Origin of the sequence: Ensifer sesbaniae (assembly GCF_013283665.1) — a bacterium.
Classification (GTDB): Bacteria; Pseudomonadota; Alphaproteobacteria; order Rhizobiales; family Rhizobiaceae; genus Ensifer; species Ensifer sesbaniae.
On the sequence record NZ_JABEKU010000002.1, the window covers coordinates 2,074,060 to 2,130,657 of the forward strand.

Sequence of the window (56,598 nt, forward strand, 5' to 3'; positions counted from 1 at the left end):
ACCATTCTGGCACGAAGATGCCGTTGAGTGGGAGCGTCCACCCCATCGCTCACTTCGTTTCGGAATCAGCGGCCGACTTCACTGGAATACGCAATCGGACCGCGGTGGCCAGCGCGCCGCCGCGATGTACAGCTTGATCGTCTCGGCCAAGATGAACGGCGTCGATCCGCAAGCCTGGCTTGCGGGTTTCGGTAATTCGCGGACAGCGATTCCACGACTGTCCGCGATTTACCGGAACCGGTGTCCCGTTAATCCGAAATCCGCACCTGGCTCGCCGACGTACTTCACCGCATCGCCGGTTATCCCGCGCATCGCATCGAGGAACTCTTGCCTTGGAATTGGAAGAGCGCGTCGCCAGCGGCGCACATGCACGCGGCCTACCGGCCATCCGGCCGCAACCGCGGATCGCAAATCACGCCGACAAAAATCCAAAAGCTCAGCCTGCGGCCTTCGCCGGATGCTTACAATGGAATGACCTGGTCTTCTTAAGCTGAATTTGAACGGGGAAACCGACACAAGGCTTCGGGGATGGCATTAATCGCCGCTCGGCCCCCACCACTGATGGAAGTGATGAACCGGCCCGCGCCCCTGCCCGATCGACAAGTTCTCTCCGGCAACAAGCGCCTCATGCAGATAAGTCTTGGCGGCCACAACCACGTCCTCAAGCGTCCGCCGAAGCGCAAGACCGGCGGCGATTGCGGCTGACAGCGTGCAGCCGGTGCCATGATCGTTCCTGGTTTCGACCCGCGCGCGCGACAGGCGCAAGGGGGTGTTCTCGTTGAAGAGGATATCCACCGCTTCGTCGCCCTTCGCATGCCCGCCTTTCATCAGCACGGCGCGTGCACCAAGCTTCAGGAGCAACTCTGCCTGGCGCGCCATTTCCGCCTCGTTCTCCGCAATCGCGCGTCCTGTCAACAACGCCGCTTCAGGCAGGTTCGGCGTCACGATGAGGCCAAGCGGCAGCAACTCCTCCTTGAGCGTCGCGATCGCATCCCGGTGCAACAAAACATCGCCTGAAGTGGCGACCATCACCGGATCGATGACTGCCATCTGTTGATACCGCTTCAAGCCGGACGCGATCGCCGCAATGGTCTCCTGGCGGGACACCATGCCAATCTTCACCGCGCCAACGGCGAGATCCGAAAACACGGCATCGATCTGGGCTGTGACGACGGCCGGAGAGATATCCTCGACCGCCCTGACGCCACGGGTGTTCTGCGCTGTGACAGCGGTTATCACGCTAGCACCATAGATGCCCAGCGCCGAAAACGTCTTCAGATCCGCCTGGATGCCGGCACCACCACCGGAATCCGAGCCTGCAATAGTGACAGCGATAGCGGTCATGCCTGGCTCCGCTGGAAGATAGAGATGCGTTGGAGCTGGCCGAATGCGCTCTCAATCCAGGTACCCAAGAAAGAGCCCGTTCCCAAGCGTGCTCTAACAATCAGCGAGGAAACCGAATGATCGAGCACGGGCATTGGGCGGCTCGGCTTCCGGGACTCCGCTTCGCGACATTCTAAACTACGTGCAGGCACCAACGCTCACTTCGTTTCGGAATCAGCGGCCGACTTCACTGGAATACGCAATCGGACCGCGGTGGCCAGCGCGCCGCCGCGATGTACAGCTTGATCGTCTCGGCCAAGATGAACGGCGTCGATCCGCAAGCCTGGCTTGCGGGTTTCGGTAATTCGCGGACAGCGATTCCACGACTGTCCGCGATTTACCGGAACCGGTGTCCCGTTAATCCGAAATCCGCACCTGGCTCGCCGACGTACTTCACCGCATCGCCGGTTATCCCGCGCATCGCATCGAGGAACTCTTGCCTTGGAATTGGAAGAGCGCGTCGCCAGCGGCGCACATGCACGCGGCCTACCGGCCATCCGGCCGCAACCGCGGATCGCAAATCACGCCGACAAAAATCCAAAAGCTCAGCCTGCGGCCTTCGCCGGATGCTTACAATGGAATGACCTGGTCTTCTTAAGCTGAATTTGAACGGGGAAACCGACACAAGGCTTCGGGGATGGCATTAATCGCCGCTCGGCCCCCACCACTGATGGAAGTGATGAACCGGCCCGCGCCCCTGCCCGATCGACAAGTTCTCTCCGGCAACAAGCGCCTCATGCAGATAAGTCTTGGCGGCCACAACCACGTCCTCAAGCGTCCGCCGAAGCGCAAGACCGGCGGCGATTGCGGCTGACAGCGTGCAGCCGGTGCCATGATCGTTCCTGGTTTCGACCCGCGCGCGCGACAGGCGCAAGGGGGTGTTCTCGTTGAAGAGGATATCCACCGCTTCGTCGCCCTTCGCATGCCCGCCTTTCATCAGCACGGCGCGTGCACCAAGCTTCAGGAGCAACTCTGCCTGGCGCGCCATTTCCGCCTCGTTCTCCGCAATCGCGCGTCCTGTCAACAACGCCGCTTCAGGCAGGTTCGGCGTCACGATGAGGCCAAGCGGCAGCAACTCCTCCTTGAGCGTCGCGATCGCATCCCGGTGCAACAAAACATCGCCTGAAGTGGCGACCATCACCGGATCGATGACTGCCATCTGTTGATACCGCTTCAAGCCGGACGCGATCGCCGCAATGGTCTCCTGGCGGGACACCATGCCAATCTTCACCGCGCCAACGGCGAGATCCGAAAACACGGCATCGATCTGGGCTGTGACGACGGCCGGAGAGATATCCTCGACCGCCCTGACGCCACGGGTGTTCTGCGCTGTGACAGCGGTTATCACGCTAGCACCATAGATGCCCAGCGCCGAAAACGTCTTCAGATCCGCCTGGATGCCGGCACCACCACCGGAATCCGAGCCTGCAATAGTGACAGCGATAGCGGTCATGCCTGGCTCCGCTGGAAGATAGAGATGCGTTGGAGCTGGCCGAATGCGCTCTCAATCCAGGTACCCAAGAAAGAGCCCGTTCCCAAGCGTGCTCTAACAATCAGCGAGGAAACCGAATGATCGAGCACGGGCATTGGGCGGCTCGGCTTCCGGGACTCCGCTTCGCGACATTCTAAACTACGTGCAGGCACCAACGATCTCCCAAAATCAAGTGACGGAGATCCAAATGAACGGCAGAGACGCGGCTGATGTGCCAGATAGGCCCTTGCCGTTCCTACGCCGGTATGATCCGGATCAGGTTCAAGGGTCTGGCTCACCGCCATCTCAGCACGCTCAGGTGCGCCCCTCGGCATTAACGAATGCTATGGGAGCATAAGAGGGAATGTCAATCGCCCGAGTTCGCATTGCAAAGACGTCGGCTCGATGCAGAAGTTGGAAGGGGGCCAAGGCTTAGACACGAAAAAGGCCCCTTTTGCCTCAGGAGCGCAAGGAGCCTTCTGTCTGAGCGTTCGACTTCACAGACGCTGTAACCTTACTTTTCTTCTCCGATAACGCAAGCAGCAATCGCTTGGCGGCCCGCTCCGACAGCAGAATTGTCACGCACTATAGCAGCGTCGAAACTCGTGCGTAGAGGTGGCGGATTATGGTGCCGATAACTCGCGGCAAGCCTGAGCGCTCGCGACGTGGTCGCATGCCTCAAGGGACCGCTTTGCTTCTTGTTTTCAACTTCTCGAGGCGCTTGCGGCTAATAGTCAGAAGGTCGACAACAGCTTATGACACGAATTTCGGATTCAGATGACTAGCAACGGACCTGCCGCGCGCAACCACCCAAAAAGTTGAATAGCGTTTCGCCTATCGCGGACGCAAAAGGAGTTGCGTCATCGCTGGCGCTTGAACGATAACGCCACCGGCAGTCGCCCTGACTTCCACCCTGATGCGGCTCCCGATCGCGACAGCCAAAACAGCAGAGTTCATCATGATATCGGCTTCTGGGCCATCCGCTGCGAAAACCGCCACCTCCTCATAACCCGTTCCGGTATCGAGCAAGGTCCTAGCTTCGCACCGTCCTTCTCCCGTTTCCTTTAGCTGGATCCTAGCAACGACTTCGATCTGCGTTACACCCGCTGGGGTGGTGAACTCACCGCTATCTGTGCTTGGTTCGAAATCTATCCCTAGTCGTGCTGCGGCTTGCTCAGCGACGAATGGGACAGTCGTCCAAACGCCCGCCGGTATTTCCATTGGGGCTTCTATCGTTCCCCTCGTAGCGAGTTCGTCGCCGTAGCCCTCCCAGGTAATGCGGCGATGCAGTTCGCTTGTTGAGAAGCGGTACATTGTGGAAACGGTTTCGTTTCCCTCCAAGTCCCGTTCCGCCTTGTTTTTCGAGATAATAAGATCCTGGGCGCCGCTAACACCATCATCACGGGCATCGAGAAAAACCGTTCTTTCGCTTGCCAGATTCTCGGAAACCCGGCCGTTTCGTACCGACCCGATCATGCGGATCGCGGTTTTATGGTATTTCTGTCGATCCATCCCGCTGAAGAACTTATTCCGAGCGATGGTCGCGGCCGGGCAATATTTCAGGACAATATCGGTCTGCTCGTCGCCGACCTCTATGTCGTTGCGCGCATAGATGAGATTGTCCACCACGTTAACCTGACTGTATCCCTCGATGTTGATCGCTTCGTAGCTCGCGTTGATGTGCGAAAGGGCAACCTCGATATGCGGAATGCCCTTTGGCTCGGCCGCGAAGTGAAGCCCGCGGCCAACGCGTACAAGAAAACAGCCGTGCATCCGGAAGCCTTCAAGGCTCGTAGGTCCATCCGAACTGCAGCCAACGCCAAGATTGTACATGTACGTCGCCGTCATGATGACATCGTTCGCCGCCGCGAGAACAACGCCTTCGCCCTGCGGATCTTCATCGGCCTTACCGTTAAACCAACATCCAATGATCTGCCCGTTGCCCTTGTTTCGGACTTCTAAGCATCGCGTGAAATAGTTGCGCCTGTCTTCTTGGCTTGCACCAAACCCAACATCTTCGAGGGCAAACCCCTTGCCGGTGGTCGCTTCGCTCCAGGACATACTTAATGCCGTACCCTCGTCGGGGCGCTGAGGCATGAATGAAAGTCCTCGAAAACTGTACTGCGATCCGGGACCGCCGTGGATGTTGATGCCACCTCCCTCACATCGAATAAGGGTGGCGCCCATCCCCTCACCCGTCAGCGAAACTCTCACTGGGTCGTCGGCGTTCAATTCGATAGGCGCATCGAGGTCGAGGGCTTTGCCACTTGGAATTCTGATATTAATGCCAGAGGCAGCGCTTTCTTTAAGAGCGTTCTGCAACCGAGACCGAAATGTCCGCCCAGAAAAGTCCAGGACAGACCACTCCTTTCGCTCGCTCGATATCGGCGGCGACGGGTAACCTTGCTCCTGAGCAAAGGCTCCGGCCGATATCGCCCCAAGAGCCATCCCCTTCAGGAATGCCCGGCGGTCCACGGCTTCAGTCCCTGAGGATCACGGCCATCGCCGCACCTTTCTGTTGAACTCCGCCTCATTTGTCCATTCTTCTCCCGCAAGTTCCACCTGATGCTTCGCGACAATCGCCTCGTCGCACTTCGCCTGCCTCACCTCGAAATCGATTTGGAATCGTTCCAGAGTAAAGTCGATGAGACCAAAGCGATGTGAATCCAACGTTTCCAGACGGTGCGATCCAAAGTTCCGTCAATACCAGCATGCATGTTGCCACGGGTATTAAATGTTGGCATTCCGTGGATCACGTCTATCCTTCAAATCTTATTGCGACCCGCCAACTCAACAGTTGGTCATCGTTTTTTGAACGCCGCGCGCCCAGTTGGGCTCCGCGAGCAACACTGCGACCCACCATTTCAAGTTTACTCAAGCAGTCTTGGAACCACTTTTCCGGCCTTCTCTGTATCCGGCGTCGCGAAAGTGGTTCCTCAGCAGTTCGGCCCAATTCTGTTCGTTAATGAGGGGATGCAGATCGGGATGTGCCCTCGCATATTCCAGCGGGTCAAAGTCCCCATATCCGGGGAAACGGTTTTCGTAGAAGCCGCACAAACAATAGTGCTGCTTGCCTGATTCGAAATCACCCTTTTCTACAGCCTGCTTAACATCCGGGTGCAGCGAAAGGTATTCAGTCTCATTGAAAGGAGCAATCTCCAATATCGTGTTTATAAGGGCCTTAAAGCCCTCGCGATCGATCGATAGAGAGTCCAAGCCTTCGTCGTAGCCCTTGAGCTTCAATGTCCTTTTGATAGCGTCGAAAGATAATACCATAGCCAACCACCAGCTTCAAAATTATGGCGGCTTCTACAGCAGCGCAACCGTAAGTGTCAACGTTTTGCCAGCAACCAAAAAGCCTGCCGCTTTCCCTGCGCGGCCCCTCTCCCGAAGACCGATTGGCTCCGTAGGTTCGTGAAAATGCTTGGACGCGGCCGTCTCTCCCGCCGGGGGCGCCATTCGCCTTTGCGTTTACACGCTTCATTTCCTATAAGGCGTCCCATCATCCGTCGACACGAGAATTTCCATGCTCAAATATTGGCGCAAACTCAAACAAAAAAACACAAACCTCGAAACAGTAGATTCGGTATTTGATCAATATACCAAGTCCGCTCCCTCGCATCAAAACGCCATCGACGCCTTACAAGGTTGGAATTCAGCATTTCCCTCAAGTCTGAAATTGCGGGCCGGGCAGCATCCGCTCTTTGCAGACGGCCGTATTGCATGGGCGTTGCAACAGTTCGGATCGATCGAAAACAAAACAGTCCTCGAAATTGGTCCGCTTGAAGCAATGCATACCTACATGCTTAACATTAAGCGGCCAGCGAAAATCGACGCAGTTGAAGCAAATCAACTCTGCTTCCTTCGTTGTCTGGTGACCAAAGAAATCCTCGATCTTGATCGCGCCCATTTCTATCTTGGTGATGCCCTGCGCTGGCTCGAGACCCATGATGAACGCTATGATCTGGCGGTAGCCTCTGGCGTTCTCTACCACATGGCCGATCCGGCAGAGTTTCTCTGCCGGCTTGCTGACCGATCGGATAGCCTTTTCATCTGGACTCACTTTTTCGACGACGCGGCGATGCCGGCGCATGATGTTAGAAGAACGCCGTTCACAGGACGGGTAGAGGAGCGGGTCGTGAAAGATCTCAAGCTTCGTTACTACGAGCGGGGCTATTTGCAGGCCAATGCAAATAAGTCGTTCTGCGGCGGAATGAAGGATAGGCACTTTTGGATGCACCGCGACGAAATCTTGAAACTTCTAAATGCATTGGGCTTCAACAATATCACCATCAATAATGAACAGCCCGATCACAAGGGCGGACCATGCTTTTCACTGTTCGCACGTCGCTAACGTGAGCCAGGGGCCCGCACTTGCTCTTTAACCTCGAAAATGACCGTGGTGACGTCGTGGAGGGGTATCTCATCCCAGACGGATTTGCTGATCGACCGCAGATTGTCGTTTCCGATGCCTCAGGCACTATAGCCGTACTTTCCTGCGATCAGATGCGCCAGGCCGTAGTGGCATCTGGCCGTCACCAAACCGGTTTAGTCGGGTTTCGCCTGGACAAGTCAAATATTCCCGATCTTCGATCGTGCTCGACTCTAACAATCCGAGACCAGAAAAGCGGTCTCCTCATTTATCGCCGCCCGCTCGGCCCTCAACAAGTGGATAAAAAGATTCTGCGGCTGGAGACGCAGCTTTTGCCATTGGTCAAGCTCGATCAATATATCGGGGGAAGGTTCCAGTACTCGGTACAGTCTGTCGAGCGTTTCGGCCATGAGACAGCTTTGCAGGCGTTTCACCTAAACGCGATCAAGTCAATATTTATTAGCGGCCGCTTGCTCGCAAGAAACTATCAGGAGTTCTTCGATAAAGGATTCACCGGGGTCGTCTTGCTGACTGACCCTTATTACGAAATGGCCGCGCGGATTTCAATTTTGAAGAGGATGGCCAACGTCCCTCTAAGCTTCATCGGAGAAAGAGATAAAATTACTCTTTCCCCGGCAGTACAATACTTGGAGAGCATGGACTTAGACGAGCTCCAATCGATTAAACAACATCTGAAAAGAGCGCCACCCAAAGTCCGCAATGTGCTGGTCTCCCCGACGACACGGCAGTTCGCGTGCACCGATCCCGAACAACTAACAACTCGACGCGACATTGCATCCGCAATCGATCTCCTTTCGCGGTTTGATATCATTGGGCACAATAATGACACAATCCCGTTTGCTCATGCGGTGGGCGAACTCCTGAATATCGATTCTGACAACATACCGATACCAGAGCGCTACTCGATGATCGAACGATTAGCGGATATGTTGCGCGGGCTCCCAATTGCAGAACTATATTTGGAGGACGATTTGATCCTCGACCACTATGTCCGGGCGGCAATAAAGAACAGCCATTCGGAATAAACACAATCGCCAGAACCAGCCGAATGCCAGACACAAAAGTTAAAGACCGAGCGCGGTCGTCCGCGTTATTAGGCCCTATCGCTGCAATGTCCCGACTAGCACCGCCGCGTCTTCGGCAGCGGCTGCAGAGAATATCAGATGTTGTTGTCGATGTTGAGGTCCAGGTCGAGGACGCATTCTCGCATGACGGCGAGCCGAACGCCAAAGGCGGGGGACGCCCTCCTTACGCATTTATAAGCTATTTGGCATTTGTGATCGTTCCGTTTCTCGCGACGTCGTTGTATTACGCATTCATCGCATCGGATCAGTATATAGCAGAGGCACGTTTCGCGGTTCGCTCAATAGCCGACGAAGCGGTTAAAGACGACGTGGATAGCAGCGTCATGTCGACACGACCCGTGTCTCAAGACGCATACATCGTCACCAGCTTCATTCACTCCACCGAAATTTTGGAGAGACTATCAAAGAAAATAGATTACAGGTCCGTCTTCTCCGGCAGCACTACGGACTTCCTTTCGCGATTCAGCAGAGAAGGAACAAAAGAACAACTATTGAAGTATTGGGACAACCAGGTAAACACTTCTATAGACGGGCCTTCTGGCATTGTTACACTTAGAACTAGGGCTTTTACGCCGGCAGATGCGACCCGGTTAGCAGAGCTAATTATTAGTGAAAGTGAAACGCTCATTAACGAATTATCCGAACGAGCCCAAAAAGATGTTGAGGCTCGTTTTGGAAAAGAAGTTGAACGAACAAGCGAGCTTTACCGCGCTGCATTGCTAGCTTTAAATAAGTTTCAAAATTCATCGAGGCTACTCAGTCCCGAGTCACAGGCAACAGAAACCGGAAAGCTACTTGCGGGCCTGCTTCAGAGGAAGCTGGAGGTTGATTCTCGTCTCTTTGTACTTAAACAAACGAATGTGGAAGACTCCCCCGCCTATCAGCAACTGAAACTTAACAAGCAGAGCGTAGAGGCTCAAATTGAGAAACTGCATGCGGAAATGACGGGGGCCGACAACGCAAATGCAAATTTGGCCAAGTCTTTCGTTCGGTTCTCGCAACTCGAGACGGATCGTAGAGTCGCGGAAAGTTTGTACGAGATTGCGCGGCAGAACCTTGACACTGCGCAAGCTCAAGCCGTACGGCAAGCACTTTATATCGTCGTCTTTGTTCAGCCGAGCGTTCCACAGGACTCACTGTATCCCCACCGAATTTCAACACCGCTGCTTGTGCTCTTGGCACTCACAATCGGATGGACGACAATTGCCCTCATATGGGCATCAGTCGAAGATCATCGCCTCTAGGAGATGAGCATGATCCGATTTCAGAACGTTTCCAAACACTTTCGTACCGAGCAGCACAAAAAGGTAATTCTCGACCGAGTCAATGTTGAATTCCTACCCGGCTATTCGTACGGACTGCTCGGTGTAAACGGGGCCGGTAAATCCACGACAATGAAAATGATCGCCGGATCGCTGCTTCCAAATTCCGGAAGGATATTTAAGGACGTCCGCGTCTCCTGGCCGCTCGGCTTCGCCGGTGGCTTTCATCCGAAAATGACCGGCAAAGACAACCTGAACTTTGTTGCCAGGGTCTATGGGGAGGATGTACGGCGTGTCACAAACTTCGTCGAAGAGTTTGCCGAGCTTGGAGACTACTTAAACGCTCCGGTTCACACTTACTCTTCAGGTATGATGGCCAGACTTGCGTTTGGCCTGTCTATGGCTATCGAGTTTGACTGTTATCTCGTGGACGAAATCACTGCTGTGGGTGATGCCCGATTTCAGGCGCGCTGTAGGGCTGCATTCGACAATAGACGCAAGAATTCCGATATCATCATGATTTCCCACAGTATGCAGACCATCAATGTCTACTGTGACAAGGGTATGGTCCTTGTAGATGGTCAGATTCTGGTCTTCGACAAAATTGAAGCGGCAATAGAAACTTACTATCGCCTCAACCGGTAACGTTGCCGCCGAGGCATGGAACAACGAACAAGATGCGAAAGCTCGAAAACGAAGACCGTTCGACGAACGCGCTGGAGAAGAGCCGGTCGGCCGCCAAGGCCTTAGCCGTGACCGCCCGAAAGCTCCGCTTTTCTACATCCAATCGCAGCGACCTCTATAGAGTCGTAGGCCTGCGCCCGCGATTGGTCGATAGAGTTTTCGCGTCTTTGCGCGTCATAAATACCGTATCCCTGCTGATCGTGCCACCTGCGGCAGCTATCGCCTACTACGGCTTCATCGCCTCCGATCAGTACCAATCGGAGGCGCGCTTCACTGTACGTGCATCTACTCCGGCCTTGGGAAAAGATCAGCTAGGCCGCGTCAGTGGGCTTCCTTCTGCGAAAATCATCCAGGATACGCAGATAGTTACAAATTTCATTTCTAGCCGCGCGATGGTTGAAGCGCTTGAGCAGCAACTGAACATACGTAGCCTTTATCGGGGCCCCTCTGTCGACTGGATATCGAGTCTTGGTAATGATGCTACCTATGAGGAGCTTCTCGAATACTGGAACAAGATGACAAGCACGTCGATAAGCCCCTCAAGTGGAATTGTTACCGTCAAGGTCCGGGCATTCTCGGCAACGGACGCGCAGCGTATTCTGACCGCTGTCGTGAGTTCGTCGGAAAAGGCAATCAACGATCTTAACAACAGGATTTGGCGTGACGTGATTGTAACGGCGGAAGACAACCTGAAGCGATCCACGGAAACGTTGCAAAACGTTCGTGAGCGCCTGCTAGCAGAGCAAAACAAATCCGGGGTGCTCACTGTTGAAGGATCATCTGCGATTTTAACCAACCTGCTCACGTCTGTGCAGAGTGAAAAGATAGCCTTGGAGCAGACATATGCAGTGAAGCTCGAGAGCATTTCTCCGAATACCCCACATATGCGTGTTCTGGCGCGGGAGATCGAAAGTAAGGACGCGCAAATAAAAGAACTTCAGGAGCAAATAGCGGGAAGCTCCGATACTGAAAAAAACCTCGCCGGGGTCTCACTTGATTTCCAGAGATTGCAGTTTGAGAAACAGTTAGCGGAACAGCAGTTTGCATCGAGCATCCGAACCTTTGAGCAGGTACAATTTATCAGCAAGCAACAGCTTATGTATCTAGACCCGTTCCTGCCCCCAAGCCTTCCCGACGCCGCACAATATCCTAGACGCTTGTTCTGGATCTTATGCGTAACATTCACATCGATAGCTGGATGGGTAGCTTCATTTGGGCTGCTCGCAATCATACGGAATAAGATAAATTGAAACTATATTTAATGATATTACACCATTGAGGACACGGTGACTTGATCGTTTTTCCGGATTTCAATTTAAAACTGCAAACGGCGGCTCCGACCCTTCGATTTACGTGGGAGTTCACACAGTCAGTTTTACCGTCTTGCTGACGCACGACAACCCGTTATCACCATACCATTTGCCGGAGACGCCCGTCTCGCTGTAGAAGAAGGGTGCGCCTTCCCGCTGAGCGTTCCGGGAACGCGAACACGGCAAACTTCGTTTGAGGCAGGCTAAAAATGACATCGTCCGACATCACCAAGAGATCTGCAGGAAACGCGTGTATGTCGTCGTTCTCTTAGAGATCAATGAGTTGTAGACCTGCGATAATTCCATCGCGCAGACACCAATAATATGCTGGTGCTTCTCTTCAGGAGACACTGTCGCAATGTAAAATCCTAAGGAACTGAAGTTGAGACGATTGATAGTCCGCGCAGAAAACGATCTCTCCGAGCTCCAATCGGGAGACTCCATTCAAGGGAATTATTGGCAGGCAGAAGGAGACGACCCGTTCTTCGTAATTTCGTTCCCTCCAGTTAGGCAACGGTATCTTTTGATTTCATTGAAAGGTGACGATTCTTTTCTTGATCCGAAGATATATTATAACGGAGGTCGCGGCTTTCGTGAAGAATCTTCGGTTGATATGGGAACGGGCAAAGAATTCATTATTGTTGTCGATATAGGCTCTCTCGGCACAATCTGTTCAATACGCCTCGACCCCGCGACCGCTCCATGTACTTTCTGCCTTGATATTGCGAGCTTTCATTCACGGAATGCTGCCGAAGAGTACGTCGAGCGGCTCCAGCGGAGCCGGCCGCTCGCAACCTTGAAGCGGCTTGAAGACATCCCGCGTTATTGGCAGAGCATCCGCATACCATCATTTGCAAAGCGGAAATCCACATTGACTCGCTATGTGGAGCGCGCCGAAGAACTGGCAATTGCCGCTGCCACCCCGGCACCTGCGGAATCTCCCATCCCTTGGCTAAGTATTGTCGTTCCGGTTTACAACGCCCCGGCACGCTACCTCAACGATTTGCTGAAATCCTATCTCACCCAAGACATCAGTGGCGTTGAACTTGTGCTGAGCGACGACGGTTCGTCATCACCTGATACGCTGGCTTGGCTAAGAGCCCACGCGTGCGCCAACGTAAAGGTGATCCTCAACGAGAGAAACCAAGGAATCGCGAGGACGACAAACGTTGGCATCGAAGCAGCAAGGGGCGCGTGGATTGCACTGCTTGACCACGACGATCTGATCGCGCCAAAGGCCCTCAAAGTCGTCTATAGCGCCCTTCTCTCGAATCCATCAGCTCAGTTTCTTTATACGGACGAGCTTGTCGTCGACGACGCGCTGAAGCCAATAGGGGTAATGCTCAAACCAGCGTTCGATCCCGTGCTACTATCCGGCGTGAACTACATTAATCATTTCTCGTTCTATCGACGTCAACGATTAGTTGAAATCGGCCTTCTACGCCGTGGTTTCGAAGGCTCACAAGACTACGACCTTCTGCTGCGCTATCTTCGGGGAATACCTGAGAAAGAGATCTTCCATCTTCCTTATCCCGCGTATTGGTGGCGGCGAACCGGCAAGACATTCTCCCGGAAGTTCATCGAACAATCGACGGAAAATGCTAGAAAGGCGCTGATGGAAAGATATTCTTCTCACACAGCAAAAGTCGGGGTGAGCGAAGCCAATACGCCAACCTTACATAGAGTCCAGTTCGCCAACCCCAACGAGAAAATGCCCCTTATCTCCATCATTATACCTAATAAGGACTCTCACAGTCTTATGAGGAGGGTGCTGGACGACTTGTATCACCGTACCGACTACCCGAACGTTGAGATCATCGTGATTGACAATGGAACGACCGACCATCGTGTCCTCGATCTCTACCACGAGTATCGGACGAAATATGCCTCGTTTTCGGCCCACGTCAGCTCCGAGCCATTCAATTTCTCCCGGTCAATCAACAAGGGGATGCGGTTGGCCAAAGGCGAGCACTTCTTGCTCCTAAACAACGATATCGAAGTTATCGATGAGAGTTGGCTGAAGGAGATGGTATCCTGTCTGCGCTACAGTGATACTGGGATCGTCGGAGCTAAACTCTTGTATCCAAGCCAGCGTATACAACACGCCGGAGTCATTGTCGGCTTCGGTGGCCTTGCGGGTCATTGGTATCTCAATAAGGCCAAGAGTTACGGCGGTCCAATGAACCGATTGCATGTCAGATCGTCGATGACCTGTGTAACAGGAGCAGTGATGCTGATTTCGCGTGAGTGCGCTGAAACAGTCGGACAATGGGACGAAGAAAATTTCGCTGTTGCATACAACGACGTAGATTACTGCGTTCGAGCGTACAAAGCAGGCTACAGAATCGTATGGACACCGTTTGCCTGCCTTTATCATCACGAGTCTGTCTCCCGAGGCTCAGACCTAAGTGGAGATCGAAAGGAGCGTTTCGATCGAGAAAAAGCGAACCTTCGCGAACTCCACGCCACAACGTCTTTTGCGGATCCCGCTACGAACCCGGGTTACAGCAATGACAGATCTGAACCACGCGTGGTTCCCTTCAATCAACTACCTGGACCGCGGACGTGGTTTCAATATGGGGTTGCGCCAGGCAGCTGAATCTTGATAGAGGACGACATTTAAAGTATGTGACGGAAGGTTACTTATGAAGTTCGAACGAACAAAAATTTCTGACGTGGTATTGATATCGCCTCAGAAATTCGGCGACGCGCGAGGCTTCTTTATGGAGACCTTTCGACTTGGCCTGTTCGAGGAAATGGTAGGACCATTCCAGTTCGTGCAGGACAATCAATCGCTTTCACGGGATAGGGGCACTGTGCGAGGCCTCCATTTCCAGGTCTCGCCTAAGGCACAAGGCAAGCTTGTACGTTGCATTGCGGGCGCAATTCTGGATGTGGCCGTCGACATTCGCAGCGGTTCGCCAACATACGGGCAACACGTAGCGATCGAACTCAGCCAGGAGAACGCTCAGCAACTTTGGATTCCACCTGGGTTTGCGCACGGCTTCTGCACGCTCGAGCCTAATACCGAAATCAGCTACAAGGTAACGGAATATTACAGCCCGGAACACGACCGAGGGTTGCTCTGGAACGATGTAGGATTAGCCATTCAGTGGCCGGTCGACGAAGAGCGCGCGGTTCTGTCAGAAAAAGATAGAAAGCTCCCACCGCTCTCCGCTTTGGTGCCACATTTTTCCTACTAGAAACACGAGCATTAGAAAACAATCTGATTGTATTTGAACACGTTCGAAATCGAGCGGGTGATTGACCAATTTAGAACGGGGAAGGCAGCATGCGGATCTTAGTAACGGGTGGGGCAGGCTTTATTGGATCAGCGCTTGTTCGGCATCTGGTCCTCGACAAAGGGTATGAAGTTCTAACGGTAGACAAGCTGACCTACGCGGGTACGCTCACATCGCTGGCTTCGGTGAGCGACAATCCTAGCCATCGTTTTCTCCGCGCGGATATCTGCGACCAAGGCGCAATCGCCCAGGCATTCGAGACCTTCCGACCGACACGCGTGATGCATCTGGCAGCCGAAAGCCACGTCGACCGATCTATCACCGGCGCTCGGGAGTTTATCGATACGAATGTTCTTGGAACATTCAACATGCTTGAGTGCGCGCGGTTGTATTGGTCATCGTTGAGCCCGGATGACAAGGCCAGCTTCCGGTTTCTGCACGTTTCGACCGATGAGGTCTATGGCTCGCTGAGACAAGACGGCTTCTTCACGGAGCAGACACCGTACGATCCAAGTTCGCCGTATTCAGCCTCAAAAGCTGCTTCCGACCATCTTGCGAAGGCATGGGAACGGACTTACGGCCTTCCAGTCATTGTGTCGAACTGCTCCAACAACTATGGACCGTTTCATTTTCCCGAGAAGCTAATTCCCTTGATGATTCTCAATGCTCTTGAACGGCACCCTCTGCCGGTCTACGGCGACGGTGGTAATGTTCGAGACTGGCTTTATGTGGACGATCACGCGCGAGCGTTAGACATCATTGCCGAACGAGGTAGACCGGGAGAAACTTACAACGTTGGCGGGCGTAACGAGCGCCGAAACATCGATGTCGTGAGGCGCATCTGCGAATTGATGGATGCCCACAGGCCCAACAAATCCCCGCACTCCGATCTCATCACATTTGTGCAGGACAGACCGGGACACGATGCGCGATACGCAATCGATGCGACGAGGCTCGAAACCGAGTTGGGCTGGAAAGCTCAGGAGGACTTCGATAGTGGCATCGAAAAGACGGTGAGATGGTATATCGAGAACGAATGGTGGTGGGCGCCCTTAAAAAAGAGCTACGCGCTCGACCGCCTTGGACTTCTCAAGGCAAGCGCTGTACGAACAGCATGAGCGCGCCTATGCGGAAGGTAATCGTCACCGGCTGCGAGGGACAGGTTGCTCGTTCGATTATAGAGAGAGCGATGCACCTACGCGAATTGGAATTTGTCACGATTGGCAGACCAGAACTGGATCTCGCTGATCCGGCGGGTCTGACCAAGAAACTGGTCGATTTGAAACCTAACGCGATTGTCTCCGCAGCGGCATATACTGCTGTGGACAAGGCGGAGGGCGATGTCAAAACAGCTTTCCGGATCAATGGTGAGGCTCCCCGAGAGATCGCGAAAGCAGCTTCTGTGCTTAGAATACCCCTGGTTCACCTTTCGACTGATTACGTCTTTGACGGGAGTAAGTCTGACCCGTATTCCGAAACTGATCTGACGTGTCCCGTTAGCGTTTATGGAGCCTCAAAGCTACTCGGAGAACAGGCTATCGCAGACACTACGGACAACTATGCGGTACTGCGCACCGCTTGGGTCTATAGTCCATTTAGCCGGAATTTTCTGCTGACGATGCTTAGACTGGCCCAGGACCGCGAGGAAATTTCTGTCGTCGATGATCAACATGGCAACCCAACCTCCGCGTTGGACATCGCGGACGGAGTGATAGCGGTTGTTCAGAACCTGATTGCAAGTGACGCATCTGAACTTCGAGGCACCTTTCACATGACGGCCAGCGGCACCGCGAGTTGGGCTGACTTCGCAAGCTACATTTTTGCTGTCGCTAACGATCTCGGTATACCAACAAGCCGGGTAAGACGCATATCGACTAACGAGTACCCTACTCCGGCGCGCCGCCCGGCAAATTCAAGGCTCTCCTGTGAACGTCTGGCAGACATTCACGGCGTTCGCCTGCCGGATTGGCAGGCTTCCACTATGGCGGTTATTAAACGGCTCGCAACTCATGGTTGTGCTTGAAAAACAAACGATGGAGCATTGTACGGTATGAAGGGAATAATTCTTGCCGGCGGCAGCGGTACTCGTTTACATCCTATGACTCTTGTCATGTCGAAACAATTGATGCCGGTCTACGACAAGCCGATGATCTATTACCCGCTGTCGACGCTGATGCTTGCCGGCATCCGGGAAATCCTCATCATCTCTACCCCTCAAGATCTCCCCAATTTCAGGCGCCTTCTCGGCGACGGCTCGCAATGGGGTATTGAGCTTTCCTATGCCGAGCAACCTAGCCCGGGAGGCCTAGCGCAGGCGTACATCATCGGCGCCGATTTCATCGGCAGCAAGCCGTCGTGCTTAATTTTGGGCGACAACATCTTCCACGGGCACGGAATTACCGAACTTTTTAAGAGTGCGATGGAGAAGACAGACGGCGCAACCGTATTTGCATATCATGTAACGGATCCCGAACGATATGGCGTTGTCGAATTCGATCGCAATATGAAAGCAATATCAATCGAAGAAAAACCTGAAAAGCCGAAATCATCATGGGCTGTTACTGGGTTATACTTTTACGATAAGGAAATCGTCGATATCGCAGCTAACCTCAAGCCATCGGCTCGCGGGGAACTGGAAATCACGGACGCAAATCGGATCTACCTAGACAACAATAAACTTAACGTCGAACTTATGGGACGCGGCTACGCTTGGCTAGACACTGGTACGCCGGACAGCCTACTCGACGCTGGTGAATTCGTGGCAACCCTTGAGCGGCGCCAAGGCTTTAAGATTTCCTGCCCTGAGGAAATCGCTTACAAGATGGGTTTCATTTCGGCGCAGCAACTTGAAGGCCTCGCATTGCAGCTGGGAAAAAGTTCGTACGGAAAATATTTGCTTCATGTGAGCTCTGAATCACCCACCGATCCTGTAAGCACCGGATACTTCTAATAGACTCTCGCGACAATTTTAAACTACCCGGCCTGGAAGCTTATTCAGGAACCGTCAGGACTTAGCACCGATGAATATGTTTAGCGGAAAAACGAAAAGTCACACGTCTGCAATTCGTAACAGTATTCTCTTTGACGAGGATTACTACAGATCCAATGCATCTGTTCCGCATAATGAGGATGCAGCCCTGCATTATCTTAGAAACTGGCGAAAGAGCACGACGGAACCGTCTCGCTTCTTTGATACCAAGTTTTATTTAGATATGTACAAGGACGTCAGTGCAAGCCGCTACTGCCCTTTGCTGCACTACGTTTTGTACGGCTGGAAAGAAGTCCGGGCACCCTCCCCTCTATTTGACAGGGCCGGGTTCCTTGATCGGCACCCGTTGATCGACGCCTCAAAGTCCGATCCGGCAACTTGTTGCCTCATGCTGTACGGGAGTTATGACTGGAGAACCGGTGCTTCGTCGCAAGTAGCGGACAGCGGAGATAGGGTCGTTCGGCAAACAGTTCAGCGTCAACCACTAGATGCACAGACAGAGGCTCAATGCCGATCATTGTTTGATCACGAATTCTATCTGTCAATGTATCCCGACGTCCGTGACGCGAACGTTGACCCATTTTCGCATTTTATGACCTTCGGACATAGAGAAAATAGAGATCCGAGCCCTACTTTTGACACGTATTTCTATGCCAAGAGCCACTTAGCTAATTCATCAGAGAACCCTCTAATACATTTTGTAAAGGCGGGGATGGGACCGAACCTCCCAACGCATTCTCGGAATTTACTGAAGCTAGATCTCACTTCCGAGATGGACTCGACGACGTTGACCATATGTGTTCACGTTCATTGCTTCTATCCACATCTAATAGGCGAGATCTGCAAGGGACTTCTAAACTTACCTGGCGGCAGCCATGTGATATTCACAGTTTGTAGCCAGCCAGACAGACTTTTTGTAGAAAACTACCTCCGCAAAATCGGCCTGACTCTAACGAGCGACGTCAGAGTGGTTCCAAACTCGGGAAGAGACATCGCACCGTTTATTGTCGGGACAGCTGACATTTGGCAAAATTACGACCTTGTACTGCATTTGCATACCAAGCACAGTCCGCACATAAGCTGGGGTGCAAATTGGCGGCGTTATTTGCTGGACCAACTTTTGGGTACGGCGGAACTCGTAAATAGTGTTTTGCGTGAATTCGAGAAAGATGAAACGTTAGGCGCATTCTATCCAAGCAATTACTTCCAAATCAAAAAACCAATCGATGAGAACCCAAACACTGACCGAGTCCGGGGCACACTTAGCCTTCTTGGCATCAAGTTTGCCGACGCCTTCCCAGACGAGTTTCCTGCGGGTTCAATGTGTTGGTATCGAACCAAAACGCTTCGGAAGCTGATCGACAAGATCAACAGTTGGGCTTTGTTCGAAGAAGAGGCTGGGCAGATCGATAGCACTTTTGCTCATGCTCTTGAGCGCGTTCTGCCCATGGTGGTGCGGTCGCAGGGCTATTCTGTCCGGCAATACGTGACTTCAAGACGGCAACTCATGGGGACCCCATTACCTGCCCCCGGACGAGATAAGCCGAATTGTGCAGTCACAGACTCTTGGCCGAGGGACACGCCAAAGGCTGCGGCCCGGCCACGCTCACAATTGGCGCCGTTGTCAAGGGCGTTCAACGGCAAGGCCCTTGATATACATTGGATTATACCCGGGTTTGGCAAAGGCGCCGGCGGGCACATGACTATTTTCCGTATGGTCAAGTTTCTTGAACAGTTCGGCCACAAACAGACCATATGGCTACAAAATGCAACAAATATGCCCGATCCAGAGGTCGCGAAGCAGAGAATTGTCGAATGGTATGCGCCGATTGGTCCGTATGTCCATGTATTGCATTTACCCGAAGATATTCGGCAACTCTCTGGCGACGTAATAATCGCGACTGACTGCTGGACCGCGTTTCCAGTCAGTAGAGCAACGAAATTTAAAGAGCGCTTCTATTTCGTCCAGGACTTTGAGCCCGATTTCCACCCCGCGGGCGAAAATCGGCTCGTAGCGGAAAGTACTTACGACTTCGGCTTCTCGGCCCTTTGCGCTGGCGCATGGTTGTACGACATGATGGTGAAGAGGGGTCTGTGGGCCCGTCAGTGGGACCTGTGCGCCGATCATAGCGTCTACTTCCCAACTTTGCGCAGGGCTTCTGGTAATGAAATCCAAATCGCCATGTACGCACGCCCTTACACGCCGCGACGGGCAGTGCAGCTTGGGTATGCGGCACTGGAACTGTTGGCTACCCGCGGCCGCCGATTTATGGTTCATCTTTTCGGAGAAGAGAACCTCAATGTCCCGTACGACTTTCCACACATCCAGCACGGCATCTTGGATCATGAGAAGCTCGCAGATCTCTACCGTTCATCGGATATTGGGGTGGTTTTTTCGGCAACCAACTATTCGCTCATCCCGCTTGAAATGGCTGCCTGCGGCTTACCAGTGGTTGAGCTAGATGTGCCGAGCACTCGTGCAATTTTCCATAACGATGAGGTAACGTTCGCACAACCATTGCCCCATAGCATCGCGGACGCCCTTGAGCGCCTTATAGATCATCCAGCCGAACGCGTCTCGCAAAGCAACAGAGCGTTGGAGTTCGTGAAGAAGAATTCGTGGGAACACAGCGCCCGGCTGGTGGAGAAGGCTTTGAACGATCGGTTACTGAGTCTGGGGTATCACGAAGTGCGGTTCCCTGCGCTGGCTGCGCCGAGTATTGTTTCGAAGCGCAAAGTTTCAGTCTTCATTCCTACTTACAACGCCGGTGAGGAGATTACTCGCGTCCTAGAACAGGTGGTTACGCAAGAATGTGATTTTAACTTTGACGTCCTTGTTATTGATAGCCAATCATCCGATGACACAGAAGATAGGGTCAGGGCATTTTCGGGTCGAGGCGTCCGATTCGAGCAGATCGAGAAGAAGCATTTTCAACACGGAAGAACGCGAAATCTGGGCATCTCAATGACGGACGGTGAGTATGTCGCAATTCTGACGCAGGACGCTCAACCCAAGAACCCACAGTGGTTATCGAAGTTGATTGGCGGTTTCGACCGCGGAAACCGAGTTGCCGGCGTGACGGGCCGCCACGAAGCCTACCCCACTCACGGTCCGTTTGTCGCGCAAGATATGAAACAGCATTTCGATGGTTTGGCGTTGCTGCCCGACGTGGTCGATTTGAGCCAAGGTCTGCCGAGTAATTACTCTCCCGGTGGTGTGACTTGGAGGATGCTGACTAATTTCTATTCAGACAACAATTCAGCGATATCTAGAGACGTATGGAAGCAACTTCCTTATCCTGAAATCGAGTGGGGAGAAGATTACGTTTGGGCTTCGCTTGCTCTCAAAGCGGGATTCCAGAAAGTGTATGTCGACGAAGCTGTCGTCTTGCATTCACACGATTTTGATGAAGAAACACTCTTGAAGACAGCCGTGACTGAAGGAGAGTTCTGGGCTCGCGAGTTTGGCATTCGCCTTCATGACGATGAACAGGCGACGATTGCCGCATTAAATGCACGCGACCAGAAATTCGCTACGGAGAATGGCATCAGCAAGCTCATGCTCAGCAAGAGGCAAAAAAAGAACAGACTTCTCGTGAAAGGGCGCTTGCAAGGGTGGCGAAATTGCTATGAAGAACGCAACTGATGACAAGTTGGGGGTAAGCCTGTCTTGGCGTCATGAGCATTCTGGTAACCAGTGTGCTCGCACTTAGACCGTAAATGCTTCACGAACCTAGGTAGGCGGCTTCCGCAGGACTGGGTGTAGAATAAGGCATGGGCGTACGCCTGGCCCACTGGGATGGTAATATGTTTGAAAAACCGATTGTTCTTGGAATTTTCTCCCAACAAGTTGGGAGTGGTGTAACGCTGCAACAATTGTTTTCAAACTACGGAAATAACACTGGAAATATGCTATTCAGTGAGAGTCTACTCAGGGGGGTATCCGGTGCGACACGCGGACACTTGGGTTTCTCTGAAGCCGATATTGAAGAGCGAGATTGCATAATTCTAGCCGCTGCGAATTGGCTAAACCCAGGCATGGATTTCGCTGGCCTTGCGGCACGGCTCGAGAAGACCAAGCTGCCGGTTATAGCGGTTGGTCTCGGCGCGCAGTCACCCCTAGATCAGTCGATGCCGGTTTTGAAGGAAGGAACAAAAAGACTAATCAGTCTGATCTCGGATCGATCTGCGTCAGTCTCTGTGCGAGGCGCTTTTTCGGGTGAGGTCCTGGAGCACTATGGGGTTAAGAACGTAGCCGTCACTGGCTGCCCCTCGTTACTGTTAGCCGGTAAAAGCGCCCCTAAACTGAGGACTTACAATCCTGCGGATCAGCAGGCTATATCGGTTGGCGCCACTCGTCATGGGTTTCACGGCACCGACAGCTTCCAGTTATATATTTATCGGCAGGCCGCGAAACAGAACCTTGAGCTAATTCTGCAATCGGAATTGGCCGATATGTACTTCTCTCTTCGCAGATTGAATAACGTCGATATATTGTCGAAATCCACGGAGTTGCTCACAAAAACCTATGGAATAGACGAAAAGAGATTGCATCAATACCTCTGCAATAAAGCAAAGGTCTTCTTTGACCTTGATGAATGGATATCCCACATGACGCAGCGCAGCCTCTATGTTGGCACACGCCTTCATGGCGCGGTTGCCGCGCTCCTAGCTGGCACCCCAGCGACTTTGATTGCCCACGACTCGCGCACGCTTGAGGTAGCTGAGTGCCTTCATATCCCCTACGTGCGCAGTTCCGACATTAACACTCAAACAGATTGTGACTTTAGAAAGCTGCATAGATCTGAGTGCCTTCGGAATTTTGAGGAAGGTTACAGACAATACCTCAAAGGTTTCCTTGACTTCTTCGCGACGGTGAAACTGAAGGTGTCATTGAGAGCATAAGGACACAGCAGCGTAATGATTTGTGAAAGGGAAACGCGGCCATCGGCGAGGGTATCTCTTCGTTAGACGCTGAGGTGCGATTCAAGCTACAAAGCACATAACTGAGAGATCATGGAATGGCCACCAATCGCCGAACTGGCAACCCGACGATTATCGACGCGCTGAAACGCAAGAAGAGTGTCATGAGCGCGGTGATCTTGCGGGATATGCGTACCCGGTTTTTCAATCATGGCCTCGGATTCCTCGTTGTTGTCATGTGGCCACTCGCTCATATGATGATACTTTTGCTGATTGCGCGACTTACGGGGCGAAACACTCCGTATGGAGAAAGCCTGAATGTTTTCTTCGCCACCGGATTGATTCCAACACTCGCCTTTATGTACGTGTCGCGGTTTATGTCTTATTCAATGATCCTGAATAGACCGATGCTGGCGTTCCCACTTGTGAAGCCGTTCGACATAATGGCTGGCCGTGCTTTTCTTGAGATTATCGCCGCCTGTCTTACGCTGGCGACTATGCTAACTATTCTGACGCTCACCGGCGAGGATCCAATACCCTTCGATATCGAGCAAGCTGTGCTCGCGTACATGTCAGTGCTGTTGCTTGCTGTGGGAGTTGGCACACTGGTCGGTGTTATCGTTACATTTTTCCCACCATTCGTGACGGTCTACGCTTTATCTTTGATTCTCATATACTTGTCGTCGGGAACAATGCTGGTTGTTTCGCAGTTGCCTGATCAGATCGCCATACCGCTTTCGTATAACCCTGTGACTGGCGTCGTTGAGTGGATGCGTACGGCGTATTTTCCGACATATAGCGACCGACTTGTCAGCAAGCCATACATCATCGGATTTGGCTTGGGGGCACTTTTCTTGGGGCTCTTGACAGAGCGCGTGCTACGCAGCAGGGTTTTGGAAGGATAGTTGACCTAAGTTCAAAGCCCCAATAGCCAATTGCTAAAGGCGCAAATCTATTGCGAGAGGCATTGTGGCCGGCGTGCAATCTAATCTAATCCTATCTCCAGCGAATAGGCGTCGCGCGATAAGTAGAACAAGGCGACTAGGTTCTTTCAGGTCAACCGATCATCTCTAAGGACATCAAGCCCTTTGCCGGCGGCTGACGTCATTTGGAACACCGCCCGCCGAGTTGCCGCCATCGCTCGCTCACGCACTGAGAAATCATCGATAAGTTGAAATAGCGTGCTTCGCCAGTCGTCCTCAACGTACGGCAGCCGGATTTCTCCATCATTGCACGAGTAGCCGTAAGCCTCTCCCTCAGAGAATACGGCGGCTGCTTGGTAGCGCGCAACGTCTATACGCTTGGTAGACGATCGGCTATCGTTGACGTGAGATGGCGCCAACGGAACGAGCATGATGTCAATACGCCGAGCATTTGCGTCGCCCAGATACTCCAGCCACGGCATCGGCTCACGGATTTGTACGCGATCAAGTCCTCGCCAGATCACTGCTGCACGTCGATCTGCAAACACCTCAAACCGAGCTTGCGGGCGCTCACGCAAAACCTCCGCTATAATCGGTCGGAGGAAACGATGTTCTTCCACGTGTACCCCGGTCGCGTGATAGGCGATCAAGACCTCTCCATTCGCCGGATCACACGTTTTAACATCGTCGTCTGTGTTAGACCAAAGCGATTTCGGTGGGGCCGGCGGCAATACAACGGCCTTCGCCTGCCCCAGGCGAGACGCGAGGTTTGATGTGGAGGTCCAAACGATATCCAAATGCCTGTTCAGGCGGCCAAGCGGCCAAAGGGCGCGGTACCAAAGGAATAGCCGATAGAGAAAATCCGCATCCTTCCCTGTTATGACAGCAGGGATGTCGTCGTCCACGAACAAGCCCACACCTGAGAGACGCCCCTCGTTGTGGTCAATCCAGCGAAGGGCGGACGGAGATGCGTAGCGACATATGATGACGAAAGCGCCGTCAGCGTCCAGATCCGGTGTTTCTTGGCCGCGAATATCTGCCACCTGATAGGGCGGCATTTCAGGTGCCTGCAGCCGCGCTGCAAGGTAGTAGTCAAACGTCGGATTCGGTATCCGCCCGAACACGATGATCCGCTTTACGCGGCGCCTCGGGCGACCGCAGGCCCCTTCTCGCAGCCGTGGCTGAGGCAATCGCCGCTCAATCCAGTGCGCCATCCGTTCACGCGCTCTGCTCAAACTCTCCACCTCGGCGAGATTTCTCGGATGGGCTTTGCAAACGACTTCTTCGGCGATGAATGAGAGGTTCGGATTGTAACAGGGATCGGATTTCAAGGTATCGCTCCAACGCTCATGCATGGCTCAATCGTACAAGATGCTGAGGCCTTTCGGAACAAATCGTTGGCGCGGAGGCCCTTTTGTGATGCAGCATCGCCACCTCGCGTGTCCATACAAAACGCGGCCCGTAGCAACGCGATCGCTGGAGTTTGCTCATCCATACTAGTCATCTGAATCCGAAATTCGTGTCATAAGCTGTTGTCGACCTTCTGACAGAAGCGCTTGACGGATGCGAGAATGTCGTCTGCCGATTTGGTCCAGCGATATGGCTTAGGGTTTTCGTTGTGGCGCTCGATAAAGCTTTTGATGTCGGCTTCGAGTTGAACAGTCGAAGTGTGGACGCCACGTCGTAGTTGCTTGACGTCTCACTGCGATGGGGCTGCAGGCCGAAGGCGTTCCATATCCGGCGGATCGTCGTGTGCGAAAAACCAGCGGCTCCTGCCATCGAGCGGATCGACCAATGGGTCGCATCCGTGGGCGTAGAACGCAGCGTGCGCTCGATCACAGCAGCAATCTGATCATCGCCGATCGTGCGGGGCCGGCCAGGGCGAACTTCGTCGAGCAGGCCATCGAGCCGATCTTTAAGAAAGCGCCGCCGCCATTTGCCAACCGTATGTTCATGCACGCCGAGTTCGCCGGCAACGACCTTGCTCGCAATTCCGTCGGCACAGCGAAGAATGATCCGGCACCGCTCTGACATGGAGCGAGCAACGCGATGCTTACGCACCTGCCGCTCCAAATACTCCCGCTCCGCCTCGCTCAAAATCAATGGTGCCGTCGGTCGGCCAGTCGCATTTGCCATTGCTCAACCTCCCATGAACAGGCAAAGCGTTCAGTTCCAGAAGACTAGAGTGGAGCCAGAGTACTCGCGCGTCAGCAGACAGGTCGCAGCTACGACCGACATACTGCCGCGTTGCCTAAGGAGCGCCCTGTCGCCATACCGCGGCCTCAACGAGCCCCTCAAGTCTCAACCGCTCCCGTCACGCTGGGCGCTTTTCGCAAATTGAGCGCTGGCGCCTCCCCTTCCAGCAACTCCACCCGCCGATCATAATTCGGCGCGATCGTCCCCATCACCCGGTCCCAGAACGAGAAATAGTTGGCGTAGTTGTATTTGAACTCGGCGTGGTGCTGGTCGTGATAGGTCGTACAAAGCATGGGCCAGGGATGGCGTGCCGTACGCGAGGCAAAGTATTCAAAGCCCGCGTGGCCGAAGGTGCCGTTGATCTGGTCGAACAACCGATGCGCCAAAAGAATGATCGGCGGGAACGGCACGAGGAAGGTGATGACGGCATAATAGCCCTGCGACAACGCCGTATCCACGAGGCCGATCGAATCGTTGCTCCAGACGGTCGGCGCGACGCTGCGGTGGTGGAGCAGGTGATACTTGTAGAAAGCCTTGGTGTGTAGCAGCCGGTGGGCGCAATAGAACCAGGCGTCGAAGAGCACCATGCAGAGCAGGAAGAGCGGCACGGCCGTCCACCAGCTGAAATCCCAGGGCGAAAAGAACGTCCAGCCCTGGTGCTGGACGAAGAGACCGATTGCGACCGACGTGCAGGTGACGAGGATTGATGCCATGCTCTGGCGGATTTCGGCGGCCTTGCGCTTCTCGCCGCGTCGCCCCTTCTGGATGCGGCGTTCGGGGTTGCGGTTGTTGAGCCATGTGATGCCATAGCCCAGAATGAAATAGACCAGCACCGTTGCCGCGTAGATGACAGCCAGCAAGGCAACAAAGGTAAGGCTGTCCTGGAGAAGGGCGCTCAAATCGAAATCCGCTGCGGAAAGGGAGGTTCAGATGCCGATGGACTATACCAACCGCCCTCCCCGAGGCAAGTCATCCGGCGCTAATTGCGTTCCAGTTCGGCCAGGAACGTTTTGAGCTCACTTTGATCAATGCCAACGAGATGCCGCTCTTCCGGATAGGCGCCGGATCGAACGTCTTCGGCAAATTCGGTGAATGCGCCAATCCGGTCCCGCTGAAGTCGATCATATTCGGCGGCGAAGTTGCGATAGGTCTTGGCGTGACGCGGCACGTGGCCGCGGTTGCTGCCGAGCACGTCATCGGCGAACAGGTATTGGGCGTCGCAACCCGAACCCGCCCCCATCGACAGCATCAGCATGGAGGTTCGCGCACTGATCGCCGATGCGACGTCGCCGGGCACGACCTCGATCTCGGCGGCGAACGCTCCAGCTTCCTCGAGTGCTTTGACTTGCCGCCAGATCTCGAGCGCGCTCGCCGCGGTCTTGCCAACCGCCCGGAACCCGCCGGTCCATGTGGCCTTGGAGGGGATGAGCCCGACATGGCCGCAGACTGGAATGCCCTCCTCCCGCATGCACCGGACGGTCGAAAGACCGGCAGCGCAATAGACGGCATCACCGCCGGCCTTCAGCGCTTTGAATGCCGCCCGGATGTATTCTTCCGCCGAAACGTAGTCGCCATATTCGAGACCGGGAAAGGCAAAACAGGTTGGCGCTGCTTCCCGAAACTGCGGCCCCAGCAGTGCCGGCGGTACGGAGACGAGGTCGATACCGGCAGCTTCCGCCGCTTCGGCTTCGTCGAGTGTTTCCACCCGCAGCATGGTGAGTTGGCGTTTGCCCTTCATCGATAGGAGGTCGGCAACGGTCGGGCGGCGGCTTTTCATGAGAAGTCTCCGAAGTCAGTGAAACAGGTGAGGATGGGCGACAAGGCTCGCACTAAGCGGCAAGCAGCGCCTTGAGTTTGGTTTCCGGCGAAACGAGCGCCCGAGGGTCGGGCCGTTTTCCGGCGGCAATCAACATTTCCGCAAGACGAATATCGCGCGCGACAACATTGCCTGAGCCAATACCGGATGCGGCAAGTAGGCGGCCGGCGTCGTCGAGATGGAAAAGGATGAAGGCGCCGCCGGCGAGGTCGCGGCGTACGGTTGTGGCCGCTCCGTCGGCAAGTCCGGCAATCTGCAATGTCAGGTCATATTGGTCGGACCAGAACCACGGTACGCTGGTGATCGGCTCGTCCGCGCCCAGCAGATTGCCGGCAACAAGCGTTCCTTGGTCCTGCGCATTGCGCCAGGCCTCAAGGCGCACCCTCCGGTCGCCATAGTGACAGAGCGGATAGGAGCAGCAATCGCCGGCCGCGAAGATATCGGGATCCGAAGTCTTGAGCGTCGCGTCGACCGCAATGCCATTGTCGATCATGAGACCCGCGGCTTCTGCCAACTCGGTATTCGGCGACGCGCCAATGCCGACGACCAGGAGATCAGCGTCGACCGATTGTCCGTTCGCAAGCAGGATGTGCACGCCGGCGTCATCCGCATCGATGCGATCGATTTTCATATCACAACGGATGTCGACGCCTTCCGCGCGGTGTCGCTCTGCGATGACGGTTGCGATCTCGGCGGGGACGGCGCGCGAAAGGATGCGTGGCAGTCCTTCAATGAGGACAACCTCCACCCCGAGCCGGCGCGCCGTTGCCGCCAGCTCCAGCCCGATAAATCCGCCACCGATGATGGCAAGCTTTCGCCCGGGCAGAAGTTCGCGCCGGATCTCCTCGGCGTCCGCATGCGTTCTGAGCGTGCGAACGCGGCGAGACGCATCATCGGTTCCGGGTATCGTTCGCGCTCGGGCGCCGGTCGTCAGCAGGAGCCGATCATAGGGGATGCTGCCGCCGTCGACCAGTTCGACGCGCTTGGCGACGCGGTCGATTGCCTTAACCGGACTGTCGGTCAGAACGTCGATCCCTGCGGTCGCGTAGCGTTCGGCATCGGCGACATATTTCGGTTGAACCTGTTCCTTGACGCCGTCCTTCGAAAGCGGCGGCCGTTCGTAGGGAAGATGCGGCTCGGCGCCGATCAACGTGATTGACCCGTTGCAGCCTTTCTCCCTCAGGGCAAAGGCAGCTCTCGCGCCGCATTCGCCGGCGCCGACAATGACGATTCCACCCATTTCAACCCTCCCTGCCCGCTCTTGCTGAACTTTTCGCGTTGAAGCCGCAATCAAGCGATCGCGATGAACACGCTTCCGGCCTCGACCTTCACCGGATAGGTCTTCAGGTTGACGCAAACCGGGGCGCCCTTGGCCTGGCCGGTCTTGTAGTTGAAGCGACCGTTGTGCTTCGGACATTCGATGATGTCGTCCATCACGAGGCCGTCGGCCAGATGGATATGCTCGTGCGTGCAAAGTCCGTCGGTCGCGAAATATTCGTCGTCCGGGCTCCGGTAGACCGCAAAGGTGCGACCTTCGTGGTCGAATCGGATGACGTCTTCTTCATCGATTTCGTCCGCCGCGCAGACTTCAACCCAGTTTCCGCTCATGATTTCCTCCCATTTCCTGATTTCATTGGTTATTCGGCTGCATTCGCGATCGCGTCGCTGTGAAACTCCTCGCGGTAGGGCTTCGCCGTCGCCGGCAGTTCGCGCTTCAGGAAATAATCCTCGTTGCGCAACTGCCGCAGGAAGGCCGGGATCATCTCGCGATAGCCGTGCAGCATCGACGGGTTCGGCGCCGGCAGATCGTGCTTGATCATCGCGTGAAGCTTCGGCAGCGCGTGATAGGGCACCATCGGGAACATGTGGTGCTCCACATGGTAGTTCATGTTCCAATAGACGAAGCGGCTGACCGGGTTCATGTAGACAGTGCGGCTGTTCAGCCGATGGTCCGTTACGTTGTCGGCGAGACCGCCATGCTGCAGCAGCCCGGTCAGCACATGGTGCCAGGCCCCGTAAAGCCGCGGCAGACCGATCAGCATCAGCGGCAGGATCGAACCGAGGTAGAGCGAGAGCGCGATCGTTACCGCGTAGATGGCAAACCAGATGCGGGCAACAAGGATCGCCTTCGGCTGCTCCATTTCCGGAATGAATGTCGCTTCCTCGGCACTGATGATGCCAAGCGTGTTGCGGACCATGTCGATGCCCGCATGCCAGACATCGAGAATACCGAAGAAGTTCAAGACGAGGCGCAGGAGATCCGGCGGCCGCATGACGGCGATCTCAGGATCGCGGCCGACGATGACGGTGTCCGTGTGGTGGCGCGTGTGGCTCCAGCGCCAGGTGACGGGGTTGCGCATGATCATGAAGCAGGCGATCTGGTAGACGGCGTTGTTCATCCACATCGTCTTGAACGCCGTGCCATGCCCGCATTCGTGCCAGCGACTGTCAGAGGCCGAGCCGTAGAGGACGCCATAGGCGAGGAAACACGGAATGGCCCACCAGCTGCCCCAGAGGGTGATGCCGAGCCCGCCGAAGAGAACGAGGCAACCGAGCCAGATCGCGGTGTCGCGAATGGCCGGTCCATCCTCACGCTTCATCAGTTCCTTCATCTGCTTGCGCGGGATCTCCGTGTGATACCACTCCGCGGCCGAAAGGCCGTTGGCGACGGCCGCCTGGGCATCACGCCCGAGGAGACTGTAATCTCGCTTCGTTGGAACCATCGCCATTTGCTCTCCTCCCTGCGATCCGGCCAGCTTGGCCAGGAGCGTCCGATGTCGTGCAATGACGATAGGTTGACTTTTGCTAGGTCTCAATGCAGCAATGATATATTCTCTCAAATGATGTCATTCACTGCATATCATTCGTGATGCAAACCTATCAGGAGGAAGCGATGAGCAGTCGTCCGACCATTGCCGACCTCGCACGGGCTGCCGGCGTCAGTGTCGCGACTGTCGATCGCGTCCTGAATGGCCGCCATCCCGTGCGCGAGGAAACGGCGCGCCGTGTCTACGAGGCTGCCAAGTCTATCGGCTACCACGCAGTCGGCCTCATTCGCCAGCGTGTCTTCGAGGATCTGCCGCAATACAAGCTTGCCTTCGTGCTGCAGAAGCCGGAGCAGTCCTTCTACAAGGCGGTTGCAAAGGAGATCGAGAACGCCGCATTGTCGCTGTCGAACGCGCGCGTATTCGCGCAGATCGACTTCGTGGCAAATTCCACGCCGACGGCGATAACCGACAAGCTCCGCGCTGCCGCGGCGCGAAACCAGGCAGTTGCGCTCGTCGCCCCCGACTACCCGGCTGTCACGGCCGCGATCGAGGAATTGAAGGAGCGCGGAATTCCGGTCTTCTCGCTGCTTTCGGACTTCGCCGCCGGCGTGCGTGAAGGTTATGTCGGGCTCAACAACCACAAGGTCGGTCGAACCGCCGCATGGATGATCGCCAAGGCGGCCAAACGCCCCGGCAAGGTGGCAGCCTTCGTCGGCAGCCATCGCTTCCTCGGCCACGAGCTTCGAGAGATCGGGTTTCGCTCCTATTTCCGCGAGCATGTGCCAGATTTCGAAGTCCTTGATACCATGGTCAACCTCGACACGGCCGAGATCACGCACGAAGCAACGCTGAACCTTTTGCAGCGCCACCCGGATCTGATCGGCTTCTACGTCTGCGGCGGAGGCATGGAAGGCGCCATCTCGGCTATCCGCGAGGAAAAACTGGAAGGCAAGCTCATCGCCGTCGTCAACGAACTGACGCCGGAGTCCCGAGCAGCCCTTGGAGACGACGTCGTCACGTTGGCGATTTCGACCCCAACCGCGGCCCTGGCACGCGAAACGATCAATCTGATGATCCAGGCGATCGACAAAGGTCCGACGGGCGCCCCAGGGCAAACATTCCTTCCCTTTGACCTCTTCACGCCCGAGAATATCTAGCGAACCGTGATAGATTTATATCATTGACGAAAGACAATATTGCAGCAATGCAAGCTGTTTGAGCGCCATGCTCTTTGACTGTTCTCCAGCAGTTGGTGAAATGTCCGCGACGATGTAAATGGAATGAACGTTCTATTTATAGCGCGCAACCCATCCCCACTGGAGGAGACATTCCCGTGACAGCCCTGCCCTTCGCCCTCAATCATATGACGACGCCCGGCCTTTCGCTCGGCGCCTTCTTCGAACTTGCAAAGTCCCTAGGGATCACCTCCGTTGAAATCCGCAACGACCTTGCGGGCAATGCCATCATCGACGGCACACCGGCCAAGGATGTAGCGGCACTCGCCGCCAGCAACGGCATTACGATCATCTCCATCAACGCGCTGCAGCGCTTCAACGAATGGAATTCGGCGCGTCAGAAAGAGGCCGAAGAGTTGATCGCCTATGCGCGCGACTGCGGCGCCAAGGCCCTCGTTCTCGTTCCCGTCAACGACGGCTCCGGCCAGGCGGACGGCGAGCGTCAGGCAAATCTTCGCGAAGCACTTACCGCACTGAAACCGATGCTCGAATCGGCCGGAATCGCCGGCCTCGTCGAGCCGCTGGGCTTCGAAATCTGCTCGCTGCGCTCGAAGACCGAGGCAGTCGAGGCGATCAAGGCCACCGGAGGCGAGAAGACCTTCCGGCTGGTGCACGACACGTTCCACCACCATCTTGCCGGCGAGCCCGCGACCTATCCTGAGATGACCGGGCTCGTGCATATTTCCGGCGTAACCGACGGCCGGATTGCCGTTTCCGATCTGCGCGACTCGCATCGCGTTCTGGTCGACCAGGACGACCTTCTCGACAACGTCGGACAGATCCGGCGCCTGCGTACCGAAGGCTATGCAGGACCGCTTTCCTTCGAGCCGTTTGCCGCCGAAGTTCACGACGTTGCCGATCCCGCTGCTGCGATCAAGCAGAGCATGGACCACATTCGAGCCCGGATCTGACCTGTCGCCGCGGGCGACGGGAAAACGATGAGGGCGCCGCAACAGGTCTTGACGGCGCCTCATAAAAATGGAATACATATTCCGTGATTGCAATTTACTGGTTCGTTTGTTCCGTTTTTTCTTTGAAGGCGTAACGGGAGTGGCGCTTTCAATGTGAATGAGCGCAATCCGGCAAGGATTGCGCTCCCGGCAAGGAGAAGGTGTCGCCGGGCACCATTGTGGAGGAGAAAGACTATGAAGAAATTCGTGCTGGGCACAGCGCTGGCAGTGATGATGTCGACGGTTGCGCATGCCGAGACCATCGGCGTATCGATGGCCCTTTTCGATGACAACTTCCTGACGGTCTTGCGCAACGGTATGTCCGACTACGCAAAGACCCTCGACGGCGTCGAGCTGCAGATCGAAGACGCGCAGAACGATGTCTCGAAGCAGCAGAGCCAGATCCAGAACTTCATCGCCGCCGGTGTCAGCGCCATCATCGTCAACCCGGTCGATACCGACGCGACAGCAGCCATGTCGAAGATTGCGGCAGACGCCGGCATTCCGCTCGTCTATGTCAACCGCGAGCCGGTCAACGTCGACACCCTGCCGGAGAAGCAGGCTTTCGTCGCTTCGAACGAACAGGAATCCGGCACGCTGCAGACGCAGGAAATCTGCAAGATGCTCAACGGCAAGGGCAAGGCCGTCGTGATGATGGGCGAACTCTCCAACCAGGCTGCCCGCATGCGTACCAAGGATATCCACGACGTTCTGGCAACCGACCAGTGCAAGGGTATCGAGATCGTCGAGGAGCAGACTGCCAACTGGTCGCGTACCCAGGGCTCCGACCTCCTGACGAACTGGCTGTCGGCCGGCGTTGAATTCGATGCCGTCATTTCGAACAACGACGAAATGGCGATCGGCGCGATCCAGGCGCTGAAGGCCGCTGGCCGCTCGATGGACTCGGTCGTCATCGGTGGTATCGATGCGACACAGGACGCACTTGCGGCCATGGCTGCGGGCGACCTCGACGTGACCGTGTTCCAGAACGCTGCCGGCCAGGGCAAGGGTTCGGTGGACGCTGCACTCAAGCTCGCCAAGGGCGAACCGGTCGAAAAGAAGGTCTATATTCCCTTCGAGCTGGTGACCAAGGAAAACCTCGACACGTATCAGGCGAAGAACTGATCGCCTTCAAACGAGAGCGCGGAAACTTCCGCGCTCTCGTTCAAATGCAAGTCCCGCTGCGGATGTCCGCGTCCCGTTGGATGCGACCTGCGACAAATGGGCTGGTGACCCGCCAGCAACGAGGCCTTTCGGCAACAGCCGGAAATGACGGGGAGGCAATTAAATGACGCTCAGTCCGACAACGATGGCAGCCGTGCGCGCCAGCGGCGCCGTGCCCAAGGCCGAATATCTTCTTTCGGCGGAAGGCATCCGCAAGGAATTCCCGGGTGTCGTTGCCCTCGACGACGTCGAGTTCAAGCTCAAGCGCGGCACGGTCCATGCGCTGATGGGCGAAAACGGCGCCGGCAAATCCACGCTGATGAAAATCCTCGCCGGCATCTATACGCCCGATAAGGGCGAAGTCAGGCTGAAAGGCGTCGACATCCGTCTAAAGTCGCCGCTCGACGCGCTCGAAAACGGCATTGCCATGATCCATCAGGAACTGAACCTGATGCCGTTCATGACGGTGGCGGAAAATATCTGGATCCGCCGCGAACCGAAGAACCGCTTCGGCTTCGTCGATCACGGCGAGATGAACCGCATCACGGCCCGACTTTTCGATCGCCTGAAGATCAAGATTGATCCGGAGATCGAGGTGCGCCACCTGTCAGTCGCCAACCGCCAGATGGTCGAGATCGCCAAGGCGGTTTCCTACGAATCCGACGTCTTGATCATGGACGAGCCGACCTCGGCGCTGACCGAGCGTGAGGTCGCGCACCTGTTCGAGATCATCCGCGACCTGCGCGAACAGGGCATCGGTATTGTCTACATCACCCACAAGATGAACGAGCTCTTCGAGATCGCCGACGAGTTCTCGGTGTTCCGCGACGGCAAGTTCATCGGCACCCATGCCTCGAGCGACGTCACCCGCGATGACATCATTCGCATGATGGTTGGCCGCGAGATCACCCAGATGTTCCCGAAAGAGGAAGTGCCGATCGGCGACGTCGTGCTTTCGGTGAAGAACCTGGCGCTCGACGGTGTCTTCCGCGATGTCTCCTTCGATGTCCGCGCCGGGGAAATCCTCGGGATCGCCGGCCTCGTCGGCTCCGGCCGCTCGAATGTCGCCGAAACGCTCTTTGGCGTGACACCGGCGAGTTCCGGCACGATTGCGATCGACGGCAAGGCGCTTTCGATCGACAGCCCGAACACGGCTATCAAGAACCGCATGGCGTTCCTGACCGAGGACCGCAAGGACACGGGCTGTCTTCTGATCCTCGACATCCTCGAAAACATGCAGATCGCCGTGCTCCAGGATCGCTTCGTTAAGGGCGGCTTCGTCACCGAGAAGCAGATCACCGTCGCTTGCGAAGAGATGAGCCGCAAGCTGCGCGTTAAGACGCCGAACTTGCAGGAGCGCATCGAGAACCTCTCCGGCGGTAACCAGCAGAAAGTGCTGATCGGCCGCTGGCTGCTCACCAATCCGCGCATCCTGATCCTCGACGAGCCGACACGCGGCATCGATGTGGGCGCCAAGGCGGAAATCCACCGCCTCGTCACCGAGCTGGCGCGAAACGGTGTCGCCGTCATCATGATTTCTTCGGAAATGCCAGAGGTGCTCGGCATGAGCGACCGCATCATGGTCATGCACGAGGGCCGCGTCACCGGCTTCCTCGACAGGGCGGAAGCAACCCAGATCAAGGTCATGGAGCTCGCCGCGAGCTGAGCGGGAAGCGACCCGACGAAAGGGAGGAATGAAAATGGATACCAATGTCGCCGCACAGGGCACGAGCACGGCGCTCGTTGGCGCAAAGCGCCGCCTGCCGCCCGAATTCAACATCTTCCTGGTGCTGATCGGCATCGCCCTCGTCTATGAAGTTCTCGGCTGGATCTTCGTTGGCCAGAGCTTCCTCATGAATTCGCAGCGCCTGACGATCATGATCCTGCAGGTCTCGGTGATCGGCATCATCGCCGTCGGCGTGACCCAGGTCATCATCACCGGCGGCATCGATCTCTCCTCAGGCTCCGTCGTCGGCATGACGGCGATGATCTCGGCAAGCGTCGCTCAGGCATCAACCTGGCCACGGGCCCTCTATCCGTCGCTCACCGACATGCCTGCGATCGTTCCGATCGGCCTTGGGATCGGCATCGGCTTGCTCGCCGGCGTCATCAACGGCCAGCTCATCGCCCGCACGAAGATCCCGCCTTTCATCGCCACGCTCGGCATGATGGTGTCGGCACGCGGCATTTCCAAGTGGTACACCAAGGGACAGCCGGTCTCGGGCCTCACCGAGCAGTTCAACTTCATCGGCACCGGCATCTGGCCCGTCATCGTCTTCCTGGTCGTCGCGATCATCTTCCACATCGCACTGCGCTACACCCGTTACGGCAAGTTCACCTACGCAATCGGCGCCAACGTCCAGGCGGCGCGCGTCTCGGGCATCAATGTCGAAGCGCACCTGATCAAGGTCTACGCCATTGCCGGCATGCTGGCGGGGCTCGCCGGTGTCGTTACCGCTGCCCGCGCTCAGACGGCCCAGGCCGGCATGGGCGTCATGTACGAACTGGACGCGATCGCCGCGACCGTCATCGGCGGAACGTCGCTGACCGGCGGTGTGGGCCGGATCACCGGCACGGTCATCGGCACGATTATCCTCGGCGTGATGACCTCTGGTTTCACCTTCCTGCGCGTCGACGCCTACTATCAGGAAATCGTCAAGGGCCTGATCATCGTCGCCGCCGTCGTCATCGACGTCTATCGACAGAAAAACCGCAAGAAGGTCTGAAGCTCTAAAGAAAAACTCTCCTCCCAGTGAAGCCAACTGGCCGGGATGATGAAAATCATCCCGGCATTTTGTTTTTCACGTCAGGTATTTCGCCCCTCTTCTACCACTTTCCACATATGCTTGGCGCGCAGGTCTGCCCCGGCGCGGGCGCTCTGGCACGATCCTTTGTGATGCACTATATGCATGCTGTCCAAAACTATCGGAGACCTATCATGTTGTCGCAGCGCAAGCTTGCGAGCCAGTTTCAGCCGCGTTTCGTTCTTCAGCTCTGGAACGCGATGCTGCGGGTACAGACCCGCGAGACAGCTTCTCTCTTCGGCCAGCGCGGCCGCTAAGCAAGTTAATCGAAAATGCCGCAACCATTTGGCGTGTCGATCTGACCGCCTGCAGATGGTTTTACTCATCCGGCCCGCCGTCGCGGCGCCGGAGGGGCCGGCAGCGCCGGCCTGTAACTAGCCCGCCGGAAAGCGGATGGTCACCTTCAGGCCGCGACCGTCCGCCCCTTCGTTGAGACTGGTCGTCGCCCCATAAAGATCCGCGATCTCCTCGACGATCGGCAGGCCGAGCCCCGAACCCGGCGCTTCGCTGCCTCCGCGCTCGAAGCGCCGCAACACTCTCTCGCGCAACTCCGCCCGAATGCCCGGGCCATTATCCTCGACCTCCAGCGACACGGATCCGCTGTCTGCAACAACGCGTGTCGTCACTTCGGCACCTGAGCCGGCATAGAGCAAGGCGTTGCCGATCAGGTTCTTGAGCATCTCGGCCACCAGCAGCGGCTCGGCGCGAATGAAGGCTTCGCCTTCGCCGTCGAAGCCGAGATCGATATCGGCCTCTCCAGCCGCCGGCACGTGTTCCGCGGTGATCTCGCGCGCGAGTTCGACAAGATCGACACGCTCCAGCATCCGCGCCTCGTTCTTGCCCGCCGCGTCGATTTTCGCCATCAGCAGCAATTGCCCCAGGATGCGTTCAGCATTGGCGACGGCTTCGTCGGCCTTTTTCACAGCACTCTTCGTCTCCTCGAAGGACCCGGCACGCTGAGCCAAGGCGAGCTGGGTCCGAATGATCGCAAGCGGCGTTCGCAATTGATGGCTGGCGTTGCCGGTGAAATTGCGCAGCGCATCGAGCGCCGATTGCAGCCGCCCCATGAAGGAATTGACCGTGTCGACGAGCCCCTGGACTTCGTTTGGCACGCGTTCACCAATCGGGTGCAGATCATCAGGATTACGCTCGGCGATCGCGTCTCCCAGCCGATAAAGCGGGCGCAGCGAAAATGTGACTGCGATCCAGACGATAACCGCGGCGCCGGCGATCATCATGCCGAGACGAAGAGCCGATCGGACCAGAATGGTCTGCGCCAGTTGCCGGCGCGCAATCGTCGTTTCGGCAACGGTGACGACGAAGGGCACCGAATTGATGCCGGTCGAGGCGGAACGGCGAAGGGCGGCGATGCGGATCGGTTCGCCACGAAAGGTCGCATCCGCGAAGGTCGTGGATGTCCCAGGTTCTTCGGCAAGCGACGGAAGCGTCTGGTAGCCGGTGATGAACTGGCCGGGCGGGCCGTCGACCCTGTAGAAAACGCGATCCTGTGCGGCAGAGGTCAGCATCTCCAGGGCGACATAGGGGATATCGACCTCGAGCGAGCCGTCCTCTGCCACGACCACACGCTCCGCGATCGCCAAGGCGGAGCCAGCGAGCACGCGGTCGGAGACGACGTTGGCGGTCGTGACCGCCTCCCGATAGGTATCCATGAGCGCAATCACGCCGATGACGACTGTCGAAATCAGCAGCCAGCCAAGTAGGCGCCGGCGGAGGCTGTAGACCGTCGCTCTCATTCGGGCCCGGCCATCTTGTCGAGGTAGTAGCCAATGCCGCGGGCGGTGCGAACGGTGAGGCCATGCGGCGCCAACCGCTTGCGCAGCCGGCTGACATATTGCTCGATCGCATTGGGGCTCAAATCGTCGTCGAAGCCGGTCAGCGACTGCATGATCGCATCCTTGGCGACCACCTTGCCGGCCCGCATGAACAGGAGTTCGAGAAGGCCTAATTCGCGCGCAGGGATCTCGATCGGCGCGCCGCCTGAGGAGAAGCTGCGGGTATTGAGATCAAGCGAAACATTGCCATAGCTCACCGTGGATGCCCTGAGGCCCGCCTGCCGGCGCAGCAACACGCGCACGCGCGCCTCGAGCTCCCCGACGTCGAACGGCTTGATCATGTAGTCGTCGGCGCCGAGATCGAGCCCCTTGATCCGTTCCTCAGGCGCTCCCCGCGCAGTAAGGATCAGCACCGCCGCACGGTTCTGCCGGGCGCGCATTGCCCGTAGCACATCGAGCCCGTCCATTTCCGGCAGGTTGAGGTCGAGAATGACGAGATCGAAGGTTTCAGCCGCAGCGACCGCATGCGCCGACGCCCCGTCACTGACGACGTCGACGGCGTAGCCGCTGCCACGCAAAATGGCAGACAAACCCTCGGCCAGGTCCTGGTTGTCCTCAACAAGCAAGATGCGCAAATATCGTCACTCCCTGCACCACCTTATCCGGCGACGCCTTGCTTGTGAACGGTGACGCACTGAGGCATTGTGGATTCATGCGGTTCTTGATTTCTCTTCTTTTTTTTGCCCTCTGCCCCCGGCTGCTGCTTGCGGCACCGATCATATTTCCAGCTCTTTCCGGCAGCTCCGATGCACGCACGCTTGTGGTCTATTCCTCGCTCGATGAACCTCTCGCCAGGCCGATGATCATCGGCTTCCAGAGGGCCAATCCGGATGTGGCCGTACGCTACGAGGACATGCTGACCGGCGAGATCTACGACCGCATCGTCAAGGAAACGGACGCCGGCATGAAGACGGCGGACTTCGCCTTTTCTTCCGCCATGGACCTGCAAGTCAAGCTCAGCAACGACGGCTACGCCCAGCGCAGTGACCTGCCGATGAGCGACCGCTGGCCCGCCTGGGCGAACTGGCGCAACACGGCCTATGCGCTGACCTTCGAGCCGGCCGTCTTCGTCTATCACAAGCCAAGTTTCACGACGGAGAAACCGCCGTCGACACGGGCCGAATTCGTCAATTATCTGAAGCGCCAGGGTGCCAACGTCTTCGGGCGCATCGGAACCTACGACATCGAGCGCTCCGGCGTCGGCTTCCTGTTCATGTCGCGCGACCAGGAGCAGTTCGGCGATATCTGGAACGTGATTCAGGCCATGGGTGCCGCCGGCGTCAAGCTCTACTCCACCAGTGAGGCCATTCTCGAGCGTGTCGCCGACGGGCGTTTCGTGCTCGGCTACAATATTCTGGGCTCCTACGCGGCGGACTGGGCAGCGCGGCATCCGGATGTCGGGATCGTTCTGCCCAAAGACTACACGGTGGTGATGTCGCGAATTGGCCTGGTTCCACAGGCCTCGGCCTCTCCAGACCTTGGACGGCGCTATCTCGAATTCTTCATGTCCAAGGAAGGACAGACGATCATGGCGCGGGAACTGCAGATTGCCGCCGTCAGCCCCGAGGTCGCCGGCGAGAACACCGCGAATACGATGCAAGAGATGCTCGGCGCTCAATTGCGCCCCGTTCCCGTCAGCCCCGGGCTGATGGTCTATCTTGATCAGGTGAAACGCTCGCGGTTGATCGCCAAATGGAACGAGGTCCTGCGGCTCCACTGAAAACAAGGCGCGCGCCAAGTCGGCCGCGCCTTATCTGAGTTTTCAGGCCCTCTTCCGGGACCGGCCGCTACGCTCGGCCTGCACCGACAGGTTCAGGTCCACAGCCGCTTGAATGAGAGCCTTCAAGGCCTCTTCGTCGAACTGTTCGCCCTCATGAATATCGATTGCCCGCCGGACATTGCCATCAAGGCTCGAATTGAAGAGACCCGCCGGATCTTCGAGCGACGCCCCCTTGGCGAAGGTCATCTTGACCACGGACTTGTAGCTCTCGCCGGTACAGATGATCCCCGCATGTTCCCAAACCGGAACACCTCTCCATTTCCATTCCTCGACGACCTCAGGATCGGCTTCCTTGATCAGTCTCCTAACCCGGGCAAGCATCTCGCCCCGCCAGTCATCCAGTTCCGCGATCCTGGCATCGATTCGTTCGGAGGCAGACGCTTCTCCGTCCGCGGCGTCAGTCTTTATCGTCTTCGTCTTCTTCTTCATCCCATCATCTCCTCTCCGGTGCCACACGTTGCACGCAGGGTTCGCTCGCGCAACACCTAGCTTTCCGCTCACATGCGTTCGCCGGGCAATCGGCTCGCTTGTTTTACCCAATCGCTGAATTGAGCCTCGTCAATCTCGTCCTTCTCGTGGATATGGAAATAACGCGCATTCGCGATCTTGGATTCGACTGGCGGCGGCGGGCTCAGGGACGCGCCGTTGTAAAACGCGACCTTGATATATTTGGCAAAGCAGTGAATGCCGAGGAACCAACCGTTGCCCTCCATCCCATAGAGCGGCGAATTCCACTTCACCGCCTTTTGCGCTTCCGGGACGGCACGCATGACGAGTTGGTCGAGACGGCGTCCGACCGCGCTCTTCCAGCCCGGCATGGCGGCAATATAGGCTTGGACCGGTGCATCGCCGTAGCCCTTGGCGATCTGAGGATTACCGCCTGAAAGCAATTTCGGCTGGTCCGCGGGCGCCTGTCCCTTCTCCTCTTTTTTGCCTTCGTTTTTGGCTGACACACTCGCCCGCGCAGCGTTTTCTTTTGCGGGCCGCTTCGATGTAGCCTTGGCGATATTGGAATTGGCTGTCTTGGTCATGGCTCCATCCTTTCGAACAGGTCTTCGGGGTGGCGGGCGCGACACTACCACAGCTTGTCGTCCTCGCGATATCGCGACCATCATCCGTGGAGCCGGCTCCGAGGTTTCGATTCGCCCCTTTCCCGGTGGATCTACCTCTGCGAACCCGACCAGCCAGACTGGCAGCGACGCCATTTCCCTCGCCGGCGGGGCCACGAGCCTAAGATTTCGTAAACGCCATGCCTCGAAAAGCGCATTCGGGGCTTGATGTCAGCTAAATGTCAGCTTTCTATGGTGCCTTAGGGTCACTGGCACCCGTGGAGGCGGGTTTGCCGGTTGCGTACTGGGAGGAAGCCACCAATCCGGTCAAGCGATAAGGGTCGAAAGAACCCGTCGCCGTCTTCCCGTCCGCACGCAGAAACAACGTGCGCGGTGAAAACGCGCCTCACGGAGGACTGACCTTGAAACATTTTTTCCTCGCAACGATTCTCGCCGGCGCCATGGCACTGCCGGCCTTTGCCGCTGACTACACCATCATTGCACCGGCAAACCCGGGCGGCGGCTGGGACCAGACGGCCCGCTCGCTGCAAACGGTCATGCAGCAGGAAGGCATTTCCGGCAACGTTCAGGTTCAGAACGTACCGGGCGCCGGCGGCACCATCGGTCTCGCCCAGTTCGCAAGCCAGCAGAAGGGCAACCCGAACGCCCTGATCGTCGGCGGATACGTCATGGTCGGCGCGATCCTGACCAACAAGTCTCCGGTTACCCTCAAGGACGTGACGCCGATCGCCCGCCTCACCGGCGAATATGAAGCCGTCGTCGTACCGGCTGCTTCCGAAATCAAGACCATGGGCGATCTTGTCGAAGCGCTGAAGAAGGATCCGGGCGCGGTCTCCTGGGCAGGCGGCTCGGCCGGCGGTACCGACCATATCGCCGTTGGCCTGATCGCCAAGGCTGCCGGCGTCGATCCGACCAAGATCAACTACATCGCCTACTCCGGCGGCGGCGAAGCGCTTGCAGCAATCCTCGGCAGCCAGGTGACGGCTGGCGTTTCGGGCTACGGCGAATTCGAATCGCAGATCAAGGCCGGCACGCTTCGTCTGCTCGCAGTCTCGGGCCCCGAGCGTATTGCGGGCGTCGACGCTCCGACGCTGAAAGAGGCCGGTGTCGACGTCGTCGTCGAGAACTGGCGCATGGTCGCGGCTGCTCCGGGCCTGACCGACGAGCAGAAGGCGGCCGTATCGGCCGATATCGAGAAGCTTGCCAAGTCCGCTGGCTGGCAGGAAGTGCTGAAGACCAAGGGCTGGCAGGACAGCTACCTCGCCGGTGACGCCTTCAACGCCCAGCTTGAGAAGGACGTTGCGGCAACCGAAGGTGTTCTCAAGGACATTGGACTGGTGAAATGACCAAGGGGCATCACCCTTCCACTCCAACGCGCCGCCCGGATCGGGCGGCGCTCTTCATCGCGGCGGTTCTCGCCGCTATCGCTGGACTCATTTTCTGGGACGTGTCGCGCTTGACCGGTACTGCCGGTTATTCCCAGGTCGGACCGACGACGGTCCCCTATGCGATCGCCTGGTGTCTTCTCGGCCTGTCGATCTGGACCGTGTTCGAAGCGCTCCGCGGCGATTTTCCCGAGCGTGAGCGCCAGGAGGTTGCCCCGGTCATCTGGATCGTCGCAGGTCTTGCAGCCCAGATGCTCCTGCTCAACGTCGCGGGCTTTTCGATCGCCACCGGCATTCTGTTTGCCTTGACCGCACGCGGTTTCGGCAAGCGCAGGCTCTGGCTCTCTCTCCCCGTCGGCATCGTGCTCTGTTTCGTCGTCTGGGTTGTCTTCGCCAAGCTCTTGCAATTGTCGCTGCCCGCAGGGCCGCTTGAACGCCTGTTCTTCTAAGAGGGCCGACGACCATGGCTACTTTTGATTTCCTGCTGCAGGGATTGCTGGTTGCTGCGCAGCCGATGAACCTGCTCTATGCGCTGATCGGCGTGACGCTCGGCACGGCCGTCGGCGTTCTGCCGGGCATCGGCCCGGCGCTGACCGTGGCGCTCCTGCTGCCCGTTACCTATCGGCTCGACCCTGGCGGTTCACTGATCATGTTTGCCGGCATATATTATGGCGGCATGTATGGCGGCTCGACCACGTCGATCCTCTTGAACACGCCCGGCGAAAGTGCCTCGATCGTCACTGCGCTCGAGGGCAACAAGATGGCCCGAGCCGGCCGCGGTGGTCCTGCTCTGGCAACGGCCGCAATCGGCTCCTTCGTCGCCGGCCTCATCGCCACGCTCGGCCTCGCCTTCATCGCCCCTTACATTGTCAAACTGGCCCTGGTATTCGGTCCCCGCGAATATTTCGCGCTGATGGTTCTTGCTTTCGTCACCGTTTCTTCGGCCTTCGGCGACTCCACCCTTCGCGGCCTCACGTCGCTGTTCGTCGGCCTGGCACTTGCCGTCGTCGGCATCGACCAACTGACCGGCCAGGCGCGCCTTTCGTTCGGCGTTCCGGAACTGCTTGACGGCATCGAAGTGACGACGCTCGCCGTCGCGATGTTCGCCATCGGCGAAACGTTGTTCATTGCCGCCCAGGGCGACAAGGGGCCCGACAAGGTCGAGGCTGTCCGTGGGTCAGTCTGGATGAGCGCTGCCGACTGGGCGCGTTCCTGGAAGGCCTGGCTGCGTGGCACCGTCATCGGCTTCCCGATCGGCGCTATGCCAGCCGGCGGCGCCGAGATCGGCACCTTCCTGTCCTATGCGACGGAAAAGCGTCTGACCAAACATCCGGAAGAGTTCGGCAATGGCGCGATCGAGGGTGTCGCCGGTCCGGAAGCGGCCAACAACGCCTCTGCCGCAGGCACGCTCGTGCCCTTGCTGACGCTCGGCCTGCCGACGACCGCGACGGCCGCGATCATGCTCGCCGGCTTCCAGCAATACGGTCTCCAGCCCGGCCCGCTGCTGTTTGCCACCAACCCGCAGCTCGTCTGGGGATTGATCGCCAGCCTGCTGATTGCCAACTTCATGCTGCTGGTGCTGAACCTGCCGCTGATCGGGCTCTGGGTGAAGCTGCTGACGATCCCGAAACCTTGGCTCTATGCCGGCATTCTCCTGTTCGCGACGCTCGGCACCATCGGCGCCAATCCGTCGGTCTACGAACTCGGCATGCTGCTTGCCTTCGGCCTGCTCGGCTATGCCATGCGTGTCTTCGGCTATCCGATCGCCCCTGTCGTCGTCGGACTGATCCTCGGACCGCTTGCCGAACAGCAGCTGCGCCGGGCGCTTTCGATCAGCCAGGGAGACATCACGGTGCTGTTCACGTCGCCGATTGCCGCCGTGCTGCTGGTGATCGCGGCTGCCGCCCTGATCGTACCGCTGATCCTTAGGGCCCGCGGCCGTGGCGAAGTGCTCGCCCAGCTCGCGGCCAGCGAAGACTAGATCGTTGAAACGACGCAATTCCGAACGGAAAACCGTTTCAAACTTTTCGTGGAATTGCTCTGAATAGCGCCTCCTCCCAGGGCCTATCCGCAGGCCCGGTCGGTTTGACTGCCGACCGGGCCTGCTTCCATTGCATGGCTGGGGTGCCCGATTGTGCATTGCAAAAAGAACGGTGAAAGCCCATCTTTTCCTCATCAGAGAGAAAACGAAAGCGAGCAAGAAGATGGCTACCACAACTTACCACAAGGGTTTCATCGGCCGTGCGTTCGCAGTTCTCGGCGCTGCCAGCGCTGCGGCCGCCGCTGTCGAAGGTCACCGCCGCCCGAAGGCAAGCGACCTGCGCACTCTCGGCATCGACCCGGCAAACTTCCCGGACACGCGCCGCGGCTAACCAATTCCAGCGCCTCGAGGGGCGCCTTATCCTCCCAAGGATCAAACGGCCCGGGATCAGAAGATCGCCGGGCCGTTGCTATGTTGGAAAAGCGCGTCCCCCTCATCCGGTACCGTCATACGCCTTCAGCGCGCTGCCGGCGCACGCAGGACATAACGACGCGTAGAGCTACGTCGCCTCATTTCTTCGCGCGATAGATCAATACCGGTATCGTCGAATGAGCCAGCACCTTGGCAGCTACGCTGCCGAGCATCAGGCTTCCGACGCCACCACGTCCATGCGATGCCATGATGATGAGATCGGCATCTTTCTGTGTCGCTTGGTCGATGATTGCTCGGTAGACCTCGTGGCTGCTGACCTGCTCCGTCTGGCATGTCACGCCTTCCGCCTCTGCCTTGCGCGCCAGAGCCGCCAGCATTTCCGCGGCATGCTTGCTGGCCAGCGCCTCATATTCGTCGCGCGTGCCCGACAACTGCTCGGGATCGACCGAAAAGAGATGGTATGGTTCGGTAACCGCAAGGATGGTCACTTTTGCGCTGACCTCCTTCGCAAAAGTTATGCCTGCATCGACCGCGATTGTTGCCAGGGGCGAACCGTCGGTGGGTATGAGAATGTTGCGAAACATGGAATCCTCCTCTTCCGATTTCCGGAAAGAGCCTAGCACCGACGGCGGCCTATTCCTTGATCCCGATCAACGTTCCGCACTTCAGCAGGGAGGCGACGAGTTTGCCTGAGAGATGGCTTGCCGTTTCCCACATTAAATGGCCCCGATCGCGAGACCACCACGCAATTTTGCGTTCTGGCGAGGCCGCTTAGCGGCCTTTTCCGAAACGAAAGAAATCCCGCAGTCGCCGGCGCAGGATATAGGACCAAGGTACGTCTGCCTCGATCGCCTCGTAGCCGGCCCGTGTCAGCGAGAATTCGACGCGGCCATCGTCCACTGCTCTTCGCGTAATGTATTGCATGTTCAGGGCGCGGAAAACCGCCGGATGCAGTTCCGGTGGCCAGTAGATTTCGTCTGCCGGCACCCGATAGGCACCAGCGTTATAGAGCTCCTCAAGCACATTCCTTAGATCAATGGCCAGCATTGAATGTTTATCTGGCGCAGCACGCGGTTTGGCAATGCACGGCACGACGACCCAAAGAGATAGGGTCGAGGTTTTCAGCACCGTTCTTGAACATCTGTCCGTCAGTGGGCTCTGAAATAGATCTCGGTCACGCGAAACTGCCCATCGATGCGCTTACATTGTACGACGACGTCAATTGCAATTTTCAGGAGTTCGCGGATGTCAGTGCGCTCCAGGTATTGACCGCCCTCCGATTCCTTTACGAGTAGCGTCAACTGTTCAAACGCCAGTTTCGCGGAGTCGGCGTGCACCGTCGTGATCGAGCCGGGATGCCCAGAGTTCACGTTGCGGATGTAATAGAAAGCCGTCCCATCGCGCAGTTCCTGTAGAAGGATTCGATCGGGCCGCATGCGCAGACAGGATTCCAGGAGTTCCTTCGCACCGACTCGCGCAAGCCCTTGGCCTCCCTTGGAATAGAACAGCCGGACGTGGTTCGGCTGCTGGATCACGAGTTCCGGCGTGTCTTCGATCGAGATGACCCGCTCATCATCCGGAATATGACGAATGAGTGCCTTGGAGAGCGTGGTCTTCCCCGACCCCGTCGCCCCTGAGATCACAATATTCTTTCGGGCCAGCACCGCTTGGCGGAAGAACTCGGCCCACGCGCCCCTTTGATGCAGATCGATGAGTTTCCGGTCCGTCGCACCGGCCACGTGACTACCGGGCGTCATATCAGCGAACAAGCCAGCCTTCTCCAGGTCATCGAGCGTGAATGTGACCAATGATGGCTTTCGGATAGTGATGCTGACCGTGTTCCGAGCGGTCGCAGGCGGGATGACGATCTGGATTCGCTCATCCCCCGGCAGTGTTGCCGACAGGATCGGCCGCGTTTCATCGATGGATTGATGGGAAAAACTGGCCACGGCCCGGGCAAGACGCATCAGCTTTTCGAAGGATAGCTCCGGCAGATCATGGGTCCGCCATCCACCGGAGCCTTCGGTCAGCACCTGCCCAGGCCTATTGACGATCACTTCGTAGAGCGAGGAGTCGTCAAGGAACGGCGCGAACGGAGACAGCAGTTCACGAACGACCGCAGCGTCAGGACCCTCCGTCATCGCCCCTACCCTACTTCGTCACGAGCGTCGACCGCGGGCTGAAATCCCCCAGCACCGCGCGGTCAAAGACCTTGTTCTTCGGCTCGGTCACCCGCAATCCGTAAACACCGGAAAAGTCGAGATCACGTGCGACGAAGATCGAGACGAGCTCGCCTTGGTGCTTGTTGAGCGTCGGAGGAATGTTGATTGATTGCTCGACAGCGATGGCTGCCGCCTGCTGGCCCGCGTTTGTGGTGTTCTCAGCGTCTACGTCGCTGTTCCGCAGGCGACTGTTGGCATAGCTCGTGGCATCACCGACGATGGATAGGAGAAGCGCACTCCCGAACCGCTCCCACCAGTGGGTGTCGACATACCCGTCGACGCCGGCCCGGCCGAGCGCATCCGTCGCCGGCGAGGCCAAGGTGACGATGACGCCGTTCGGGGTTTTTGCACGGCTCCAGAGCACGAAGAGGCGCTTCTGTCCTCGCTGTAAGCCGCCCCGATATTCGCCGACAACTTGCGTGCCTTTCTCCAGCAGCACGACCCGGCCATTGTCCGAAAGGACATCCCGGTTGATCACGCAGCTTGTGAAGCCAGGCTGATCGGATGCCATGGCCGTTTCCAGGACACAGGGTATCGAGGTTCCCATCGCAACGATGAAGTTTCGATTGCCGAGCGTGCCGGCGCGCGAGCCTTCAAGCCTGGTCGGCCGTAGCAATCCGTTGAACCGCTGTTCATCGGCACTGGCCGCATTCTGGTCGATCATGTTTCCATCGAGCGGCAGGAAATTGCTGTCCGTCGACATGGCGGGACCCGCGGTCTCACGGTGCGATGTCGTGTTCTTCTGGCCACCGCTGAAGGCCATGACCGGAGCTCGGCGCGCCGAGTCGAGCAGCGGATCTTCGTCCTCCACCTTCTCAGGCGCGAGAGGGGTCGGCAGCCTCATTTCTGGCACGGCTTGGGCCGGCTCTACCTTTTCTTTGACCGGCTCGAAATTTGCCGTTTGCCGGATGACAACCCGCTCGGCTCTGGTTGTGTCCGTCGGAGTCTTCTCGCCGCTCATCGACCACAGAGCGAAGGCGATAAAGGTAACAACGGCCAGCGCAACCGCGCCGCGCCTCAAGGCGGGATTGCTGTCGATCTTCCCGCCGGAAACCGTTTCGGCGCGTTCCCCCGGTATCCGGCTTTCATCTTCATGAACCATGACCGCTTCCTATCGCGTCACGTCGGCGTCGGTTCGAACGATGCGCTCGACCGACGGCGAGGTCGTATTGGTGTCCGGGTTGATACCTGCCCGATCGTAGGCCTCATTGAAGACGCAGAGCACGTCCCGTCCCCTCCGCAGGATGAACTTCCGGCCAATCGCATGGACCAGGACGAGATTCCCATCTACGGATTTGGGCACAAGGCTCTCGCTGCCGTCCGAGTTCTCTATGTAGACGGCCGGCATTTCCTGATTGCCAACGAAGGAAAAGGTCGTGACCTTGCCATTGTCGTAGACCGATTGCGGCTCCAGGGCTTGGGAGCCTTGCGCCGAGTAGCGCCAATTCCGCGGCCCATAGGTCTCATGAATGGCCAGCACGTTGTCGGCCTCCTTCGCCTGTGCGGCGACCGCTCGCGCCGCCGCGGCCTGGCGCTGCCGTTCAACTTCGTCGGCCGGATAGCGGTACTTGACGTAGAAATAGGTATTCTGGCCGACCTCCACCGTTCCGTCTCGCACCGTCAGCTCCATCTGGTAGCTGCGCGTGGAGCCATCGCGCCGTGTGGTGACGACAGAGAGATTGGTGACTGGCTGATTTTCCCGGGGTTTGAGGAACAGGATGTTGCCGGCCGGTGCGACCTCCCAGGCGACGCTGTTGCCAAGCGCGACATGGGCAATCTCCTCGTCGGCCGCGAACTCGACCTGCACCGAGGACCGCAGAGAGCCGATAATCCGGGTGATGTTGTACGGCTGGTAGTCGACGAAACGGACACGGCTGTCCTGCGATGCGCCACGCGGGATTTCGAGGGCGAGCGCCGTGGCGGCGGAGGTCGTAAGGAGGAGGGTGGCGACGAAAATAGCCCGCATCAGTTGATGGCCTCCGGATCGGCTCGGTATTCGCCGACAGCAAAACCGAGAGGATTCACCAGCCGATCCGTCGATGACATCGGCGCATTTGCATAGGAGAAGGTGAGCGTCGCAACCCAATGTGTTGTCCGTACTTCTTCCCCGCGGGTGATCGTGCGCATGTAGCGGACAGATACGACATGCGGATTGATCAGTGAGATCGAGGCGATGCTGATGCGTGCGGTGGCGCCGCGCCCGTAGGTGTTCTGTGGCGACTCCGGATTGCTGCCGCGATAGAGCGCCGAAAACCGAGCCTGCTCCGGCTGCGTCGAGAGAAGCGCGACTGTGCGGAAATTCTCTTCCGCCTCGCTCCAGACGTAGCCTTCGCGGGCGCGGACGTATTTCGCGGCGAAGTATTTGGTCACAGCCTCATCGTAAGTGCCGGCCGTCGACGTCAGCGCCGAGACGACATCGACGATGCCAGTCGAATTGTCGACCCGCACGACAAACGGCTCGACCGTTTTCAGCGGCGTGAGGCCAGCGACGGCAAATATGGAAGCGCCCGCAAGGATACCGGCCACGATGGCCACGGACCAGGCGATGCGTGCCGAGCGCTCGACCTGTATCATGCGATCCTGGTCGAAACGCCGCGCCCTTTCGAAATATGTCTTGAGTTCGTCCGCGGAGACCATGGCGTCAGCCCTCGCATGGACGATAGGAGGCGTCGATGCCGAGATGGGCGAAGGCGGGAGGCTCCCTGCCCTTATTGACATAAGCGGTGGCGACGGACTGAGAGGCCGCCGGTCGCGCATCCGACTGTTTTTGTTTGAGGTAGCTATTGTCTTCCCACTGCCACATGGCGCGATTAAGCGGGCGGCGCGAATAGCCGTCGCATTTCGGGAGCGGATACGTCAGCGACGCACAGCCGCTTAAGGCGACCGCCATGCAGAGCAGCGGAAATGTTCTGATCATTCCTGAAGTGCCCTTTTTCTTGTTCGTGCGAAAAGCGTCACGATCCCGAGCCTTTCGACGTGAATGTTCGAGCAACCGCCCGGGCACCGCGTCCGGCCGCACGGGCGGTATGGGACGCCGCCCAGGCGAGCGTGCTTTCGTGGGCGTCGCGTGCAGCACCGTAGCCGTAGGTCAACGACGCGCCGCCGGCGGCAAGCGCCGAAGCGATGTTCGGCAGCTGATAGAAGACATAGAGGGCAGCGAGGCAGATGGCACAGAGCGCGGTTGGACGCATCAGCACGTCGCTATATCCTTGAATTGCCGTGAAGGTCGTATCAATGCAGGTGATCAGCAGTGAGCCGACGGCGACAACGAGCACCTGGAGGATCACGAAGCTCACAATCTGTCCCAGCCACGCCTCGGTGAAGCGCCGCGTCGCCTGGAACATGGCGAGCGCCACGAAGACCGGTCCGATCGCGAGCACGATGGCGAGCGCCAGCCGGGCATAAAGCGAAACAACGTAGCCGATCGCCGCTACCGTGAAGCTCGCGCCGATCACCATTGCGCCACCGATACCCAACACAATACTCGACGACCAAGTGGCACGGGACCAGATATCGATGGCCGAATCCTGTCCCTTGTCGAGCAGACTGTCGAACGTTGTGGCGCTCGGCGCCGCGCCGGTATTCAGTGCCTGCGATATCTCACGCGGCAACACCTCGAAGAAGATGTTAGCGACATAGGTTTGGTACTCGTTGGCGTTCTTCGCCAGCATGACGATGATGGAGAGCTTGATCGCCCGATAGGCGAAGTCAAGGATCGGCTCCTGGACCGACCCGCGAAGCACAAGGTAGCCATAGAGCACCACATAGAGGGTGACCGCTGCCGTCAGTGGGCCCGAGATCCACTCGGAGACGTTCGAGGTCCCGTCGGAGATAAAGGTCTCCAGCGGTGCCTTGAACTGCTCGTCGACGAAGGCGAAGACCTGATACATGCCTCAGCCTCCAAGCGCTTTTCGCATGCGTCGAAAGCGAGCCTTGAAATCTGCGGCCGCCGCGTTCTGGCAATTCGGGGTATTGCCTAATTCACCGGGGTTGTTGCCACACGTCGCCATGATTTCGGCTAGCAGGGCCTCGTCGGCGATGAGTTCGTCGACAGTGTAGGTCCGTTCGGCTTGCTCGGAGCAGCTCACCAACAGGACAGCGAGAAGAACGATATGGCCCTTCATTGCAGTGCAGCCTTCATTGCATCCATGCGCCGGCGCCAGTCCTCCACCTTGCGCTGCTCGTCGACCTGTGCTTGGGCTTGCTGCACCATCCGAAGGGCCTCCATGCGCAGTACATCGGTCTGGAGGAAAGCTGTCTCCGCCTGAAGTCGCGCCTGAAGGTCGGCAATGTCCTTGGCGTCAGCCGCCGTCGAAATCTTCTCGCGCAGTTGGTCAATTCCATCGACGCGCTTGGCCGCGGCATCGTAGATATGCTGCGCCAGGCTCATCTGCCCGGCATTCTTGTTCTGAATGCGCGAAAGCTCCTGCGCGTAGAAGTCATCTGCGCTGGTCCGATAGGTCGAATTCCCCTCAAGGAACTTTGAGGCCGTATCGCCGAGCACGCCCGTTCCGCTTCCCTTGAACAGTCCCTCGATGACGTTAAAGTCCCCGGGCAGCGCCTTGCGGACGGCAGGATCGTTCAAGACGCCGGCAACATCCGCCATGTCGGTGATCTTGTTGAGCGAGCTGTAAAGCTGCTGCGCCTGCTCTATCTGCTGGTTGAGCGCATCAAGCTGGGCTTTCAGTTGGGCGATACTCTCGAGGTGCTTGGCGATCGCGGTCCGGTCGATCACCGGGATTCCCTGCGCGGCTGCCGTGCCGGCGGAGAGAATGAGCGCTGCGGCTATTGCCGCGCCGTGAATTTGATAGGAAGCCATTAGCTCAAACTCCTTCTTTGCTGAAAAATCGGAAGCCAGTCCGCGGGCCGGTCGCCGACCTCTGCGCGGATCGTATCGGCGAGTTCGATATTCGCGGTCCGGCCAGAGAGGATCGCGAGCTCATCGTCGAAACCGCCGAGGTTCAGCTCGGCGACGACGCTGTTATGTCCCTGCTTCAATATGAACCGGCGGCTCTCGACGGAGAGCTCGCGTGCAATGAGTTCGTACTCCCGCTCGGTGAGCTTAAAGCCGTCGACATAGTCGGCGTGGTCACCGCGGGCATTCGGTAGGAAGATCTGCGTCGGGCATTGCTCGATGATCGTATGAGCGATCGGCGATACGATCGCATCGCGCGGGCTCTGCGTAGCAAAGAGCATAAGGCCGTTCTGCTTGCGGATGGTCTTGAGCTTGTTCTGTGCGAGATCGCGAAACCCTTCGTCCTGGAGCGCCTTCCAGAACTCATCGATAACGATGATAATGCGCCTGCCATCGATCAGCTGCTCAACCCGGTGGAAGAGGTAGGCCATCAGGGGCGTGCGGATTTCGTCGTTGTCGAGGAAATCGGTCATGTCATAGCCGACGAATTTGCCGTCGAAGCCGATGTCCTCAATGATGTTATCGAACACCCAACCGAGCGGGCCCCCTCTCTCCCACCGCCGCAGCCGCGCGGCAATGCCTTCGGGATCGGCGTTGTTGAGGAAGGTCCTGAGCGCGCCGATCGTCCGGCGCTCCACCGGCAAGTCGGCAAGGCCGTCGATGGCGGAGGCGATGTCGCGGAGTTCGGTCACAGTCAGTTCCCGTGTTGCCGAGCCGACAAGCCTGCCGACCCAGCGCGTGAGAAACATCTTGTTATCCGGCGTCAGTTGCAGTGCCTTCAGGGGAGCGCACCCGGTCGGGGCACCATTCTCGAGCGGCAGATAGGTGCCGCCGGCGGCGCGCACGTAGAGATCAGCTCCCCTGTCCTTGTCGAAGAACACCACATGCGGGTCATGCTTCTCGAGCTGCGACAGCATGAAGTTCAAAAGCACGGTCTTGCCGGCGCCAGACGGTCCGCAAACGAAAGTGTTGCCGAGATCGCCATAATGGATATTGAAGTAGTACGGTGACCCCGACGCCGTCTTGAGAAGAGCGACGGCAGGTCCCCATTCATTGCCGTCCTTCCGACCGATCGGGTAGGAGTGGAATGGCGCGAGCGCCGCGAAGTTGCGCGACGTGATCGCGCCGGACCGGGCGCGATAGCGGAAGTTCCCTGGTAGTTGTGCCCACCAGGCCGCCTCGAGGCCGAGATCCTCGCGCGCGACGACGGCGGCTCCACTGGTCAGGCTGGCGCGCGCCTTGGCGAGATTGTCGGTCAGTTCCTTCACCGATGGGGCAAAGACGGAAAGCGTCAGGTGGTGCTCGCCGAGCACGAACCGATTGGACTCCAGATCGTCCATCGCCCCATCAAGTTCCTCGATCTGTGAGGCCGCCTTGTCGCCACTGCTGACCATCTGGTTTTGCTTGCGGCCCATGATCACGCGGGCGTCCGCCTTCGAGACGAAGGAGAAGGATTGCGCCAGGATCAGTTCGAAAGGACTGGTGAGCACACCGTCGAGCATGCCGGTCCGAGTTCTGGCCGGATATTCCTTAAAACTCAGCATGCCGGCAAAGCGGCTTTCGGCCTCGTGCCGGATCTCGACTGTCTCGCGGCCGACAATGACACGATCCGAGTAGATCGCCGACGCGATGCACCCCTCCGTCAGCGGGATCGGCTCGCGCCGGCCGCCGACGAACTGATGCAGCACTTCGCTCGGCTCCGAGAACAACAGGCCGTCACGTTCGTAGAGGCACAGCACGCGGGGCTCGAAGCGTTTCAACGCCGCTGTGACATCGACGACCTTGTCGCGGAGCTGCTTGAGGGCTTCCTCGTCGAGTTCTGCCCCGGCCTGACGTGCCCGACGCAAGCGCGCCAGCAGCCTTGCCGCCTTGTCGGCCGGATCGCGGGCCGGGGACCAGAGGATCGTCAGATAGAGGTCGTTGCGAAACAGGTCCTCGCCAACCATGCGTGCGCGATACTTATCATTGAGCGCCGCCGAGAAAGGTGTGGTGAACGTGCCTTCCGGATAGCTGTTGTCGCGACGGCGGATGAGATGGGTCCACAAGGCAAGCCGCTCGTCGGCGATGTTCCGATAGAGCGTGTTGAGGTCCCGATGCAGAGCATTCAGGTCGAGAACATCCGCGGTCTCGAAAGAGACGCCTCCGAGCGCGATCATTACCATCAGCGCCCGGGAATCGAGCGCGATCGTCGACTCGTCGACATGGCGGACATAGGGGATGAAGGTCTCCGGGCCGAGTTCGCGAGATCTGAGTGTGGTCAGGCTAGGCAAATCCGAGGTCCCTTTCATCGTATTTGCGGGCGAGCTTCAGGGGACTAAGCGTCGCTCCGCCCCAAAAGGCGCTGTTGCGCGACCGGCCGCGTGTCTCCACCCAAGCCAGCAAGATGCGGAACATGTTGTGGTCGTGTTTGACGAGCGCGCGGAAAATGAGGTGAAAGACGACGCCAACAGCCAAGTAGGCGATCGAGCCGGCGACGATGTAAAGAATGGTCGTCAGCATGATGTTCATGCCCATGGCTTCCATCGTCACGCCGGCGATCATCGCCGGCCGGGTGCAAGCGATGAACAGCGTGTCTTCCTCAAGGATTGGCCGCGAACTCGCCATGGCGTCAGCTTCCGACGATGGTGTTCACGAGTTCGGTAGCGCCGAAGATGCCGCCAATGCCGATGATCCAGAACCCTGCGCGCCTCAGATCCATGTAGCCGAACATCCAGGCTATGCAGATCACGATGATCGCGATGACGGCCAGAAGCTTGGCGATGTTGCCGGTCAGCATATCGACGATGTTCTGCAGCACGGTCTCGATGCCGGCCGCCTGCGCGAAGGCAGGTTCGACCATGGATGCCAGGATGGCCGTTGCCATTACGGCGGATGCGGCGATCGGGCGGATACGGGCGCTGAAAGTCATTCACTCTCCTCCATTTGACTGTTCTGAAACACGAGGACGGAGGACCTCCGTCTCGATCTGAAAACGTCCCAGGACGGCACCGACACCGTTTGATCGGCCAGGGCCTCGTCCTTGCGGGCATCGCCGATCGCCTCGACAAGAGGCGCTTCGTTGAGCTCCCTCTCCCGTCCATCATCTTCGATCATGAGAGTCGTGATGGTGCTGGCGAGCCGGCTTTTTTCCTGGCGGACCTGCTCATCGTACCTGACCATCGCGCCGACAGAGGGATCGTTCCGTCCGTAGTAGGAGTGCAGCATCACCTGTTCGGCCCGGCCCGGGTCCGCGCCCGCTTTCACCGCCAGCCGGTAATATCCGTCGAGAATGGTCGCCGTGGCCCGAAGGTTGAGGCATGGGTCGAAGGCATCTGAAATCGAAAGGTTGAGCTTGCGGAGTTCTTCCATGCCGACGCCGCCGAGACCGAGCTGGATGTCCTGCCGGCCGGCTGCCATTGACGTGGCGATTGCGATCGCCTCCACCTTGGTCGTGGGCTGCTCCGAGAGTGGTGCGCGGCTGTTGACCCGGATGGCGAAGGGTTCGAACCGGCTTTCAAGGCTGACGATGGCGGCGAGCGTCTCGGCTGCAATTGTGGGTGCGCACGTTTGCGCCAAATCGAGGAACGCAACAGGCATGCTCAGTACCACACTCGTTGCTTGCCAACACCGTCGATGGTCACGTCGATGTAGTGGGGTTGCGGGCGTATGTTCGGTCGCATCGTCACATAACGCTGGCACTGCGTACGGCCGTCTCTCCGCCGCCACGCTGCCAAGGACGTCATCCGGTCCTCGTTGGAGTAGCATTCCGCGTTCGAGACAGTCTGTGGCGTGGTCGAGACACAACTCGCTTCGAGCCCGTGGTCTCCATACCGCGTTGTCAGGCGATAACCGTCATTGCAGTAATAGGGGTCGTATCGAGGGCGCGAGGTCTGAAACCCAACGCCGCTGCAGGTGGGAAAGGAGCGCCCTCTTGCAAGCGCGCGCCAGAGCCTGTGGATTGGCGCCCGGCACTCCGCGTATTGCGTCGGACCGCTCGGATTGGAAAGGCACAGGATAACCTGGCACCCCCATTCGGCCGCTCGCGCTTTACTGTCGAAAACAAGATAGAATGGCGCTAGACTGGCTGCAGCGACAAATGCCCATGCAAGAGACTTGTTCATGACCACCACCTTCACTGACGCGATTGTGCGCAATCCTAACAGCGGCGCAATTTCGCGACGCGTTTTACAATCATATATCTGACAGTATAAAAAATGACAAGCGCACTCAATGCCCATTGGCAGAGCCAGCTGTTTTCGGCTTACGCTCTGCAAGAAGTTTTCGACAAGCCGGTTGAGGGAGAGACGCCGCAATCGCGTTTGAAGCAGGTCGGAATGATGACAGTGCTCTACATGATGCATCAAAATCACGAAAAGCTAACCC

The 56,598-nt window shown here is 57.5% G+C and carries 54 protein-coding genes, 3 pseudogenes and 1 riboswitch (1 of these 58 only partly in view); of the genes and pseudogenes, 27 read left to right on the forward strand and 30 right to left on the reverse strand.

The features are described 5' to 3' along the window. Nucleotides 1-375, forward strand: a pseudogene (locus BHMPCIPO_RS27405) (transposase domain-containing protein); the annotation flags it as partial. 159 nt (nt 376-534) lie between these two features. On the opposite strand, the gene thiD (BHMPCIPO_RS27410) reads toward BHMPCIPO_RS27405, so the two are convergent. Next, nucleotides 535-1,344, reverse strand: a complete 810-nt coding sequence (thiD, locus tag BHMPCIPO_RS27410) for a bifunctional hydroxymethylpyrimidine kinase/phosphomethylpyrimidine kinase (RefSeq protein WP_173519875.1) — start codon at nt 1,342-1,344, stop codon at nt 535-537. A gap of 191 nt (nt 1,345-1,535) precedes the next feature. On the opposite strand from thiD (BHMPCIPO_RS27410), the pseudogene BHMPCIPO_RS27415 reads away from it, so the two are divergent. Next, a pseudogene (locus tag BHMPCIPO_RS27415) lies at nt 1,536-1,870 on the forward strand (transposase domain-containing protein); the annotation flags it as partial. Nucleotides 1,871-2,026: 156 nt separating this feature from the next. Here the strand turns inward: BHMPCIPO_RS27415 and thiD (BHMPCIPO_RS27420) are convergent. The 3 genes from thiD (BHMPCIPO_RS27420) to BHMPCIPO_RS27430 all read right to left on the reverse strand — a co-directional run bounded on the left by thiD (BHMPCIPO_RS27420) (nt 2,027) and on the right by BHMPCIPO_RS27430 (nt 6,130). Continuing rightward, nucleotides 2,027-2,836, reverse strand: a complete 810-nt coding sequence (gene thiD, locus BHMPCIPO_RS27420) for a bifunctional hydroxymethylpyrimidine kinase/phosphomethylpyrimidine kinase (protein WP_173519875.1) — start codon at nt 2,834-2,836, stop codon at nt 2,027-2,029. 254 nt (nt 2,837-3,090) lie between these two features. Then, a riboswitch (TPP riboswitch) is annotated at nt 3,091-3,193 on the reverse strand. A 495-nt stretch (nt 3,194-3,688) separates the two neighbouring features. Beyond that, nucleotides 3,689-5,329, reverse strand: coding sequence for a hypothetical protein (locus BHMPCIPO_RS27425; protein WP_173519876.1), 1,641 nt, complete (start codon nt 5,327-5,329; stop codon nt 3,689-3,691). 399 nt (nt 5,330-5,728) lie between these two features. Further along, nucleotides 5,729-6,130 (reverse strand): hypothetical protein, encoded by a 402-nt coding sequence (locus BHMPCIPO_RS27430; RefSeq protein WP_173519877.1) that lies wholly within the window; start codon nt 6,128-6,130, stop codon nt 5,729-5,731. Between the two features lie 250 nt (nt 6,131-6,380). On the opposite strand from BHMPCIPO_RS27430, the gene BHMPCIPO_RS27435 reads away from it, so the two are divergent. The 13 genes from BHMPCIPO_RS27435 to BHMPCIPO_RS27495 all read left to right on the forward strand — a co-directional run bounded on the left by BHMPCIPO_RS27435 (nt 6,381) and on the right by BHMPCIPO_RS27495 (nt 23,647). Next, nucleotides 6,381-7,208, forward strand: a complete 828-nt coding sequence (locus tag BHMPCIPO_RS27435; protein ID WP_173519878.1) for a class I SAM-dependent methyltransferase — start codon at nt 6,381-6,383, stop codon at nt 7,206-7,208. A 20-nt stretch (nt 7,209-7,228) separates the two neighbouring features. Continuing rightward, complete coding sequence (locus BHMPCIPO_RS27440) at nt 7,229-8,272, forward strand: hypothetical protein (RefSeq protein WP_173519879.1); 1,044 nt, start codon at nt 7,229-7,231, stop codon at nt 8,270-8,272. 23 nt (nt 8,273-8,295) lie between these two features. Then, nucleotides 8,296-9,576, forward strand: a complete 1,281-nt coding sequence (locus tag BHMPCIPO_RS27445) for a KpsE/RkpR family capsule polysaccharide export protein (RefSeq protein WP_173519880.1) — start codon at nt 8,296-8,298, stop codon at nt 9,574-9,576. 9 nt (nt 9,577-9,585) lie between these two features. Beyond that, on the forward strand, nt 9,586-10,239 hold the full coding sequence (locus BHMPCIPO_RS27450; RefSeq protein ID WP_173519881.1) for an ABC transporter ATP-binding protein: 654 nt from the start codon (nt 9,586-9,588) through the stop codon (nt 10,237-10,239). 32 nt (nt 10,240-10,271) lie between these two features. After that, nucleotides 10,272-11,528 carry a KpsE/RkpR family capsule polysaccharide export protein gene (locus BHMPCIPO_RS27455; protein WP_173519882.1) on the forward strand — a complete coding sequence of 419 codons (1,257 nt, stop codon included), beginning with the start codon at nt 10,272-10,274 and terminating at the stop codon, nt 11,526-11,528. Between the two features lie 442 nt (nt 11,529-11,970). Continuing rightward, on the forward strand, nt 11,971-14,187 hold the full coding sequence (locus BHMPCIPO_RS27460) for a glycosyltransferase family 2 protein (RefSeq protein WP_246304579.1): 2,217 nt from the start codon (nt 11,971-11,973) through the stop codon (nt 14,185-14,187). A gap of 46 nt (nt 14,188-14,233) precedes the next feature. Continuing rightward, entirely contained in the window at nt 14,234-14,791 is a 558-nt protein-coding gene (gene rfbC, locus BHMPCIPO_RS27465; protein ID WP_173519883.1) for a dTDP-4-dehydrorhamnose 3,5-epimerase, read from the forward strand. Between the two features lie 89 nt (nt 14,792-14,880). Then, nucleotides 14,881-15,948, forward strand: coding sequence for a dTDP-glucose 4,6-dehydratase (rfbB, locus tag BHMPCIPO_RS27470; RefSeq protein WP_173519884.1), 1,068 nt, complete (start codon nt 14,881-14,883; stop codon nt 15,946-15,948). An 8-nt stretch (nt 15,949-15,956) separates the two neighbouring features. Continuing rightward, nucleotides 15,957-16,853 carry a dTDP-4-dehydrorhamnose reductase gene (rfbD, locus tag BHMPCIPO_RS27475; RefSeq protein WP_246304581.1) on the forward strand — a complete coding sequence of 299 codons (897 nt, stop codon included), beginning with the start codon at nt 15,957-15,959 and terminating at the stop codon, nt 16,851-16,853. A 27-nt stretch (nt 16,854-16,880) separates the two neighbouring features. Beyond that, nucleotides 16,881-17,780: a glucose-1-phosphate thymidylyltransferase RfbA gene (gene rfbA / locus BHMPCIPO_RS27480; RefSeq protein WP_173520211.1), complete on the forward strand. Its 900-nt coding sequence runs from the start codon at nt 16,881-16,883 to the stop codon at nt 17,778-17,780. A 70-nt stretch (nt 17,781-17,850) separates the two neighbouring features. Further along, nucleotides 17,851-21,465, forward strand: a complete 3,615-nt coding sequence (locus BHMPCIPO_RS27485; RefSeq protein ID WP_173519886.1) for a rhamnosyltransferase WsaF family glycosyltransferase — start codon at nt 17,851-17,853, stop codon at nt 21,463-21,465. Nucleotides 21,466-21,593: 128 nt separating this feature from the next. Continuing rightward, complete coding sequence (locus BHMPCIPO_RS27490) at nt 21,594-22,724, forward strand: polysaccharide pyruvyl transferase family protein (protein ID WP_173519887.1); 1,131 nt, start codon at nt 21,594-21,596, stop codon at nt 22,722-22,724. Between the two features lie 116 nt (nt 22,725-22,840). Continuing rightward, nucleotides 22,841-23,647 carry an ABC transporter permease gene (locus BHMPCIPO_RS27495; protein WP_246304582.1) on the forward strand — a complete coding sequence of 269 codons (807 nt, stop codon included), beginning with the start codon at nt 22,841-22,843 and terminating at the stop codon, nt 23,645-23,647. A gap of 146 nt (nt 23,648-23,793) precedes the next feature. On the opposite strand, the gene BHMPCIPO_RS27500 is transcribed toward BHMPCIPO_RS27495, so the two are convergent. The 7 genes and pseudogenes from BHMPCIPO_RS27500 to BHMPCIPO_RS27530 all read right to left on the reverse strand — a co-directional run bounded on the left by BHMPCIPO_RS27500 (nt 23,794) and on the right by BHMPCIPO_RS27530 (nt 30,406). After that, a complete protein-coding gene (locus tag BHMPCIPO_RS27500; RefSeq protein ID WP_173519888.1) occupies nt 23,794-24,996 on the reverse strand; it encodes a glycosyltransferase family protein in 1,203 nt (400 codons plus the stop codon). A 191-nt stretch (nt 24,997-25,187) separates the two neighbouring features. After that, nucleotides 25,188-25,801, reverse strand: a pseudogene (locus BHMPCIPO_RS27505) (helix-turn-helix domain-containing protein). Between the two features lie 158 nt (nt 25,802-25,959). Beyond that, nucleotides 25,960-26,760, reverse strand: coding sequence for a sterol desaturase family protein (locus BHMPCIPO_RS27510; RefSeq protein WP_173519889.1), 801 nt, complete (start codon nt 26,758-26,760; stop codon nt 25,960-25,962). 80 nt (nt 26,761-26,840) lie between these two features. Continuing rightward, nucleotides 26,841-27,638, reverse strand: coding sequence for a 3-methyl-2-oxobutanoate hydroxymethyltransferase (locus tag BHMPCIPO_RS27515; RefSeq protein WP_173519890.1), 798 nt, complete (start codon nt 27,636-27,638; stop codon nt 26,841-26,843). 52 nt (nt 27,639-27,690) lie between these two features. Then, nucleotides 27,691-28,917: an NAD(P)/FAD-dependent oxidoreductase gene (locus BHMPCIPO_RS27520; protein ID WP_173519891.1), complete on the reverse strand. Its 1,227-nt coding sequence runs from the start codon at nt 28,915-28,917 to the stop codon at nt 27,691-27,693. Between the two features lie 50 nt (nt 28,918-28,967). Next, entirely contained in the window at nt 28,968-29,285 is a 318-nt protein-coding gene (locus tag BHMPCIPO_RS27525; protein WP_173519892.1) for a MocE family 2Fe-2S type ferredoxin, read from the reverse strand. A 29-nt stretch (nt 29,286-29,314) separates the two neighbouring features. Continuing rightward, nucleotides 29,315-30,406 (reverse strand): fatty acid desaturase family protein, encoded by a 1,092-nt coding sequence (locus tag BHMPCIPO_RS27530; protein WP_173519893.1) that lies wholly within the window; start codon nt 30,404-30,406, stop codon nt 29,315-29,317. A 164-nt stretch (nt 30,407-30,570) separates the two neighbouring features. On the opposite strand from BHMPCIPO_RS27530, the gene BHMPCIPO_RS27535 reads away from it, so the two are divergent. From BHMPCIPO_RS27535 to BHMPCIPO_RS33535, 6 genes are all read left to right on the forward strand, one after another. Further along, entirely contained in the window at nt 30,571-31,602 is a 1,032-nt protein-coding gene (locus BHMPCIPO_RS27535) for a LacI family DNA-binding transcriptional regulator (RefSeq protein WP_173519894.1), read from the forward strand. A gap of 176 nt (nt 31,603-31,778) precedes the next feature. Continuing rightward, nucleotides 31,779-32,591: a TIM barrel protein gene (locus BHMPCIPO_RS27540; RefSeq protein ID WP_173519895.1), complete on the forward strand. Its 813-nt coding sequence runs from the start codon at nt 31,779-31,781 to the stop codon at nt 32,589-32,591. Nucleotides 32,592-32,825: 234 nt separating this feature from the next. Continuing rightward, complete coding sequence (locus BHMPCIPO_RS27545; RefSeq protein ID WP_173519896.1) at nt 32,826-33,755, forward strand: sugar ABC transporter substrate-binding protein; 930 nt, start codon at nt 32,826-32,828, stop codon at nt 33,753-33,755. A gap of 163 nt (nt 33,756-33,918) precedes the next feature. Next, complete coding sequence (locus BHMPCIPO_RS27550) at nt 33,919-35,460, forward strand: sugar ABC transporter ATP-binding protein (protein WP_173519897.1); 1,542 nt, start codon at nt 33,919-33,921, stop codon at nt 35,458-35,460. Between the two features lie 34 nt (nt 35,461-35,494). After that, nucleotides 35,495-36,520: an ABC transporter permease gene (locus BHMPCIPO_RS27555; RefSeq protein ID WP_173519898.1), complete on the forward strand. Its 1,026-nt coding sequence runs from the start codon at nt 35,495-35,497 to the stop codon at nt 36,518-36,520. Between the two features lie 212 nt (nt 36,521-36,732). Then, nucleotides 36,733-36,855, forward strand: coding sequence for a hypothetical protein (locus BHMPCIPO_RS33535; protein WP_268802306.1), 123 nt, complete (start codon nt 36,733-36,735; stop codon nt 36,853-36,855). Between the two features lie 117 nt (nt 36,856-36,972). Here the strand turns inward: BHMPCIPO_RS33535 and BHMPCIPO_RS27560 are convergent, their stop codons facing one another. Both BHMPCIPO_RS27560 and BHMPCIPO_RS27565 read right to left on the reverse strand, forming a co-directional pair. Further along, entirely contained in the window at nt 36,973-38,352 is a 1,380-nt protein-coding gene (locus tag BHMPCIPO_RS27560; protein ID WP_173519899.1) for a sensor histidine kinase, read from the reverse strand. After that, on the reverse strand, nt 38,349-39,026 hold the full coding sequence (locus BHMPCIPO_RS27565; RefSeq protein WP_173519900.1) for a response regulator transcription factor: 678 nt from the start codon (nt 39,024-39,026) through the stop codon (nt 38,349-38,351). The genes BHMPCIPO_RS27560 and BHMPCIPO_RS27565 overlap by 4 nt, the downstream gene beginning before the upstream one ends. A 77-nt stretch (nt 39,027-39,103) precedes the next feature. Between BHMPCIPO_RS27565 and BHMPCIPO_RS27570 the strand changes: the two genes are divergently transcribed. After that, nucleotides 39,104-40,171: an ABC transporter substrate-binding protein gene (locus BHMPCIPO_RS27570; protein ID WP_173519901.1), complete on the forward strand. Its 1,068-nt coding sequence runs from the start codon at nt 39,104-39,106 to the stop codon at nt 40,169-40,171. 42 nt (nt 40,172-40,213) lie between these two features. On the opposite strand, the gene BHMPCIPO_RS27575 is transcribed toward BHMPCIPO_RS27570, so the two are convergent. Both BHMPCIPO_RS27575 and BHMPCIPO_RS27580 read right to left on the reverse strand, forming a co-directional pair. Then, entirely contained in the window at nt 40,214-40,660 is a 447-nt protein-coding gene (locus tag BHMPCIPO_RS27575) for a DUF1801 domain-containing protein (protein ID WP_173519902.1), read from the reverse strand. A gap of 68 nt (nt 40,661-40,728) precedes the next feature. Then, nucleotides 40,729-41,262, reverse strand: a complete 534-nt coding sequence (locus tag BHMPCIPO_RS27580; protein WP_173519903.1) for a DUF1801 domain-containing protein — start codon at nt 41,260-41,262, stop codon at nt 40,729-40,731. Between the two features lie 440 nt (nt 41,263-41,702). On the opposite strand from BHMPCIPO_RS27580, the gene BHMPCIPO_RS27585 reads away from it, so the two are divergent. The 4 genes from BHMPCIPO_RS27585 (at nt 41,703) to BHMPCIPO_RS27600 (ending at nt 45,058) form a co-directional block, all read left to right on the forward strand. Then, nucleotides 41,703-42,647, forward strand: coding sequence for a Bug family tripartite tricarboxylate transporter substrate binding protein (locus BHMPCIPO_RS27585; RefSeq protein ID WP_173519904.1), 945 nt, complete (start codon nt 41,703-41,705; stop codon nt 42,645-42,647). After that, the gene (locus BHMPCIPO_RS27590) at nt 42,644-43,135 is read left to right on the forward strand and encodes a tripartite tricarboxylate transporter TctB family protein (RefSeq protein WP_173519905.1); all 492 of its coding nucleotides are present in this window, start codon (nt 42,644-42,646) and stop codon (nt 43,133-43,135) included. The genes BHMPCIPO_RS27585 and BHMPCIPO_RS27590 overlap by 4 nt, the downstream gene beginning before the upstream one ends. Before the next feature lie 14 nt (nt 43,136-43,149). Continuing rightward, entirely contained in the window at nt 43,150-44,667 is a 1,518-nt protein-coding gene (locus BHMPCIPO_RS27595; protein ID WP_173519906.1) for a tripartite tricarboxylate transporter permease, read from the forward strand. A 223-nt stretch (nt 44,668-44,890) separates the two neighbouring features. Continuing rightward, nucleotides 44,891-45,058: a hypothetical protein gene (locus BHMPCIPO_RS27600; RefSeq protein ID WP_089045897.1), complete on the forward strand. Its 168-nt coding sequence runs from the start codon at nt 44,891-44,893 to the stop codon at nt 45,056-45,058. Nucleotides 45,059-45,236: 178 nt separating this feature from the next. Here the strand turns inward: BHMPCIPO_RS27600 and BHMPCIPO_RS27605 are convergent, their stop codons facing one another. From BHMPCIPO_RS27605 to BHMPCIPO_RS33195, 15 genes are all read right to left on the reverse strand, one after another. Further along, nucleotides 45,237-45,683, reverse strand: coding sequence for a universal stress protein (locus BHMPCIPO_RS27605; RefSeq protein ID WP_173519907.1), 447 nt, complete (start codon nt 45,681-45,683; stop codon nt 45,237-45,239). Between the two features lie 187 nt (nt 45,684-45,870). Then, the gene (locus tag BHMPCIPO_RS27610) at nt 45,871-46,146 is read right to left on the reverse strand and encodes a hypothetical protein (protein ID WP_210266661.1); all 276 of its coding nucleotides are present in this window, start codon (nt 46,144-46,146) and stop codon (nt 45,871-45,873) included. Nucleotides 46,147-46,247: 101 nt separating this feature from the next. Then, entirely contained in the window at nt 46,248-47,240 is a 993-nt protein-coding gene (virB11, locus tag BHMPCIPO_RS27615) for a P-type DNA transfer ATPase VirB11 (protein WP_173519909.1), read from the reverse strand. A 10-nt stretch (nt 47,241-47,250) separates the two neighbouring features. Further along, nucleotides 47,251-48,423 carry a type IV secretion system protein VirB10 gene (gene virB10 / locus BHMPCIPO_RS27620; protein ID WP_173519910.1) on the reverse strand — a complete coding sequence of 391 codons (1,173 nt, stop codon included), beginning with the start codon at nt 48,421-48,423 and terminating at the stop codon, nt 47,251-47,253. A gap of 9 nt (nt 48,424-48,432) precedes the next feature. Next, nucleotides 48,433-49,287 carry a P-type conjugative transfer protein VirB9 gene (gene virB9 / locus BHMPCIPO_RS27625; RefSeq protein ID WP_173519911.1) on the reverse strand — a complete coding sequence of 285 codons (855 nt, stop codon included), beginning with the start codon at nt 49,285-49,287 and terminating at the stop codon, nt 48,433-48,435. Next, nucleotides 49,287-49,958, reverse strand: a complete 672-nt coding sequence (locus BHMPCIPO_RS27630) for a VirB8 family type IV secretion system protein (RefSeq protein ID WP_173519912.1) — start codon at nt 49,956-49,958, stop codon at nt 49,287-49,289. The genes virB9 and BHMPCIPO_RS27630 overlap by 1 nt, the downstream gene beginning before the upstream one ends. Before the next feature lie 4 nt (nt 49,959-49,962). Next, nucleotides 49,963-50,238, reverse strand: a complete 276-nt coding sequence (locus BHMPCIPO_RS27635; protein ID WP_173519913.1) for a hypothetical protein — start codon at nt 50,236-50,238, stop codon at nt 49,963-49,965. Between the two features lie 37 nt (nt 50,239-50,275). After that, complete coding sequence (locus BHMPCIPO_RS27640; RefSeq protein ID WP_173519914.1) at nt 50,276-51,211, reverse strand: TrbL/VirB6 family protein; 936 nt, start codon at nt 51,209-51,211, stop codon at nt 50,276-50,278. A 3-nt stretch (nt 51,212-51,214) separates the two neighbouring features. Then, complete coding sequence (locus BHMPCIPO_RS27645) at nt 51,215-51,445, reverse strand: EexN family lipoprotein (RefSeq protein ID WP_173519915.1); 231 nt, start codon at nt 51,443-51,445, stop codon at nt 51,215-51,217. Further along, a complete protein-coding gene (virB5, locus tag BHMPCIPO_RS27650) occupies nt 51,442-52,140 on the reverse strand; it encodes a P-type DNA transfer protein VirB5 (protein ID WP_173519916.1) in 699 nt (232 codons plus the stop codon). Before virB5 ends, BHMPCIPO_RS27645 begins: the two co-directional genes overlap by 4 nt. Further along, a complete protein-coding gene (locus BHMPCIPO_RS27655; protein WP_446661676.1) occupies nt 52,140-54,506 on the reverse strand; it encodes a VirB4 family type IV secretion/conjugal transfer ATPase in 2,367 nt (788 codons plus the stop codon). Before BHMPCIPO_RS27655 ends, virB5 begins: the two co-directional genes overlap by 1 nt. Beyond that, on the reverse strand, nt 54,499-54,840 hold the full coding sequence (locus BHMPCIPO_RS27660) for a VirB3 family type IV secretion system protein (protein ID WP_173519918.1): 342 nt from the start codon (nt 54,838-54,840) through the stop codon (nt 54,499-54,501). The genes BHMPCIPO_RS27655 and BHMPCIPO_RS27660 overlap by 8 nt, the downstream gene beginning before the upstream one ends. Before the next feature lie 4 nt (nt 54,841-54,844). Further along, complete coding sequence (locus BHMPCIPO_RS27665; protein ID WP_060582384.1) at nt 54,845-55,144, reverse strand: TrbC/VirB2 family protein; 300 nt, start codon at nt 55,142-55,144, stop codon at nt 54,845-54,847. After that, nucleotides 55,141-55,812, reverse strand: a complete 672-nt coding sequence (locus tag BHMPCIPO_RS27670; RefSeq protein ID WP_173519919.1) for a lytic transglycosylase domain-containing protein — start codon at nt 55,810-55,812, stop codon at nt 55,141-55,143. Before BHMPCIPO_RS27670 ends, BHMPCIPO_RS27665 begins: the two co-directional genes overlap by 4 nt. Nucleotides 55,813-55,814: 2 nt before the next feature. Further along, a complete protein-coding gene (locus BHMPCIPO_RS33195; RefSeq protein ID WP_246304583.1) occupies nt 55,815-56,336 on the reverse strand; it encodes a hypothetical protein in 522 nt (173 codons plus the stop codon). A 93-nt stretch (nt 56,337-56,429) separates the two neighbouring features. Between BHMPCIPO_RS33195 and BHMPCIPO_RS27675 the strand changes: the two genes are divergently transcribed. After that, on the forward strand, nt 56,430-56,598 hold the 5' portion of the coding sequence (locus BHMPCIPO_RS27675) for a MarR family transcriptional regulator (RefSeq protein WP_173519920.1). 200 nt of this gene lie beyond the right edge of the window; 169 of the gene's 369 nt are visible here — the first part of the coding sequence; its start codon is at nt 56,430-56,432; its stop codon lies beyond the right edge, outside the window.

Coding starts and splice junctions, on each gene's coding strand:
- thiD (WP_173519875.1), bottom strand. CDS start 1,344: ATGACCGCTATCGCTGTCACTATTGCAGGCTCGGATTCCGGTGGTGGT.
- thiD (WP_173519875.1), bottom strand. CDS start 2,836: ATGACCGCTATCGCTGTCACTATTGCAGGCTCGGATTCCGGTGGTGGT.
- BHMPCIPO_RS27430 (WP_173519877.1), bottom strand. CDS start 6,130: ATGGTATTATCTTTCGACGCTATCAAAAGGACATTGAAGCTCAAGGGC.
- BHMPCIPO_RS27435 (WP_173519878.1), top strand. CDS start 6,381: ATGCTCAAATATTGGCGCAAACTCAAACAAAAAAACACAAACCTCGAA.
- BHMPCIPO_RS27445 (WP_173519880.1), top strand. CDS start 8,296: ATGCCAGACACAAAAGTTAAAGACCGAGCGCGGTCGTCCGCGTTATTA.
- BHMPCIPO_RS27450 (WP_173519881.1), top strand. CDS start 9,586: ATGATCCGATTTCAGAACGTTTCCAAACACTTTCGTACCGAGCAGCAC.
- BHMPCIPO_RS27455 (WP_173519882.1), top strand. CDS start 10,272: ATGCGAAAGCTCGAAAACGAAGACCGTTCGACGAACGCGCTGGAGAAG.
- rfbC (WP_173519883.1), top strand. CDS start 14,234: ATGAAGTTCGAACGAACAAAAATTTCTGACGTGGTATTGATATCGCCT.
- rfbB (WP_173519884.1), top strand. CDS start 14,881: ATGCGGATCTTAGTAACGGGTGGGGCAGGCTTTATTGGATCAGCGCTT.
- rfbD (WP_246304581.1), top strand. CDS start 15,957: ATGCGGAAGGTAATCGTCACCGGCTGCGAGGGACAGGTTGCTCGTTCG.
- rfbA (WP_173520211.1), top strand. CDS start 16,881: ATGAAGGGAATAATTCTTGCCGGCGGCAGCGGTACTCGTTTACATCCT.
- BHMPCIPO_RS27485 (WP_173519886.1), top strand. CDS start 17,851: ATGAATATGTTTAGCGGAAAAACGAAAAGTCACACGTCTGCAATTCGT.
- BHMPCIPO_RS27490 (WP_173519887.1), top strand. CDS start 21,594: ATGGGCGTACGCCTGGCCCACTGGGATGGTAATATGTTTGAAAAACCG.
- BHMPCIPO_RS27495 (WP_246304582.1), top strand. CDS start 22,841: ATGGCCACCAATCGCCGAACTGGCAACCCGACGATTATCGACGCGCTG.
- BHMPCIPO_RS27515 (WP_173519890.1), bottom strand. CDS start 27,638: ATGAAAAGCCGCCGCCCGACCGTTGCCGACCTCCTATCGATGAAGGGC.
- BHMPCIPO_RS27520 (WP_173519891.1), bottom strand. CDS start 28,917: ATGGGTGGAATCGTCATTGTCGGCGCCGGCGAATGCGGCGCGAGAGCT.
- BHMPCIPO_RS27525 (WP_173519892.1), bottom strand. CDS start 29,285: ATGAGCGGAAACTGGGTTGAAGTCTGCGCGGCGGACGAAATCGATGAA.
- BHMPCIPO_RS27530 (WP_173519893.1), bottom strand. CDS start 30,406: ATGGCGATGGTTCCAACGAAGCGAGATTACAGTCTCCTCGGGCGTGAT.
- BHMPCIPO_RS27535 (WP_173519894.1), top strand. CDS start 30,571: ATGAGCAGTCGTCCGACCATTGCCGACCTCGCACGGGCTGCCGGCGTC.
- BHMPCIPO_RS27545 (WP_173519896.1), top strand. CDS start 32,826: ATGAAGAAATTCGTGCTGGGCACAGCGCTGGCAGTGATGATGTCGACG.
- BHMPCIPO_RS27550 (WP_173519897.1), top strand. CDS start 33,919: ATGACGCTCAGTCCGACAACGATGGCAGCCGTGCGCGCCAGCGGCGCC.
- BHMPCIPO_RS27555 (WP_173519898.1), top strand. CDS start 35,495: ATGGATACCAATGTCGCCGCACAGGGCACGAGCACGGCGCTCGTTGGC.
- BHMPCIPO_RS33535 (WP_268802306.1), top strand. CDS start 36,733: ATGTTGTCGCAGCGCAAGCTTGCGAGCCAGTTTCAGCCGCGTTTCGTT.
- BHMPCIPO_RS27560 (WP_173519899.1), bottom strand. CDS start 38,352: ATGAGAGCGACGGTCTACAGCCTCCGCCGGCGCCTACTTGGCTGGCTG.
- BHMPCIPO_RS27570 (WP_173519901.1), top strand. CDS start 39,104: ATGCGGTTCTTGATTTCTCTTCTTTTTTTTGCCCTCTGCCCCCGGCTG.
- BHMPCIPO_RS27575 (WP_173519902.1), bottom strand. CDS start 40,660: ATGAAGAAGAAGACGAAGACGATAAAGACTGACGCCGCGGACGGAGAA.
- BHMPCIPO_RS27580 (WP_173519903.1), bottom strand. CDS start 41,262: ATGACCAAGACAGCCAATTCCAATATCGCCAAGGCTACATCGAAGCGG.
- BHMPCIPO_RS27590 (WP_173519905.1), top strand. CDS start 42,644: ATGACCAAGGGGCATCACCCTTCCACTCCAACGCGCCGCCCGGATCGG.
- BHMPCIPO_RS27595 (WP_173519906.1), top strand. CDS start 43,150: ATGGCTACTTTTGATTTCCTGCTGCAGGGATTGCTGGTTGCTGCGCAG.
- BHMPCIPO_RS27600 (WP_089045897.1), top strand. CDS start 44,891: ATGGCTACCACAACTTACCACAAGGGTTTCATCGGCCGTGCGTTCGCA.
- BHMPCIPO_RS27605 (WP_173519907.1), bottom strand. CDS start 45,683: ATGTTTCGCAACATTCTCATACCCACCGACGGTTCGCCCCTGGCAACA.
- BHMPCIPO_RS27610 (WP_210266661.1), bottom strand. CDS start 46,146: ATGCTGGCCATTGATCTAAGGAATGTGCTTGAGGAGCTCTATAACGCT.
- virB11 (WP_173519909.1), bottom strand. CDS start 47,240: ATGACGGAGGGTCCTGACGCTGCGGTCGTTCGTGAACTGCTGTCTCCG.
- virB10 (WP_173519910.1), bottom strand. CDS start 48,423: ATGGTTCATGAAGATGAAAGCCGGATACCGGGGGAACGCGCCGAAACG.
- virB9 (WP_173519911.1), bottom strand. CDS start 49,287: ATGCGGGCTATTTTCGTCGCCACCCTCCTCCTTACGACCTCCGCCGCC.
- BHMPCIPO_RS27630 (WP_173519912.1), bottom strand. CDS start 49,958: ATGGTCTCCGCGGACGAACTCAAGACATATTTCGAAAGGGCGCGGCGT.
- BHMPCIPO_RS27635 (WP_173519913.1), bottom strand. CDS start 50,238: ATGATCAGAACATTTCCGCTGCTCTGCATGGCGGTCGCCTTAAGCGGC.
- BHMPCIPO_RS27640 (WP_173519914.1), bottom strand. CDS start 51,211: ATGTATCAGGTCTTCGCCTTCGTCGACGAGCAGTTCAAGGCACCGCTG.
- BHMPCIPO_RS27645 (WP_173519915.1), bottom strand. CDS start 51,445: ATGAAGGGCCATATCGTTCTTCTCGCTGTCCTGTTGGTGAGCTGCTCC.
- virB5 (WP_173519916.1), bottom strand. CDS start 52,140: ATGGCTTCCTATCAAATTCACGGCGCGGCAATAGCCGCAGCGCTCATT.
- BHMPCIPO_RS27660 (WP_173519918.1), bottom strand. CDS start 54,840: ATGGCGAGTTCGCGGCCAATCCTTGAGGAAGACACGCTGTTCATCGCT.
- BHMPCIPO_RS27665 (WP_060582384.1), bottom strand. CDS start 55,144: ATGACTTTCAGCGCCCGTATCCGCCCGATCGCCGCATCCGCCGTAATG.
- BHMPCIPO_RS27670 (WP_173519919.1), bottom strand. CDS start 55,812: ATGCCTGTTGCGTTCCTCGATTTGGCGCAAACGTGCGCACCCACAATT.
- BHMPCIPO_RS33195 (WP_246304583.1), bottom strand. CDS start 56,336: ATGAACAAGTCTCTTGCATGGGCATTTGTCGCTGCAGCCAGTCTAGCG.